The organism is Mucilaginibacter sp. GW821-FHT07H05, assembly GCF_059418485.1.
Genome location: NZ_JBWKPY010000007.1, coordinates 352,296 through 409,966, shown reverse-complemented (window position 1 = coordinate 409,966; position 57,671 = coordinate 352,296). Strand labels below are relative to the sequence as shown.

Annotated in this window: 47 protein-coding genes and 2 tRNA genes (1 of these 49 only partly in view); 12 read left to right on the top strand and 37 right to left on the bottom strand. The window is 43.3% G+C overall.

Going from position 1 to position 57,671, the window contains the following annotated elements; all coding sequences use genetic code 11:
• Entirely contained in the window at positions 1-2,463 is a 2,463-nt protein-coding gene (locus tag AC07M6_RS20035; RefSeq protein ID WP_494892522.1) for a bifunctional UDP-N-acetylmuramoyl-tripeptide:D-alanyl-D-alanine ligase/alanine racemase, read from the bottom strand.
• A 57-nt stretch (positions 2,464-2,520) separates the two neighbouring features.
• On the opposite strand from AC07M6_RS20035, the gene AC07M6_RS20030 reads away from it, so the two are divergent.
• The 3 genes from AC07M6_RS20030 (at position 2,521) to AC07M6_RS20020 (ending at position 3,361) form a co-directional block, all read left to right on the top strand.
• Positions 2,521-3,003, top strand: coding sequence for a regulatory protein RecX (locus AC07M6_RS20030; RefSeq protein ID WP_494892521.1), 483 nt, complete (start codon positions 2,521-2,523; stop codon positions 3,001-3,003).
• 116 nt (positions 3,004-3,119) lie between these two features.
• Positions 3,120-3,195: transfer RNA gene (locus AC07M6_RS20025), tRNA-Gly, on the top strand.
• An 81-nt stretch (positions 3,196-3,276) separates the two neighbouring features.
• Positions 3,277-3,361: transfer RNA gene (locus tag AC07M6_RS20020), tRNA-Leu, on the top strand.
• Between the two features lie 109 nt (positions 3,362-3,470).
• Here AC07M6_RS20020 and AC07M6_RS20015 read toward each other — a convergent pair.
• Positions 3,471-5,219, bottom strand: coding sequence for a PAS domain-containing protein (locus AC07M6_RS20015; protein WP_494892519.1), 1,749 nt, complete (start codon positions 5,217-5,219; stop codon positions 3,471-3,473).
• 462 nt (positions 5,220-5,681) lie between these two features.
• Between AC07M6_RS20015 and AC07M6_RS20010 the strand changes: the two genes are divergently transcribed.
• Positions 5,682-5,888 (top strand): GIY-YIG nuclease family protein, encoded by a 207-nt coding sequence (locus AC07M6_RS20010; RefSeq protein WP_494892592.1) that lies wholly within the window; start codon positions 5,682-5,684, stop codon positions 5,886-5,888.
• 133 nt (positions 5,889-6,021) lie between these two features.
• On the opposite strand, the gene AC07M6_RS20005 is transcribed toward AC07M6_RS20010, so the two are convergent.
• From AC07M6_RS20005 to serC, 4 genes are all read right to left on the bottom strand, one after another.
• Complete coding sequence (locus AC07M6_RS20005; protein ID WP_494892517.1) at positions 6,022-6,744, bottom strand: hypothetical protein; 723 nt, start codon at positions 6,742-6,744, stop codon at positions 6,022-6,024.
• A gap of 895 nt (positions 6,745-7,639) precedes the next feature.
• Positions 7,640-8,629 (bottom strand): NAD-dependent epimerase/dehydratase family protein, encoded by a 990-nt coding sequence (locus AC07M6_RS20000; protein WP_494892515.1) that lies wholly within the window; start codon positions 8,627-8,629, stop codon positions 7,640-7,642.
• 2 nt (positions 8,630-8,631) lie between these two features.
• Complete coding sequence (locus tag AC07M6_RS19995; protein ID WP_494892513.1) at positions 8,632-9,858, bottom strand: DUF1015 family protein; 1,227 nt, start codon at positions 9,856-9,858, stop codon at positions 8,632-8,634.
• Positions 9,859-9,860: 2 nt separating this feature from the next.
• Positions 9,861-10,973, bottom strand: coding sequence for a 3-phosphoserine/phosphohydroxythreonine transaminase (gene serC, locus AC07M6_RS19990; RefSeq protein ID WP_494892511.1), 1,113 nt, complete (start codon positions 10,971-10,973; stop codon positions 9,861-9,863).
• Positions 10,974-11,334: 361 nt separating this feature from the next.
• Between serC and AC07M6_RS19985 the strand changes: the two genes are divergently transcribed.
• Together AC07M6_RS19985 and AC07M6_RS19980 are read left to right on the top strand one after the other, a co-directional pair.
• A complete protein-coding gene (locus tag AC07M6_RS19985) occupies positions 11,335-11,814 on the top strand; it encodes an Lrp/AsnC family transcriptional regulator (RefSeq protein WP_494892509.1) in 480 nt (159 codons plus the stop codon).
• Between the two features lie 285 nt (positions 11,815-12,099).
• Positions 12,100-14,091, top strand: coding sequence for an HRDC domain-containing protein (locus AC07M6_RS19980; protein WP_494892507.1), 1,992 nt, complete (start codon positions 12,100-12,102; stop codon positions 14,089-14,091).
• On the opposite strand, the gene AC07M6_RS19975 is transcribed toward AC07M6_RS19980, so the two are convergent.
• Both AC07M6_RS19975 and AC07M6_RS19970 read right to left on the bottom strand, forming a co-directional pair.
• Positions 14,053-14,292, bottom strand: coding sequence for a KTSC domain-containing protein (locus AC07M6_RS19975; RefSeq protein WP_494892505.1), 240 nt, complete (start codon positions 14,290-14,292; stop codon positions 14,053-14,055). The genes AC07M6_RS19980 and AC07M6_RS19975 overlap by 39 nt on opposite strands.
• A complete protein-coding gene (locus tag AC07M6_RS19970) occupies positions 14,292-14,474 on the bottom strand; it encodes a DUF2188 domain-containing protein (protein WP_494892503.1) in 183 nt (60 codons plus the stop codon). The genes AC07M6_RS19975 and AC07M6_RS19970 overlap by 1 nt, the downstream gene beginning before the upstream one ends.
• A 106-nt stretch (positions 14,475-14,580) precedes the next feature.
• Here AC07M6_RS19970 and AC07M6_RS19965 point away from each other — a divergent pair, with 106 nt between their 5' ends.
• Genes AC07M6_RS19965 through AC07M6_RS19950 form a run of 4 tightly spaced genes read left to right on the top strand, consistent with a single transcriptional unit; the run spans position 14,581 to position 19,081 of the window.
• The gene (locus tag AC07M6_RS19965) at positions 14,581-15,174 is read left to right on the top strand and encodes an RNA polymerase sigma-70 factor (RefSeq protein ID WP_494892501.1); all 594 of its coding nucleotides are present in this window, start codon (positions 14,581-14,583) and stop codon (positions 15,172-15,174) included.
• A gap of 14 nt (positions 15,175-15,188) precedes the next feature.
• A complete protein-coding gene (locus tag AC07M6_RS19960) occupies positions 15,189-16,145 on the top strand; it encodes a FecR family protein (RefSeq protein ID WP_494892500.1) in 957 nt (318 codons plus the stop codon).
• A 10-nt stretch (positions 16,146-16,155) separates the two neighbouring features.
• Positions 16,156-18,780, top strand: a complete 2,625-nt coding sequence (locus AC07M6_RS19955) for a TonB-dependent receptor domain-containing protein (protein WP_494892499.1) — start codon at positions 16,156-16,158, stop codon at positions 18,778-18,780.
• 1 nt (position 18,781) lies between these two features.
• Complete coding sequence (locus AC07M6_RS19950) at positions 18,782-19,081, top strand: DeoR family transcriptional regulator (RefSeq protein WP_494892497.1); 300 nt, start codon at positions 18,782-18,784, stop codon at positions 19,079-19,081.
• A 145-nt stretch (positions 19,082-19,226) separates the two neighbouring features.
• Here the strand turns inward: AC07M6_RS19950 and AC07M6_RS19945 are convergent, their stop codons facing one another.
• The 23 genes from AC07M6_RS19945 to AC07M6_RS19835 form a co-directional block, all read right to left on the bottom strand.
• Positions 19,227-24,782, bottom strand: coding sequence for an eCIS core domain-containing protein (locus AC07M6_RS19945; protein WP_494892495.1), 5,556 nt, complete (start codon positions 24,780-24,782; stop codon positions 19,227-19,229).
• A gap of 168 nt (positions 24,783-24,950) precedes the next feature.
• Positions 24,951-26,042 carry an eCIS core domain-containing protein gene (locus AC07M6_RS19940; protein WP_494892493.1) on the bottom strand — a complete coding sequence of 364 codons (1,092 nt, stop codon included), beginning with the start codon at positions 26,040-26,042 and terminating at the stop codon, positions 24,951-24,953.
• Between the two features lie 5 nt (positions 26,043-26,047).
• The gene (locus AC07M6_RS19935) at positions 26,048-26,644 is read right to left on the bottom strand and encodes a hypothetical protein (protein WP_494892491.1); all 597 of its coding nucleotides are present in this window, start codon (positions 26,642-26,644) and stop codon (positions 26,048-26,050) included.
• Positions 26,645-26,650: 6 nt separating this feature from the next.
• Entirely contained in the window at positions 26,651-28,006 is a 1,356-nt protein-coding gene (locus AC07M6_RS19930) for an ATP-binding protein (RefSeq protein WP_494892489.1), read from the bottom strand.
• Entirely contained in the window at positions 27,996-28,916 is a 921-nt protein-coding gene (locus tag AC07M6_RS19925; protein ID WP_494892487.1) for a hypothetical protein, read from the bottom strand. The genes AC07M6_RS19930 and AC07M6_RS19925 overlap by 11 nt, the downstream gene beginning before the upstream one ends.
• 69 nt (positions 28,917-28,985) lie before the next feature.
• The gene (locus tag AC07M6_RS19920; RefSeq protein WP_494892485.1) at positions 28,986-29,867 is read right to left on the bottom strand and encodes a hypothetical protein; all 882 of its coding nucleotides are present in this window, start codon (positions 29,865-29,867) and stop codon (positions 28,986-28,988) included.
• 4 nt (positions 29,868-29,871) lie between these two features.
• Positions 29,872-32,091, bottom strand: a complete 2,220-nt coding sequence (locus AC07M6_RS19915) for a hypothetical protein (RefSeq protein WP_494892483.1) — start codon at positions 32,089-32,091, stop codon at positions 29,872-29,874.
• Positions 32,092-32,202: 111 nt separating this feature from the next.
• The gene (locus AC07M6_RS19910) at positions 32,203-36,840 is read right to left on the bottom strand and encodes a contractile injection system tape measure protein (RefSeq protein ID WP_494892481.1); all 4,638 of its coding nucleotides are present in this window, start codon (positions 36,838-36,840) and stop codon (positions 32,203-32,205) included.
• On the bottom strand, positions 36,837-39,455 hold the full coding sequence (locus AC07M6_RS19905) for a baseplate wedge protein (RefSeq protein WP_494892479.1): 2,619 nt from the start codon (positions 39,453-39,455) through the stop codon (positions 36,837-36,839). Before AC07M6_RS19905 ends, AC07M6_RS19910 begins: the two co-directional genes overlap by 4 nt.
• Positions 39,452-43,372 carry a baseplate J/gp47 family protein gene (locus AC07M6_RS19900; protein ID WP_494892478.1) on the bottom strand — a complete coding sequence of 1,307 codons (3,921 nt, stop codon included), beginning with the start codon at positions 43,370-43,372 and terminating at the stop codon, positions 39,452-39,454. Before AC07M6_RS19900 ends, AC07M6_RS19905 begins: the two co-directional genes overlap by 4 nt.
• Positions 43,373-43,374: 2 nt before the next feature.
• Positions 43,375-43,806: a GPW/gp25 family protein gene (locus tag AC07M6_RS19895; RefSeq protein WP_494892477.1), complete on the bottom strand. Its 432-nt coding sequence runs from the start codon at positions 43,804-43,806 to the stop codon at positions 43,375-43,377.
• Positions 43,799-44,098, bottom strand: a complete 300-nt coding sequence (locus AC07M6_RS19890) for a PAAR domain-containing protein (protein WP_494892476.1) — start codon at positions 44,096-44,098, stop codon at positions 43,799-43,801. Before AC07M6_RS19890 ends, AC07M6_RS19895 begins: the two co-directional genes overlap by 8 nt.
• Positions 44,099-44,103: 5 nt before the next feature.
• Positions 44,104-45,903: a type VI secretion system tip protein VgrG gene (gene vgrG / locus AC07M6_RS19885; RefSeq protein ID WP_494892474.1), complete on the bottom strand. Its 1,800-nt coding sequence runs from the start codon at positions 45,901-45,903 to the stop codon at positions 44,104-44,106.
• Entirely contained in the window at positions 45,903-46,583 is a 681-nt protein-coding gene (locus tag AC07M6_RS19880) for a CIS tube protein (protein ID WP_494892472.1), read from the bottom strand. Before AC07M6_RS19880 ends, vgrG begins: the two co-directional genes overlap by 1 nt.
• Before the next feature lie 11 nt (positions 46,584-46,594).
• The gene (locus AC07M6_RS19875) at positions 46,595-46,765 is read right to left on the bottom strand and encodes a DUF5908 family protein (RefSeq protein WP_494892470.1); all 171 of its coding nucleotides are present in this window, start codon (positions 46,763-46,765) and stop codon (positions 46,595-46,597) included.
• Positions 46,766-46,770: 5 nt separating this feature from the next.
• Positions 46,771-47,259, bottom strand: a complete 489-nt coding sequence (locus AC07M6_RS19870) for a phage tail protein (RefSeq protein ID WP_494892468.1) — start codon at positions 47,257-47,259, stop codon at positions 46,771-46,773.
• Positions 47,243-47,719, bottom strand: a complete 477-nt coding sequence (locus AC07M6_RS19865) for a phage tail protein (protein WP_494892466.1) — start codon at positions 47,717-47,719, stop codon at positions 47,243-47,245. The genes AC07M6_RS19870 and AC07M6_RS19865 overlap by 17 nt, the downstream gene beginning before the upstream one ends.
• A 41-nt stretch (positions 47,720-47,760) precedes the next feature.
• Complete coding sequence (locus tag AC07M6_RS19860) at positions 47,761-49,341, bottom strand: phage tail sheath family protein (RefSeq protein WP_494892464.1); 1,581 nt, start codon at positions 49,339-49,341, stop codon at positions 47,761-47,763.
• 24 nt (positions 49,342-49,365) lie between these two features.
• On the bottom strand, positions 49,366-50,199 hold the full coding sequence (locus AC07M6_RS19855) for a hypothetical protein (protein ID WP_494892462.1): 834 nt from the start codon (positions 50,197-50,199) through the stop codon (positions 49,366-49,368).
• Positions 50,196-50,765: a Pvc16 family protein gene (locus AC07M6_RS19850; protein ID WP_494892460.1), complete on the bottom strand. Its 570-nt coding sequence runs from the start codon at positions 50,763-50,765 to the stop codon at positions 50,196-50,198. Before AC07M6_RS19850 ends, AC07M6_RS19855 begins: the two co-directional genes overlap by 4 nt.
• Before the next feature lie 268 nt (positions 50,766-51,033).
• Positions 51,034-51,786: a helix-turn-helix transcriptional regulator gene (locus AC07M6_RS19845; RefSeq protein ID WP_494892458.1), complete on the bottom strand. Its 753-nt coding sequence runs from the start codon at positions 51,784-51,786 to the stop codon at positions 51,034-51,036.
• Positions 51,787-52,391: 605 nt separating this feature from the next.
• A complete protein-coding gene (locus tag AC07M6_RS19840; RefSeq protein WP_494892456.1) occupies positions 52,392-53,162 on the bottom strand; it encodes a formylglycine-generating enzyme family protein in 771 nt (256 codons plus the stop codon).
• Positions 53,163-53,167: 5 nt separating this feature from the next.
• Positions 53,168-53,539, bottom strand: coding sequence for a VOC family protein (locus AC07M6_RS19835; RefSeq protein WP_494892454.1), 372 nt, complete (start codon positions 53,537-53,539; stop codon positions 53,168-53,170).
• 52 nt (positions 53,540-53,591) lie between these two features.
• Between AC07M6_RS19835 and AC07M6_RS19830 the strand changes: the two genes are divergently transcribed.
• Positions 53,592-54,092 (top strand): VOC family protein, encoded by a 501-nt coding sequence (locus AC07M6_RS19830; RefSeq protein ID WP_494892452.1) that lies wholly within the window; start codon positions 53,592-53,594, stop codon positions 54,090-54,092.
• A 49-nt stretch (positions 54,093-54,141) separates the two neighbouring features.
• On the opposite strand, the gene AC07M6_RS19825 is transcribed toward AC07M6_RS19830, so the two are convergent.
• Genes AC07M6_RS19825 through AC07M6_RS19805 form a run of 5 tightly spaced genes read right to left on the bottom strand, consistent with a single transcriptional unit; the run spans position 54,142 to position 56,516 of the window.
• Complete coding sequence (locus tag AC07M6_RS19825; RefSeq protein ID WP_494892451.1) at positions 54,142-54,708, bottom strand: DUF4256 domain-containing protein; 567 nt, start codon at positions 54,706-54,708, stop codon at positions 54,142-54,144.
• Positions 54,709-54,741: 33 nt separating this feature from the next.
• Entirely contained in the window at positions 54,742-55,323 is a 582-nt protein-coding gene (locus AC07M6_RS19820; RefSeq protein WP_494892449.1) for a YdeI/OmpD-associated family protein, read from the bottom strand.
• 8 nt (positions 55,324-55,331) lie between these two features.
• Positions 55,332-55,715 (bottom strand): DoxX family protein, encoded by a 384-nt coding sequence (locus AC07M6_RS19815; protein WP_494892448.1) that lies wholly within the window; start codon positions 55,713-55,715, stop codon positions 55,332-55,334.
• A gap of 6 nt (positions 55,716-55,721) precedes the next feature.
• Complete coding sequence (locus AC07M6_RS19810; protein ID WP_494892447.1) at positions 55,722-56,186, bottom strand: SRPBCC family protein; 465 nt, start codon at positions 56,184-56,186, stop codon at positions 55,722-55,724.
• Positions 56,187-56,192: 6 nt separating this feature from the next.
• The gene (locus tag AC07M6_RS19805) at positions 56,193-56,516 is read right to left on the bottom strand and encodes an ArsR/SmtB family transcription factor (RefSeq protein ID WP_494892445.1); all 324 of its coding nucleotides are present in this window, start codon (positions 56,514-56,516) and stop codon (positions 56,193-56,195) included.
• Between the two features lie 169 nt (positions 56,517-56,685).
• On the opposite strand from AC07M6_RS19805, the gene AC07M6_RS19800 reads away from it, so the two are divergent.
• Entirely contained in the window at positions 56,686-57,222 is a 537-nt protein-coding gene (locus AC07M6_RS19800; protein ID WP_494892444.1) for a hypothetical protein, read from the top strand.
• 59 nt (positions 57,223-57,281) lie between these two features.
• Here the strand turns inward: AC07M6_RS19800 and AC07M6_RS19795 are convergent, their stop codons facing one another.
• A protein-coding gene (locus tag AC07M6_RS19795) for a response regulator (protein WP_494892443.1) crosses the window boundary here: on the bottom strand, positions 57,282-57,671 show its 3' portion. 12 nt of this gene lie beyond the right edge of the window; 390 of the gene's 402 nt are visible here — the last part of the coding sequence; its start codon lies beyond the right edge, outside the window; the stop codon is at positions 57,282-57,284.

The window sequence follows — 57,671 nt, the reverse complement described above, 5'->3', positions numbered from 1 at the left end:
TTATTCGTAAAAGTACACCCTTTTTACCCTTTGCGAAATATTAGTTAAAATTTCGTACGGGATGGTGCCTATCTGTTTGGCCAGTTCTTCAATACGCTGCTCTTCGTTAAAAACAATCACTTCATCACCTTCTTTTACCTCTACCCCGCTCACATCAATCATACACATATCCATGGCTATATTGCCTACGGTGGGCACCAGCATGCCTTTTACCAGCATTTTACCTACACCATTACCAAAGGCCCGCAGGTAGCCGTCGGCGTAACCTATACGTACGGTGGCAATACGGCCGTCCTTTTTCAGGCTTCCGTTCCGGTTGTATCCAACCGTTTCCCCGGCTTTTATTTTTTTCACCTGCGATATACTGGTCTTCAGCGTGGCAATGGGCTGCAGGGCGTTTAAATCGGTTACAGCGCTATCAATTCCATACAGGCCAATACCCAGGCGCACCATATCAAACTGCGCTACCTTCCAGCGGGTAATAGCCGATGAATTGCTAATGTGCTTAATTACCTGGTAACCCAGCGCCTGTTCTATCTGCTTAAAAGCTTTCTCAAACCGGCGGATCTGTTTCAGGGTAAAAGCATCGTGCTGTTCGGCATCGCTGGCTACCAGGTGCGAAAAAACCGAGTTTACACGGATATAAGGGTTCTCTTCCAGCAGGTCGCACAGCGATTCTATCTCAAAGCCTTCAAAACCCAGCCGGTGCATCCCCGTATCAATTTTTAGGTGGACAGGATAATTCAATATATCGTTTGCCTGCAGGTAGTTCATTAACTCATCCAGTAAACCAAAGCTGTAAACTTCGGGCTGCAGCTTGTATTGGATCAGTTTATCAAAAGCCGTGATCTCGGGATTAAGCACCATTACCGGCAGATTGATCCCCGCCTGGCGCAGGGCCACGCCTTCGTCAATATAAGCCACGGCCAAATAATCAACCTTATGGTATTGCAGCAGGTTAGCTATCTCGAAAGTACCGCTCCCGTACGAGAAAGCCTTTACCATAGCCATAATTTTTACACCGGGATTTAGCTGCGATTTATAGTAGTTCAGGTTATTCAGTAAGGCGTTCAGGTTAATCTCCATCACCGTTTCGTGCGCCTTTTGCACCAACGCGCGACTGATGCGCTCAAACTCAAAATTGCGCGAGCCTTTCAGCAGGATGGTTTCATCCGTAAAGTTTAACCGGGGCAAATCAACCAGCAAATCAAAAGTATCTTTATAAAAATGTTTTTCGGTGATATTAAAATAATGCTGGTGCTGCTGTAAGGCCTGCCCTACCCCTATAAACCGGTCTATTTTATTTTGACCGAGCATCTCAGCCACCTGCCGGTACAAAGTATCCTGGCTTAAGCCCGATTGAAAAATATCCGACAGGATCAATGTTTTTTTAGGGTGCTGGTTCTGCTGATCCAAAAAGTTAAGCGCTATCTCCAGCGATTGGATATCTGAGTTGTAGGAATCATCTATTACCGAGCAATCGTTAATCCCATTTTTTAGTTCAAGCCGCATGCTCACGGGCGCAAGGCGTTCCATACGCTCGTCTATTATGGCAGGGTCATAGCCCAACGCCAGCATGGCAGCCCAGCAGGTGATAGCATTCTCTACCGATGCCTGGTCTAAAAACGGGATCAGGCACTCTATCTCCTTTTTATTGAAGATAGCCCGCATATAATAGTTTTTGGATATGGTAGTTTCGCTAAACACATACAAATCGGCCTGGTTAAACTGGCGGCTCCAGGTAAATTGCCCGATATCTTTAGAAACATCCTTTTTATAATCCAGCAGCAGATCGTAATTACCGATCAGCATTTTACTGTCCTTAAACAGCTTCAATTTTTCCAGCACCTTGGCCCGGCGGCTGCCAAAGCCTTCATCATGCGCCGAACCAATATGTGTGAGTATGCCTGCCGTTGGCTTAATAATGGCCTCCAGCTTGTTCATCTCGTTAACGGTAGAGATCCCGGCTTCAAATATGCCCAGGTCGTTATCAGGCGTAATATTCCATACCGAAAGCGGCACGCCAATTTGCGAGTTATAGCTTTTAGGCGACCGGACAATGGTATGCTCGGGCAGCATTAACTGGTACAGCCACTCCTTTACAATGGTTTTGCCGTTACTGCCGGTAATACCAATCACCTGCAAATTGTATTGCACACGGTGATGCGCGGCCAAGGCCTGCAAGGCGGCTAATACGTCGGGGACCATTAAATAGTTGGCGTTCAGTAAAGGCTCGACCGGCCGGGTGTTAACCACAAAGTTGCGGACGCCGGCCTCATAGGCTTCGGCAATAAACTCGTGCCCATCCCTGCGGTTGCTGAGCGCGAAAAACAGGGCTTCGGGCGCATTGGCTATGCGGCGGCTATCGGTCAGCAGTGTGCTAATGGGGGTATTGTTAACGATAATTACGCTGGCATTTAGTATTTGCCCGATAGTACTTGTAGTATAAACACTGTTAGCCATGTGCGAATTTGCTGATAATTTAACGCTAATAGAATAAATTTTAACAATTTTGGTTTGATGGAACCCATAAAAGCGCGCAAAATTACCGACGAGACCGTGGCACTTGCCAAAGCCGAACATTTTTGCGCCTACCAGGAACGCTCGCAACAGGAAGTGCGCGACAAATTATACGAATGGGGCTTGTGGACCGACGCGGTAGAAAACACCATTACCAAATTGATTGCTGCCAATTTTTTAAACGAAGAACGCTTTGCTTACGCCTACACCCGTGGCAAGTTTACCCAAAAAGGCTGGGGCAAAAACAAGATAAAACAGGGCTTGAAATTTAAAAAAGTATCGGATGTACTGATAAAAAAGGCGCTGAAACAGATAGACGGCGACGATTACCTGGCCATGCTGGAAACCATATTGCAGAAAAAAGCCGCCCTGCTGCACGAGAAGGACGAATACAAACGCCATTACAAGTTAAAACAGTACGCCCTGAGCCGCGGATATGAAAATGATCTGATCCCGGACGTTTTGAAAAACAGCGGGTTATAAAAAACTTTAAAATATTTGCAGAAATTACTTGCAGAGTATCCATTTCTGCCTATATTTGCACTCCACAAACGCAAGGGTAATCAGCGAATGAGAAACCAGCGTTTGAAACACAAAATGCGAAAGTAGCTCAGTTGGTAGAGCACGACCTTGCCAAGGTCGGGGTCGCGAGTTCGAATCTCGTCTTTCGCTCCAATCCCTTCCGTCAAAAAGAAGGGATTTATTTTTGAAAAGGTTATTATCTTCACAGATAACAGGCCCTGATCAAAATGCCATGCTCAGATGGTGGAACTGGTAGACACGCAGGACTTAAAATCCTGTTCCCGTTAAAGGAGTGCGGGTTCGATTCCCGCTCTGAGTACAAAGCCCGATACCGACGTATCGGGCTTTGTTGTTTTTGTATATTTAGCTATGTTCTATACCTACATTTTACAATCCACAAAAAGCGGCAGATATTATATCGGCCATTCCTATTCTCCCGGCCTAAATAAGGAATTGCGTTTATCAACCAGCGAAGAAAAATCAATATTTAGCGAATTAATTTGCCGTTTCTGTTCATAAACCTGGTTTAATTCGATCATAAACTTATCCATTTCCTTAGCGACCGGGTACAATTGTTGAACAAAGTGCATCAATTCTTCCTGATTAAGTTCGCCTTCGTTAATGACGGTGGTTATGCCCAACAAGGAAGAAACAGGCCTTCGCATAACGTGCGAAATATCGAACAATATCTGCTCCGCTGAAGCGATATAATCCACCAGGGCCGTAATGTCGCGGGTCGCTCCATACCAAATCACCTTACCCTGCTTGTTTTTTTCAGGAACAGCCTGCAACCAGCGCCACCGGATCATATCTTTGACCACGATACGGTATTGAAAGCTTATTGCCGCTTCTGACTGGTAGGCCTCCTTCAGCTTTTCATGGAAAAGGACCCGGTCGCTTTCATACCAAACTTCCAGTACTTTGTTCCCATCCCGAGAAATCTCCTCCAGATCAGTAGTATAATTGAAATCCTCCGTGCCGCGGTTAACAAAAAGAATGTTCGGCTTGCCGCTTTCTTCTATTTCAAACATATAGGTGTTACCAGGCACCTGGCTGGTGATCTTTTTGATCAATTGTTCGCTTTCTTTTATCTTCTCCTCGGCTTTAACTCGTTCCGAAATATCAGTGTGAGTACCCAAGCTGATATTGGTGATATTGCCATCCTTATCATGCAGTCTTCTGGCGCGTGACCAGATCCAAACCCAATCTCCGTTTTTATGCTGCATTCTAAAAAAACTTTCATATAACTCCGTTGTACCCTCTAATAAAAACTTATCAAAAATTTTTACTGCACGTTCGCGGTCGTCAGGGTGAAGGCGATCAACCCATGACATACCCTCTGTGTCCTCCCAAACACCGTCGGGTTTGTCAATACCAAGCATAGCGAAATACTGTGCGCTGTACCATACCTGGTGTGTATCAACATTATATTCCCACGCACCGGTATTTGAAACGGCAATGATAGACTTATAGCGTTCCTCGCTGGCCCGGAGTTGCTCCAGGGCTTCCTTCTTTCGTGTAATGTCACGATTTATGGACATATACTGATAGACCTTTCCTTCCTCATTCAAAAACGGAACAATGTTAGTATCCACCCAATAAAAGGAGCCATCTTTGGCCTTATTGCAAAATTCCCCTCTATAAAACTTTCCTTCCTGCATGGCTGTTACCAAGCCTGTGAAATACTCTGGCGGATGTTCACCCGACCACAGGATGCTATGTGGCTGGCCCAATAGTTCCTCAACGCTGAATTTACTGATCGTACAGAAATTCTCGTTCACGAAAGTAAAAAGGCCGTCTACATCAGCAATACTTACAATTGAAGAAATATCTAACGCATATTTATAATCTTTAAGCTCCTTTTCCCGCTCGCTAAGATTATAAACTGTCTTGTCTTTTATAATTTCAGCTTCCTTCCGTTTTATAATTTCTCTTTGTAAGGTTATTAAGCTGGTGCGCAGGTGATTGATTGCGTAATATTGCAATACCAGGATGGTACCAAAAGGGATAATAGCGCTAAACCAGCGACTGATAGGATCATGTATAACTGCAGGATGAGGCAAATGACCGTTTACTTCCAGGTAAGCCAGTCCGAAGTCTGCAGCGATGGTTAATAAGCCAATGGCAAGTCCGCCTCTCCGGCCCAGTAAAAATCCAGCGGTGAGTATAACACTCATTTGAGATAGAATGCCAGGCGCAAATATGCCCCCTGCGGAATAACAGGGAATGGTAATGTACAACCAAAGCATTATGGTAAGTGACCAGCTTGCCGTGTGGGTGCGCCGGAAATGGTTCAAGCTAAGATTAAAAGCGGCGATAAAAAATATAATACCCAATAGCAGCAGCCACCGGTACCACAAGTGCGGAAAATAAAACAGCTCGATAAAAAGGACGGTTGCCGTTGTCAATGACCAAACGATGGTCAAAGCATAGACCATATAACTCTGATAGTCTACCTCTTTGTCTGGCGCACGAAAGATGTTGTTCATAAAAGAGGCTTAAGATGAATATAGGCATCCGGAGTAAGTGGATCTTATCTTGCTTTCCGCTAATCTTTATATAAATATATTATAAGTCTGTTAAATAATAAAATTATAATCTGCTCTTATTAACTGGCAATTAAATTATTCACTTGAACAATACTACATCTTCATACATCAAACATTGCCGAACGATTAGAAAGGCACAATTCAGGCATGGTTAAAGCAACAAAGAATAAAGGTCCGTGGATAGTTAAATACCACGAATGTTATGACACTAAAGCCGAAGCCAACTCACGGGAACTTTATATAAAGTCGATGAAAAGCCGTGTATTTATTGACAAACTCATCAACAGTGTTTTATAATACGTGATAGGCACGTCCCGATTTAAATCGGGATTCCCGTTAAAGGAGTGCTCAAACAACACGATTGGGTAAAATTTCTAAGATTGCAAAGAGGTTGTATGAGAATGTTTTTTGATTTAATTGAAATATTGAGCTATATCAAATCCCAATTGTCACTTATTTCTATGGTTGATTTATCTATAGTATTTTCTATCTCTTTATTCTCCGAAGCCACATAAATTCTCCACGCAAATACATCAACTAAAAAGCAACTCTTCAAATCCAATTTAATACCCTTTTTTTCGAAAAATGTTCTTAATACAAAAAGTGCAGCCTTAGCTTCATTTTCTTTGAGTTTTTTCGTGGTAAAATTAAATTTCAAGAACCCAACTTGAGTGGCTCCCGCATCCTTAGATAACAACATGTCGGCCATTGCACCAATCCTTACCCCATTTTTTGTTATCGAATCTTTTCTGTGTGTCAAATTGCTATTTAATACGTATCTACTTAGTATTGGAGTCAAGAGTATTGACATTGCAACAATTGCATCCAATCCATTAGCAGAACGTACTCTGTTTTTATAAGGGTCTTTGTCAGTTGGAAAAGCCTTAGCCTCACTTCGGTAGATTATCGCCTGCTTTTTAAATTCCTCAAAATAAAATTCGTGCTCTTCAATATTTGCTGAGAAAATATCGCAAACAAGTTTTCTGGCCATCTCATAGAATCTTGGGACATAATCTCCTGGGTATTTACATCCTTTTAATATACTGGTTTTGCCATTTTCCGTAGCGACAGTATATTGTGAAAATCGTTTAAGAGAAAGCCTTGGATCTTTTACAACTTTCTTAATCTTTACTTCAACCTCGTCTTCTAACATAATATCTTTCTCTTTTATTCTAAGTTATCTATTTATCACCGTTTTACATTATTTAAAAATACTAAAAAAACTGGCATTGTTTATCAAAAAGTTTTGCACAATATGGTTAATTACTAACAATTTTGGCTCGATTCAAAAAGATGTAGTTAATTTTAGGGTGTTGAATCAATCAACTATTTCGCCTTTTGTCTCGTGTTGAAAAGGCAATAGCATAGCGGCGGAAGCCGAAACAAAATTAACACGTAAAAAGTCTATATAACCGCCAAAACAGTGTGAGCACTGATCCACCCATTATCAACTCACGACAAATGCAAGCGTAAACGATTATAACCGCGGGCCGGGGCAAAACGGGGATTGGCTACTGTCAACCGTCTTGGGAAAGTCCAAGTTCAGGGGTCCTGGTATATAGGCTAAACAGAAAAGTGCAGCTCCAATTTTCGCTAAATTTATTGGGGCAAAATTTTTGCCGTTTTTTGATTTTTGAACAAAATTCACACATTTTTTGCTTTTGCTACACTTTCGCTGTTGGAATCTCTGCGAATCAGCCTGCTTACCCTCTTGCGCTTACTATTAAGTAAAAGAGACAAAAGCTACTTGCAGGGATAAAGGCGGGGTATGTTCTGTCCATCTTACTTTAAGTGTTTAAGAAATCCCCATGTCAATTTCTTTGAACGCTTTCTAAAAACTAAAGAAAAAATCACAGCATTATTCACTTTGATTGCCCGAATTTTTCTCACCATATTTCGCTAAGATCCGCTCTACAATCGTCAGGAAACCATAAATATGTCCAATTAGGTTCCCGCTCTGAGTACTTAAACAGAATGTAAGCCTGTAATAGATTTATCAACCCATTCGGTTTCGCGTTCTGTAATAGACTCTGATATCTGCAAATCGCTCATTGATACTCATAGTTGGTGAATACATAATTATCTTCCGGAATATCCCGGTTGGCTATTTGCAGTTCATACGCCTGCTGTAACCGTTGCTGTTGAAAAATATCGTCCACCATCATCAAAAGGTTATATTGCGGCTCCCAGCCCCAATCCCTGTTTGCGGTAGTATCGTTAATACTCGCGGGTTGCTGGCTGGCCATTGTCTGTCTAAAATCCGGCTCGTAAGAAACACTGAAATTATTTTTTACTTTTCTGATGGCTGCGGCAAGGTCACAGGGCGAAAAATTGGTACCCGAGATATTATAGGCTGTGCGTATTTTTAAGTTTTTGCCGGGAGCGGCCATGAGCTCCAGTATAGCCCTAACCGCATCGTTTTTATAGATCATCGGCAAGCAGGTGTCTTCACGCAGATAACAGGTATAGCGATCACCCGTAAGCGCATGGGCAACCATTTCAATCACATAAGCACAGGCCCGGTTTTCTGGCCGCAGCTCCCAGCCAATCATTCCCGGAAAGCGAATGCTGCGTACGTCAACACCATGCTGCTCATAATAATACTGGCACCAATACTCCCCAATGGTTTTATAAATTCCCAAGGGCGAGACTGGCTCATGGAAATGGTTTTGTGGTACCTGATGCTTTGGCGAGCCGGGGCCAAACACCGCCATACTACTTGGCCAAAATATTTTGATCCCGGGAAATGAAATAGCCACCTTTAATACATTCAGCAAGGCTTCAATATTGGCACAGAAATTATTTTCTCCCCTGTGGGCAGACAATAGGTAAACCTGGGTAAACTTTCCATTTTTAACAACCTTATAAAGCTGTTTGTATTTCAGCACGTCGAGATGGATGAGATTTGGGTGGGTATCCAAAAAAGCGGAATCAGCTCCAACTACACTCGATTGATTGTCTTTTTTCGCTAAGGTGTCCATCAGGTGCGCGCCCATTTGACCACAGGCCCCTATAACCAGAATTTTTTCAGTTTCCATCGTCAGCTAAGATTATGTTGATATAAAATTAATCCGTATGGGATTTTCGGGTTGATCCAGGTGGATTTAGGTGGAAGAACTTCACCGGCGTCAGCCACTTTTACCAGGTCATCTGTTGTCAGCGGGCAGAGCGTGAATACCGTTGCTTCCGGAAAAGCCCGACAGAGTTCGTCTATTTCCAAATGTGCTTTTTCGCCGCCAACACATTTCAGTTTCGGATCGTTTTTGGGATCGTCGATATTGAAAATAGGTTTTAATATCAATTCCTGAAGCATAGCAGCATCCAGCCGGGCTGATACACCGCCTATTGAATAGCCCTTTTCCCGTGCTTTCAGCTGATACCATTCGCCATGCACGCACATCCCCAACTGCCCGGGCTGAGCGGGTAGAATATATTGATTTTGCGGACATTTTTTCCACTCGTAAAACTCATTGATCCGGGATAACAATTCCAGTTTATTAACCGGCTTTTCGGGCAGTACTACCCGGTGATACTCCTTAATTTGTACCTGGTCCAGGGCCATGTATAATGTCGAGATCGTATTTAATCGTGCCCCGCCCTTTGACCGAAGTTCCAGGGCCAAAGAAGATGCCGAACCTAAACGGTGGTGCCCATCGGCGAGGTATACACGACTGATCTTTTTAAAAGCTTCGGTCAAACTAATGATCAGCCTGGTTTCATTGATCTGCCAGAGGCTGTGGGATCCCTCCTCATTGCCAATTTGCATTTCCTGATAGTCTTTTTTCACCTCATCTATAAGCCTGTTGATCGTTTTATCCGGTGGATACATCAACAATACCGGGCTGCCTTCCAAACCAGTGAACCGCCGATAGTTCTTTAACCTTCGCATACTATCGGCTAAGGTTAGTTCATGTATTTTGATTTTTCCGACATCGGTAATATCCGTTAATGCCCAAATCCCGGTTTGACGAATACCATGGTGCCTCACTTCGTAAACAAACAGCGAAGGCTTATCATCTTTAATGAGTTTACCCGTCCTGATGAATGTCACAAAGGCCTGAAGGATATCCTGATAAGCCTTTTGCTGATTTTCAGACGTTTCTGGCTTTTGCCGGGCTACCGTTTCCAATATCGTTTTCAAGGGCAGATGATATTGACTGTGACGATCATGCAGCGCAATGGATTCTGTGGAAGGGTTGGTAAAGATCAACTGATCCGCATACGCAGGATTAGGTCGGATGGCCAGAAATGGGGTGATATTTGCCATATCTATGCTATTGTTGCTTTAAAGGAGTGACCATGATACATTGAAACTTCATATTCCTGCATACAATGCACCAAAGCGCTGACACTGCTATAGGGCAAGGCGTTATACAAAGAGGCCCTGAAGCCCCCCACTGTGCGGTAACCGTTAATGCCGATCATCCCACGGCTTTTGGCAAACTTTGAAAAGCCGTCTTCCTGCTCCCTGATATGCATCCGGAAAGTCACGTTCATGAGCGAGCGGTCAGCAACATTGGCCAGGCCATAAAACAAAGGGTTACGGTCTATCTCATCGTACAATAGCTGAGCCTTAGCCAAATTTTCGCCCTGGATGAACTTCACTCCGCCTTTCTTTTTCAACCATAGCAGGTTAAGCATGGCTGTATAGATCGAAAAAACCGGGGGCGTGTTATACATGGATTGATGATCCCGGTAAGTCCGGTAATCCAATATCGCCGGCACAGCCTTAAAGGCCTTATTGATAAAGCTGTTCTTAGCGATAACCAGTGTCATGCCAGCCGGGCCCATATTTTTTTGCGCACCAGCATAAATAAGGGCAAACCGGCTGACATCGATCTTTCTCGAAAAAATATCGGACGACATATCGCAGATCATCGGCACTGATGTATCCGGAAACGAAAACATCCCGGTTCCTTCTATCGTATTATTACTTGTACAATGGAAATAGGCTGCGCCCTCCGGAATTTGATAATTCTTTGGCATATAGGTATAGCCTTTATCGCCGGCCGAAGCAACGATGTGCACCTTGCCAAACAACTGTGCCTCTTTGATGGCCTTTTGCCCGAAAACACCACCATCCAGGTACGCGGCGCCATATTTATGCCCCTGAAGAAAGTTCATCGCGATCATACAGAATTGCATGCTTGCCCCACCCTGAAAAAACATGATGCTGTAATCTTCCGGCACTTCAAGTAATTCACGGACAAGATCCTGGGTTTCTTTCACCACCATCTCAAACTCCGGCGACCGGTGCGAAACCTCGAGAATGGAAAGACCAGCTTTATCCCAGCATTTAACCGACTGGCCGGCTTGTTCTAATACAGATCCAGGCAGGATGCAGGGGCCTGCACCAAAATTATGCTTTTGTACGATGGTCATTTTAGGCTTATTTTATAATACTGTAAAGTTTTAAAGTATTAGCGTAAAATGCTATATAAGCCATTGTTTTTAGAAAAAGTAATTATTTTATCATATAAGAATAGCGTATCGAGCTAAAACAGTTCTTTTTTTAACGTGTTTTTGAAATTAAAAGCTTTTTTGAGGTTTTAAAACGCATCAAAAATTTAGCTTTATTTTAAAAAAATACACTTAGACTATACAGGGCTCTGCTCAAATCTTTATTCCTAAAAGGATCATTATCTGTAAAATAATGATCAAATTATAGAGATTATCTTTAAATTAGAGGCATTAAAATGCGCATGATATAAATTAAATTATACACTAAGGTCATATATTTACAATGGAATTAGATGATACAAACCTTAAGATTATTAACCTGCTCCAAAATGACGCACGCATGTCGCACAAACAGATGGCTGCGGTACTGAATAAAAGCCAAACGGCCATCCACGTCAGGATTAAGAATTTGGAAAAAGAAGGTTTTATTAAACGTTATGCAACCATTATCGATCACAAAAAGATCGATAAAAACCTAATAGGATATACGCAGGTACATCTTCAAAACCATACACGAGAAAATTTAAAGGCATTTAAAGAAGAGGTGATCAAGCTGAGTGAAGTTATGGAATGTTATCATATGACCGGTGCGTTCGATTTCCTTTTAAGAATCGCGATCAAAGACATGGATGAATATAACGAACTATTGATCAATAAGCTCTCCCTCTTACCCAGCGTGGCCAATATGCAAAGCTTCTTTGTAATGTCCGAAACAAAGAACGAAACTGCTTATATCATCAAACCGCATATATCCGGTGAGTAACCGGCGGGGTATCGTGGTGGCGAAACCAACGGCTGTTCTGTTTCCGGATCGAGCAACACATAAAATGGCTGCGAATTGGCTACAAATTTTGATGTTTGCAAATAGCTCCATTTATTACCAATGGTTTTAATAGCCCGTCCTTCTGGCATGGTGGTTTGCTCGGTAACCTCAGCAGTTTCAGAAAATTCTTTTTAGTCGCAATTGGTCCTTTTACTGAAAAGTAAAAAGAAAGCCGGACGTCTCAAGGGGAGGAATTTCCATTGAACCTGTTAACTTTGCCAATGAATGAGTGAACTGAATCCCGCGATGCAGCTGGCCGGCGATTACCTGGAATCCACCAATACCCTGGTGTTTCTGACGGGTAAAGCGGGTACCGGCAAAACGACTTTCCTGCAAAACCTGAAGCAGTCTTCTAAAAAGAAGTTGGCCGTAGCTGCGCCTACAGGCGTAGCGGCCATCAATGCCGGCGGGATGACCATCCACTCTTTATTTCAGCTACCCTTTGGTCCGCTTTTACCGGGCGGGGACGCGCGGCCGGAAATGCATTACAACCCCGAAAAGAAGGATTTGCTCGGCAGCCTGGAACTATTGATCATTGATGAGATCAGTATGGTACGGCCCGATGTGCTGGACCAGATAGACCTTATCCTGCGTAATATCAAAGAGTCCAGCCATCCTTTTGGTGGTGTACAATTGTTACTGATCGGCGACCTTTCGCAATTAAGCCCAATCATCCGGGATGATGAATGGGCGATGCTCAGTCGTTATTACCAAACGCCTTATTTCTTCAGCGCTTTGGTGATGCAAAAAGCGCCTTACGTCCGCATCGAACTGGATCATGTCTACCGGCAAAAGGAACAGGCTTTTGTTGATATCCTGAACGAAGTACGCAACCAAAACATGAGCGCGGAAAGTTTAGCTTTACTCAATGCCCGCTACGTACCGGATTTCCGGCCGGATACGGAAGATCCTTATATCACGCTGACCACCCATAATAGCATCGCCCAACAGGTCAATACGGAATTTCTGAGCGCTTTAAAGGGAAAGGAATTTGAATTTAGCGCCACCATCCGCGGCGACTTCCCGAAAGACGCCTACCCCACCGAAACCAATTTAAAACTGAAGATCGGCGCGCAGGTCATGTTCGTAAAGAATGACAGCTCGGCAGAAAAGCTATATTATAACGGCAAGATCGGTACGGTCAGCCGTATCGAGGGCAACACCGCTTTTGTGCAATGCGGCAAATCGGATAAAGAGATCGTGGTGGAAGCCGTAGAATGGACCAATGTTAAATACCAGTTGGACGGTGAGGCCATTAACGAAAGCAATGCAGGCACTTTCGCGCAACTCCCCCTGAAGCTGGCCTGGGCCATCACCATCCACAAAAGCCAGGGCCTGACCTTTGACAAGGCCATTATTGATGTGAGCGAAGCGTTTGCTTCCGGCCAGGCTTATGTGGCGCTGAGCCGCTGCCGTACCTTGTCGGGTATGGTACTGCGCAACCCGGTGAGCGCGCACAATATCATTGGGGATCCGGCCATTATCCGGTTTAATCAACAGGCCCAGGCGGTTCAACCTGACCGGGCTACGCTTGAACGCGACCGCCTCTTATACGAGCGGTATTTGCTTGGCGAACTATTTAATTTCAGACCGCTGCAAAGCAAAATCAAGGGTTTTGGTATGCTGCTGCCCAATCTGGAAAAAGATATCCTGAATGTGGCTGAAAAGTTCAACCGGCAACTCAAGCCGGAACGCAGCGGGCAGGCCGCGGCATATTTCCTGGACAAACTCCAGGCATCGGTGGAAAACCTGCACCTGCAATTACCCAGCCTGATCGGGACTTCCAAAGAACAGGCTAAAAAAGCGGACCAGTTGATCATCTGGCTCATGGACCGCATCAGGCTGATGAAACATTTTGTAGCGGAACCTTTTACCACAGCGGCTTATTTGGCGCTGACGAAGGACAAGATCAAAACCTATGATGGCTCTTATCTTAAAGCTTTGAATGCCCTCCCCAACGAAAAGCTGTACGAACAACTACTGGACTGGCGGGAAAAGACTGCAGCAAAAGAAAACGTGATGCCGAATATGGTCCTCTCCGAAAAAACCGCGGCCGCAATTGCCGAAAAGCTACCGCCGACACTTAAAGCGTTAGGCGCTATTAAAGGGGTAGGCGCACATAAAGCTGCGCAATACGGACCGGAGCTGATCGGCCTGATCCGTGTTTACCAGCAAGGCTTACTGGGTTCCGGGACCGAACAGGTGAGTTTGTTTTAAACCGGGTGTAACTTCCACGAAAGGGTATTTGCCCTTGATATGCCGGTTGAACCAGATCCCTTTGACCATGGTAGCACGCATTTCCCTGAATACTTTTTCGGGCACTTGTAAATAATTATACACTTTGCCCGAATGGTAGCGGATGGTCAGCGTTTGCGACGGGGCATCATATTCATAAGCGGCGATAACTGCGGAAGGCATTAGTTTTGGTTTTTCTTCTCTTTAGCAAAATGCAGCTGTGCCTGCTTGAGGCCGGTAGCAATCGCCTCCCCTTCGTTGCCGGTGGTCTTTAATACTTCGTTAGCGATCTCGGTCGCTTTGTCCCGGATCTTTTTGGGCTGGTTTTTATAAGATGGCGGGTAATCTCCATTGTGCCAGGGCATAATTCCTCCTTTTTAAAATTTAACAATCTTTGCATGTAGTGGTTTTATTTTTAATAAATCGCCCACAACAGTAAGTAAATTCCATTTCTTTGGTGTCTTATAGCAAATGGCGCTGCATAAAAAGTCTATTTCTGAGTTATTCCCCCTGATCCAGGCTGGCGATGCGCGGGCCTTTGACGAATTATTTTTAGGCTATTTTAACCGCGTAACCGCTTTTGCCGGGCAATACATCAGCGAGCGGAAAGCAGCGGAAGAGGTGGCCTCGGATGTGTTCGTAAAGCTTTGGCTAAGGCGAGATCTGCTGAACAAGGTAGACAAGCCGGAGGTTTATTTGTATGTGGCCGTTAAGAATGGCGCTCTGAACCACCTCCGTTCGGCCAAAGCAAAGCTTTTACCTGTGCAAGACCCCCTGACCCAGCCTGAGGGTGAGCAAAAAGAGTTACAGACAATCATCCGGCAGGCTATCGCGGCTTTGCCCGAACAGCGACGGCTAATCTTCACCATGATTAAAGAGGATGGGCTTAAGAGTAAAGAGGTAGCAGCCATTCTGGATATTTCGGTAAGAACGGTAGAAAGTCAATTATACAAAGCGGTCAAGTTTTTGGCCGACAGGCTCAGCAGCTACCTGGGCTACCATCCGCAACGACAGCGCAAACGCCCGCTTCTACTTTTAAATTTATTACTGGTAAGTATTTTTTAAATCAACGGTGTCCTATGGTTATGAACAGGGAGAAATTTTTGGAATTACTAAGCCGGCACCTATCGGGCGGGCTTTCGGTTGAAGAACAAAAGTTGTTTGACGGGGCTTGTATCGCCTCGCCCGAATATCAGCAACTCGCGGCAGAAATATTAAAGCCTTCAGCTCCGGACCAGGTAAGGCCCGAAAGCCAGCTAAAGGCAGTTTGGCAAAGAATAAACGAAAGCGATGTGGAATTACCTGTTCGCAGGCTAAAGGCCCGTTGGTGGCAATTGGCGGCGGCGGTATTCCTTATCGTCAGCGCCGGGCTGTTCATTTACCGGCAACAGCAATCAGTTCCTGCTATCACGTTAAATACACTGGCGGCAGCCGATCAAAAGATCTATAAGACCTTGGATGACGGCACAACCGTTTGCCTTAACCGCTATTCTACGCTACGTTATAATGCGGCATTTGGCCGTTCCAAAAGGATGATCGAATTGCAGGGCGAAGCATTTTTTGATGTAGCCCATAACGCGGCTGTACCGCTATTTGTACACGTTGGCGAAGTGACCATCGAGGTTAAGGGAACAGCTTTTAATGTGCGCCAGCAAAAAGAACAGATCGCCATCGCCCTCCTCCGCGGTCACATTGTAGTTAGCAGGGCCGGGCAGCAAGTTGCTTTGCAGCCAAATGAACGATTAATTGCAAAGGGTACTGAATTTAAGGTTACTGCACTGGATACAACTATAAAAACGGCGGCAACAAAGTGGACAAAGGATTCGCTGGTTTTTAAGAAGGAAAAGCTGGTTAACCTGGTGGTTTTACTGGAGAAAAAATACCAGGTAAAGATCGAGATCAAAAACGAAAAGCTGAAAAACAAGCTATTCAGCGGCGTGATTAAGCAGGAGCAGTTAAAAGAGGCGCTGGAAGCGCTTAAACTCTCTTATCCTTTTTTTTACGGGGTAAACAACAAAGTGGTAACGATCAAATAAGGGCCGGCTAATGAAACTCCAACTATCCGCATTGCTGCTGCTGATGTCACTGGCATGCGCGGCACAAAAAATATCTATTTCCGTTACCAATCAACCTATCAAAACAGTTTTTGATCTGATACAAAGCAAAAGCAATTATTATATCCTTTACAGCGATGAGGTAGTGCCCGATTCTATGCAGGTCTCTGTGCAGGCCAACCAACAGCCTATTGAAGTTATTATGGACCAGTTGTTAAAAAGCAAAAGCTTAAGCTATCACCTTACGGACAAAGGAATGGTGATCATTAGTCCAAAATTGAGTAAAAACACACCTGCTATACCCGATATAGCCACATCGTTCAGCGGCAATATATACAGCGCTAACCAGCCGGTGCCTTTTGTATCAGTCACCCTGATGAAAAATAACAGCGTACTGACCGGCTGTATTGCAGACGAAAACGGTTTTTTCCGCCTGGCCTATCCATTTAAAGAGAAAGAGGCCTACCTGTTGAAATTCAGCGCGGTTGGATACCAGGCTTTGCTTAAAGAAATGGCTTACCCCGATACCGCTTTTGCCAAACACATTAATTTAACGGCAGAAAGCCGGACATTAAATACGGTGAGTGTAACGGCCCAACGCCCCCTGGTATCCCGCAAAGCTGACCGCTATATTATCAATGTGGAAGGGAGTTTTTTAGAGAATGGATTTTCGGGACTGGAAGTTTTACAAAGATCACCGGGCATTTGGGTCAATAACGATGGCAGTATCCGGATTAAAGGCAACCAATCGGTTATGGTGATGATCAATGATGTGGTGCAACGCATGTCGGGCGAAGACCTGGCCGAATACCTGCGCGCTTTAAAGTCAGAATCTATCAGTAAAATAGAAGTGATCTCCAATCCACCGTCAGAATTTGAAGCTTCGGGTACAGGCGGCATCGTACACATCCAGCTAAAAAAATCACGGTCGGATGGGATGGTAACCAACCTTTATACGCAATACCGCCAACAGCAAAAACGGCCCTTTTTCTCTACAGGTGGCCTGGTAGATTATAAAGCGGGAAACTTTTACCTGTTTGGCAATGCCTTTGCAACCAGCGACGAAAGCGCCTATATTGCCACCTACCATATCATCTATCCTGATAACAGCCTTTACGATAGTTTCACCAACCGCTATAACCATAACCAGCGGATACAATACCGGCTGGGCATGGCTTATGACCTGGGTAAAAACCAATCTGTTAGCGTGCAAACTATTGGGACCACTTCCAAACTGGAGCAATCTTTTTTAACAGATATCTTGTTTAATAGTACTACCGGTTTCACCAATTCGCGCTGGCTGCGACGGCCCGATCAAAGCAGCAGCACGTTTAACTATATTTGGAAGATAGATAGCCTGGGCACTATGCTGAAAGTGATTGGCGATTATGCTTACAGCCACAAAACCGAATTGAACCAGTTTAACGGAGATTATTCGGACGTTTCGCGCAATTCCGTTTTTCGTGTAAACACGCCAAATACTACGCGCATCTATAGTTTTCAAACAGATTACACTCAGGCATTGGCTAAAAAAACCGAATTTAAAACCGGTGTTAAATTTGCCTCTACCGACCGTGATAATGAGCTGATTAATGAAGATTACATTAACAATAACTGGGTGTTAGACCAGCTGGCCAGCAACCATTTCCTTTATAACGAAAAGTTGTATATGGCCTATACTTCGTTAGAAAGAAGCTGGAAAACCACCAGCCTGAAAATTGGCTTGCGCGGTGAAGAAACGCAGGTTAACGGTAACTCGGTGACCTCTAACCAGCAATTCAGTAAAAACTACTTCGGGCTTTTTCCTTCTTTTTTCATCAACCATAGTTTCGATCCAAAACAAAACCAGGCGATACACTTTAGTTATTCCAGGCGCTTGCAGCGGCCCGCTTATAAAGAGCTTAACCCCTACCGCCTGCAAATTGATAACTTTTTGGTAACCGTGGGCAACCCCGACCTGCAACCTCAATATACCAATAATTTTGAATTGGGTCTCGATCTGAAACAAGGTTATTCGGTTAACGTCTATTTTGCACGCACCAATAACACTATTGCCCAATTTGCCCAGCCTATTCAAAACAATATCCTGGAGTATCAGTTTCGCAACTTTAGTAACAGTACCGAATACGGCACCAATATTAACTTACCCATTAAAATTACTTCATGGTGGAACATGAATAATAGCATGTCGCTTTTCCATTTATCATACCTGCTGCTTAATAACCAACGCAATACGCAAACATCTTTTGCGGCAAAAACAGCACAGTCGCTTATGTTCAAAAACCTGCTCGACATTAGTTTTTATTACGAATACCGCTCGCCTTATGTTAGCGGGAATACACGGTTTAGTTATGTACTTTTTAGCGAATTAGGTTTCTCACGCAAATTTTTAAAGGGTAATAAAGGGCGCGTACAGCTTTACTTCGATGATATTTTCAATACTTTCCGGGAACAGGAGACTACCCATTATAATAACACGCAAATCTATTTTTACCAGAAAAGGCCAACACAAACGGTCAGTATCCAGTTTAGTTACACCATTACTTCGGGTAAAAAGTTCACTAATAAAAAGGTAGATCAAAGTAATAACGAGGAGAAGAACAGGTTAGGAAATTGATATGCTAAAAAAAGAACGTCATCGCTTTATTTTAACCGAGCTCAGCCGCCAGGACAAGGTCATTTCGGCTGCACTCAGCGCGCAACTACAAACATCGGAAGATACGATCAGGCGCGACCTGCACGAACTGTCAGCCGCCGGCCTATTGGTCAAAGTACATGGTGGCGCGTTAAATTTACCACCACCACCTGCCCAGGGCGAGCAGCAGGCTTTAGCCCTAATGCGGGAAGGCCTGCAAATGCTGCTGGGTAGTTCCGGTGCGCAATCCGTACAAGTTATGGTGTTTAGTCTGACGGTTTAACGGGGTGAATTCCCTTCCAGATTGGCCTGCATTATTGCTCATGGAGACACGCTTACGCATTTTTAAATTGCCGCGTGGTCCTGCGGGTCAGCCTGCTTTTTTTCAGGGCAAAAAGCAATTTTTATCAAGTCGGGCTATACATTGTTTACGAAGCAACTACCGGTTGTGCCGCATCATAATGACCACCGCTATAAAATACAAACAGTGCGGCCCCTGTTGGGTCTCCCTGGGTTGAAACAATAGAGCCATCCCTGGATGACAGGATATAAATATTACGGTGAATGGCCATGCCTAAAAGATGTGGCGCCAAATCGCCGGCGTTGGTATTCCATACCCCGTTTTGGCTAAGTATTTGTGATGCAAGCTGTACCCTGCGTTGGGGCGTGTCGTCCCCGACGATGAATCCGGCGTACTGATCATGTTTCGTTCTTAGTTCGGTTACAGCGCTTGCGCGTAATGTAGCGGCACTTTGAGCCAGGTGACCGGCTGCTTTAGCTGCATGAAATAAACAATTGCCATCGCCCAGTACTTTTTCTTTTTTAAGCGGCCCAAATGCCGTTTTAAACGTTGTTTTTTCAGGGAGTTTGATCGCCTGTTTTTCTGTAGCAGCCTCCAGGTAATCTACAGCAATACGGATTGTGGCTGCGTGGCTTGTGCTGTAACTGGTTACCAGGTTTGCATTACCCTGCTTATCTACCCGTACAATAGCGGTGCATCCGTCGAAGTTAAATTCAAATTTATCGTTCCCAACATCATCGTGTGATTGCTTTACCATTTTGCCATTTTTTACTATATCCCTGGTTTTTGTGATATAGTCTTTGGTTAGCTTGTCCCTTCTTTCTTTATTGTTCAGGTCTTCGGCTTTTCCGTCAACCATATCCATGTGTTTCTGAAAGTGATAAACAGCCGTGGCTTCGCTTTCAAATTTCAGTTGATCGGCTTCTTTTTTGATATGATCAGCATTGATCAGATCTCCCATTTTTTCGGGCTTTATGATGTGGTCATCGCCAAAAGCGTTAAGGCCTTTTTGCCCTATGCTTGCACTTGTTTCCTTATACGAATCGTTTATTTTTGTTATGGAGACTTTGTTTTTTGTAGCTGCCAGATAGAATTCAAAAAGCTCAACAAACTGATGTGCATTAGATGCTTTTTTGACTGCATAGCTGGCGGCGGGAATACACTTTTCTTCGGGGATATTGGCATTTATCAAATCGAAAACACGGACTCTTTTAGAATGGGTCAGTTTTTTACCCGAAAGATAAGCGGGCACTTTTCCCATTTTACAATGGTTTGTTAAAAAGCCTTCTACCTGGTTTAATTGCTTATTAAAGCGTAATCTTTCCTGGCTGGTTTTTGAGCCGGTGAACGTGCGTATGGCGTTATCTTCGGGATCCCACTCCATACCGTTTTTCGAAAGGTTTTGAACAAGCATCAGCAAATCGTTCATTTTGCCAGAACGGGCAATATCGCGCAGCCTTGAAATATGGATCCTTAGTTCACCACCTAAAACAAAAGTCTTCTGCGAGTTATCGTACACAAACGTAATATCGGGGGACTGGACTGTTTTTCTAATTTCTTCTGCAAACTTAGCATCCGGGAGTTCCTGCTTACTTTTATCGGCATCATTCCACCAGCGCCATGGCATTGGCCCTTTATAAAAATACAGGCCTTCAATAATGCTCATATTGGGTTTACCCGGCTGCCCCGTGCGCGAAAAGCCCTGCCCGGTTTTTGACCATTTCCCGCTTTTGTCCTCCTTGTAAACATGGTAGTGCGGTGATGGGTGCCCTTTAACGCCATGCTCTGTCATGTCTACATCAACCAGCAGTTTTTCACAGTCTTTATATCGCTCATTAATGCCGATGCTATTGTCTATCTTACCGTGGTGCCCGATGGCATAAAAACGATATTGATAAATCATGCCGCTAACTGTATCAACTTTTAACTGCGGGGCTTTTTGAGGATCCCACTCTTTTGGCGAGCCAACAGGCCTTAAGCGTGGCGAAATATTTCTTGAATAAGCATTAACCAGTTGTTTCAGCTTAAACCGGCCCGCCAATGAATCGGGGATTACCATGCGGATGGCTTCAATAGGAAAATTCAACCGGCTCATCACCTTTACAAGTTCCATTGGCGATTTGAACCCGCTTTGATGTATAAAAAGTGATTTCTTTCCGGCAGCGTCATCACCTACATTTATAGCTGATAAGATATCTGCAGCATTAGCGCGGATAGCATCCAGTATTTCAGCATCAAGATGATAGCCCGTATCTGCTTTAACTTTCCCCTCGTTTTTAGCTGGCACTTTTTCGGCTGACACCCGCGCATCTTCAAAGGCCTGGTAGCTGCGCTGTATAAATTTCAAAGCCCGCGCAAAATTTTCCGGCTTCTTTTTCAAATGAGCTATTACCGCCTTTTCGCGGGTGGCTAAATCTTTTGTCGGGCCCGGGTCGGCAGTAAAGCGTAACTTGCCCTCGCGCGCCGCGTCGGCCCCGGCAAGTGGGTCGGTAAGCCGGTTATCATGACTCAAAAACAGCGCGTTTAATGTAAAATCGCGCTCCCTGGCATCGGTAGCAGGGACCACGCTTGATTTAAAAAACCGGTGTGGTTTAGCACAGGTAATATCAACCGAATCAGTTTCGTGCCCTACTTTTACCAGGTTTATTTCAGGGGTAATAGTGTAGCTTAATCCCTTTTCGTCTAAAAGCCTAACCACGCTATCAAGCGCCATGTTGGTTTTCATATCAACATCTTTAATTTTTTCGCCGCGTATGGCATCGCGTACGGCCCCGCCTACAATATATACATAGCTTCCTTCGGCAGTGATCCAGGCTACTATTTCCTTAACCGTATGTTCAATTATCTTGTTCTCTTCTGCCTTAGGCGCATCAACGTCCGGGGCATCAGCTTTTGCCGGCTCAACGGATGGTACCCCGGTTTTAGGGTCTTTCTTTTTGGGGCTTTTAACTCTATAATCCCAAATGTGGGTAAACCGGGCATCGTCATGCCAGGCTGCAGACGCATCTTTGTTTACAGCCGGTTTTGCAGATGCAGTTATTGGTGTTTCCGATTTATCAAACTGCAATTCGTGTACAATAGTTTCATAAGCGCCTTTTACATCTCCCGGATAAAATTTCTTATTGGGATCTTCTTTTTTCCCTGGGGCCAAGCCAGTTCCATCGCCCTCTTTTTTAGCCGGATTGTGCATGCCCTTACCCAGTTTTTTGGTGATGCCTTCATCGGCTGATGCAAAATGCGGAACAGCGAGTTTACCATTTTTCTCAGTAGCCCTGTCGGCTGTGTAGATATCGGCCAGCATGCTCCTGTCGGCGCTCCCTTTTCGCTCGCCGGCGCCTACCGATTCAAGTTCTTCAAAAACCTTATCGTAGGTTGCCGACCCGCGCGATGAATTATAAGGCAGGCCGTAAACCGGCAATGTTTTTTGCCCGTAGGTCGATCCGAAATATCCGGCCTGAATAACTAAATGCTTCCCGATAAGCCCTGCCATGTTGTGCATTTCGGTAACATTAATATTGGCAATCCTTATATCTTTTATGCTGTGCTTATTAATATAGGCCACCAAATTTGCCCGTAATTTTTGTTGCTGTACCGAAAGTTCGGAAACGCTTCCCTTAAGTACGTCTATTACATTGGTATCCAGTATTAATGATTGGGAAGTAAGCTGCGGCTGCTCTGCCAAAATAGGGCCCGAATTGCGCGCCAGGTGTTCAACCATAGCCCTTAATTTTGCAGGCTTTTTCTTTTTCATTTCCTGCCTTACAATATCGGCAAATGCACGCGGGCCTAATAATTTGCTTGCAATATCAGCCTCTTCTTTGGTAAGCCAGCCATTTGCCATAGCCTCAGATAATATTTTTTTTGCGCTTTTTTTACCCAGGTCTAATTCTTCCGCATCAATATCACCTAACAAATCAGCCTCTTTCAACTTTTCAACGTAGGCTTTCCGGTTAACATTTCCGGGTGGCCATTTCCTGGCAGCAAACAGTTCATCATACCGGTCCATCAGTTTCATCCCGGCTAAATGCTTATCGTTAACGGCTTCAATAGTCTCAATAAACGTAAAGCTCCAATCATTATCTCCCAGAAACGGGTCGTTTACAAGGCCTTTAAAAATTGCCGCATATTTGGCGGGCAATTTTCCTTTTTTCACATCCGATAGTTTCCGTGCCTCCTCATACTTTACCCGGTATTTTTCTTTGTCTATTTCTTTTTCTTTCTTTTCCTCGATTTCAAGGGCACCTATTTGTTCCATTTTAAGCCTAAGCCTGTCATCGTGTTCGCCTTTCCTTACGCCTATCGCAGCAGCAAGGCCAAGGCCGGCATAACCGGCGTTACGGTCAATATCCGGTAGCTTTGCCAATCCTTTACCCACTCCATCTGTTAACCTTTTCTCTACAGCTTCATCAATGACTTCGATCTGTAACAAGTCTTTGATCAATTTTCTCTGCACCGCTGATTCGGCCTTCAGTTCCTGAAAAACGTCTCTTACTGCCTGAACTTTAGCATCCTCATCTAATCCTTTTTTTTCCACCAATACCAAAACAAGTTCCAAAATTATCGCCCCGGTTTTATCTCCTTTTTTTAGTTGGGCTTCTAAATCCGGCGATAAGGCTATTTTTTTCTGTACCTCCTTGCTTTGTTTTTCAACCAGGTCTTCGGGCGCCGCATTTTTAATTGCAGCTATCTTTTTTTGGGTTTCTGTTTGAATTTGGGCAGGTTTCTTCTTGCCTAAACTTACCAGGGCCCGTATATAACGCGGGTCTTTTTCACCTTCAATTTTATGTTCTGTGGCTCCCTCTTCATCATCTTCATCCTCCTCGTCGTCCTCCCCATTTTCCTGTTTGTCTTTTGCTTTTACAGGCAGGTTTTTCAGCACCTCGTTCAGGTGATTTTGCATTACTGCTTTAGGCTCAGCTTCATCAAACAGACCGGGATTAAATTCCAGAAATTTTTCAATTATATCTTCGCCGAAACGGATGGCAGCAGCTGCATTCTCAAAGGGCAGCGCATTTAATATAGCAGGTAAACTCCTGTCAATTACCTCTTTAGCTTTTTTTGCTATTTTTGCTTCTTTACCCTTGGGCACTATCTCAGCTATGCGTTCATTAAATGTCTTTAGCTGAATTACCGGTTTACCCGATGCTGGTTTACCCTGCACCACATTTGCATCAGCGGGTGCAAAAAGCTGAACAGCCTGTTGCCCCATCACATCGGCTTCGTTTTCCAGACCGGTATCATCATTTATACTCGCCTCGCCCTTTAGCTGTACTGTAGGCTTTACCCTCCCCTGTTTTTGCTGTACTACATGCCAGGCCTCGTGAGGCAGGTGCTTTTCCTGGCCGGGGGCCAGATGAATAGTTGAGCCTTGCGCATAGGCATGCGCATTAAGCTGTGCAGGCTGATCGGAATTATAATGCACTTGTACATCATCCAGCGAAAGCCCCGAAAGGTTTTCGGCTCCGGCTTTTAGTTGATCGGGCAGGCCTGTATGGTTAGCTTTTTTTTGAAGGGTAGTGCCCTGCGCCTGCTTACTGGCTAAACCTTCGGCCTGCTTTTTTTGAATGATTGATTGCGGCCGGTTATCAACCAGTTGTGAGACTGGGTTGCTTACGAGGTTTGTTGGTACCACGCCGGCTGAAACAGCCTGTTTTTTATTTGCCTGCGTTTGTTCCTGGTACATCGTTTTTAAATACGCTTTTAATATGTTGTCAATAAATCAAAAGTCAAATCCTTAATTATTTATTCGGGTAACTTACAAAAAGCCGGGCTGCAGCTTTTGCAATTGCCCTGCTGGTCTGCAATGTATTGAAGTGCGTATGCTTTGCACCTGGTCTTTGAAGCCGAAATTTTATTGGTATGAATATTTTGAATTTTCTTGCCCTTTTTTGTCGTGGAATCCTGAGCCATAACTCAATGCCGCCCTTGGCGAAACAAAGGAAAGCAGATACGACGACCAATTGAATGCAAAACCTGCTGCTTTTAAAATGTTATAAACCTTTGAAAAACAATTGTTACCTAATCCAAAATTGGAGAGGATAAGCGAAAAAACCCCGCTGCCTACCGCTCCCTGACAAAGCGCTTTTACCTGTTCAACCTTGGTGTATTTAACCTTTAACTCATGAAAGTTCATACCCCGTCCCTGTACAAATTGTTGAGGCGTTTTACCCCTTGCAGTAACGGGGTTTCGTTTAATTTCTTCAAAGGAGCCATACCAGGTTATTAATTTCACCATCGATGTAAATTTATTTTTTGCATCTGCCCTAAAATGATACATCCATGCACCGTCTTTAGTTTCTAAAATAAGGTAGGTATGCCCCATGTTTTTCCTGTCAACCGCAAGTGTAATGTAGCCGCTGCTGCCTCTTATATCCCTAAAATTGCCATTATGTACCATCTGTGCAATTTCATCAGACGGATAATTTCCATTAGCATTTTTTGCAGCAGGCAATGCTGCTTGTTTGTTTTGCATAACCCTATTACCCATTACATCAGCCTCGTGTTCCAACCCCTTATCATCATTAACAGCCACTTTTCCCTTCATCTGCATAGTTGGCTTTACCCTTCCCTGCTTTTGCTGTACCACATGCCAAGCTTCATGGGCTAAGTGTTTTTCCTGACCGGGGGCTACATGGATATTGGTACCTTGCGCATAGGCGTGCGCATTAAGTTGGGCTGGCTGGGCCGAGTTGTAATGCACCTTAACATCGTCCATACTATAGCCCGAGAGGTTTTCAACGCCGGCTTTTAACTGATCGGGCAAACCCGTTTTATTGTCCTTTTTTTGAATAGTTTGCTTGTTTGATAAACTTTCGGCCTGTTTTTTTTGCACTATCGATTGCGGCCGGTTATCTTTCAACTGTAAGGCCGAGCCGGCTGCGGCTTTGCTGTTTGCAGCGGGCTGCATATCGCTTCCTGTTTTTTTATCCGCGTAAGTTTTCATATTATTTAAATGTTAATCGTGGTGGGTTTCCTTAAATTCCGGGTCACTTCAATCCGTTTTATCTTTACCGGGCCAATAGCGCCTGCATAATCAATAGCCGAACAATAATTATAGTTGCGTATCAAATCTTTTAACCGTACCAGGCGGGGGTTGTAAAAGGGCAGGTTAACCGTGCGACCGGTTATTAATTCGGGCAGATATTCGTTAATGGGGTAATAGCGGGTAAACATATTTGCCAACAGTCCCTTTACATCCACCGGCTCCCTGCTGCCTGCCCCGGCTTCCTTTGGGCTTTTTAGCCATTCGTCATATTGCTTAACCTCTTTTCGTACAACATCATAAAACATATACAATGCCGCCTCGATATCCTCCCCGTCGATATCAAGCACCAGGCATATCAACCGTTGGGTTACGAGGTAGCCACCAATATTCATTCTTCCGTAATTAGTACAAGCGTTTAAGGCTTTTGCTATCAGTATTTTGTTTTGCTCATCCGGAAATAAGTTTTTCCAGGGCCCTATAATCAAATAAACAATAGCTATGCCCGGTTCATTGCGCGCAATAACGTCATCCTTTTTTTTGATAATCGGTTTATTAGCCATTTTTAGTTAACCCGCTATAGTTAGCGTTTTGTTTTCTTTCTTAAACTCTCTTCTTAAACCAGTCATTAATTCATGCCGGGTAACAACGGTATCATTACGGCGAATGGCCGCTAAAGCGCAGTAGCGCAGCACATTGATAATGGAACCGCCAGCCAGTTGATACTCTTCGGCTATTTTATACAGATCAATATCCGGGTGCAGCCTGCATTTGCCAGAGAAGGCACTGGCCCAAAGCCGGTATCTTTCGTCAGGCGATGGCATGTTGAAATGAACGATGGATTGAAACCGCCGGGTAAACGCCTCGTCCATATTGCCCCTGAGATTTGTAGCCAGGATTACGATACCCGGAAAGTCTTCGATCCGTTGCAGCAGGTAGGCTGTTTGCTGGTTAGCGTGCCTGTCGTTTGATGAATTTGTAGCAGTACGGTTGCCAAATAGGGCATCGGCCTCGTCAAAAAACAAGATCCAGTTTTTATACTGGGCCACATCAAATATCTTTGATAAATTCTTTTCCGTTTCGCCGATATATTTAGATACGATCATGGAAAGGTCAACCTTATAAACATCGCGGCCTGATGTTTTGCCGATAAGCGTTGCGGTTAAAGTTTTGCCTGTACCGGGCGGCCCATAAAACAATGCCCGGTAACCTGGTTTGATTTTTTTTAACAGGCCCCATTCATCCATTAGCGTTGCGCCATGTTGCAGCCAGGTGTTTATTTCGGTCACCTGTTCCATCACCAAATCGTCCAGTACGATATCGTCCCAATCCATATTGGTTGTGATTTTTTGAGCCGGGAACGATGCGCTATGCTCTTCCTGTGCCTGCTCGCCGGTAATAAAGTAATTAAGCCATCGCTCGTTCATGCTCAAAACACCGTTTAACCTGGGCAGGTAATCTTCTGTTTCGGCCAAAATAATCACTTGTTCTTTTATCAAAACACTGTTTTTGCCCAATAAATCTATTACCTGCAGCCTTAATGCAGGGTTTGACGAACTGATAAGAAAACATAACGTTTGCCCTGTTGGTAAAAAACCGCTGTGGTTTTTGCCGGTTATACCGCCAAACTCGGTAAAACCCCTATCATAGATCTGATTTTTCCCCATAAAAATATCCAGTACTTCGGGCTGCATATGCGGCGTAAGGGAAAGCACTAATGCCAGCCGGGCGTAAACATTAAGCTCCCATTTTTGTACCATTTGGGCATAAGGGCAATCCGATGCCGATAAATCGGGCATTTCAATATCAAGCCAGCTGTTTTCATGGCCTTCCTGTAGCAGGTAGGTACAAATAACCTGATTAATTACGCTTTGCAGCCAATCAATTTCCTGGTACAGCACCGATATGGACGGGTTAGTTTCCATAATTTGTAAATAACTTTTCGATATCATCAAGGTTGGCGTCAGCCCATTTGAAATAGAGCAATGCGGTATTGGGGTTCAGTTCGTTTGCCTGTAGCATATCCAGCACACTGGTTTGCATATTGCCGGGGATTTGCGGGGAGTAAGGTGTATCATACTGAAAATCGTAATTGTAAAAACTACGTGCCCATTCGTTTTGATCAAGCCTTTCATTAATCAGGTCACTGATAAATATTTCCAGCCTTTCGTCCTGCACAACCAGTTTTTTGGCTTTAAAAAAAGCGGGCTTACGTTCGGGTTCACGGTAATAAAACTCAATATCTTTTGACTGTATGGTTTTGGCAGAATGGTGGCCAAAAATATCCGTCAGCCCGAAGTTTTCCGCATCGGTAGCTATTTCCAGTTCGCCGTTATCCGAACTGGAAATAGCAAGTGTCCAATCTGCGGTTGTTACGCATTCGGTTGCCACATAAATTTCCCTGAACGAATAATAAGTTTGGGTTAGCTTGATAATCAGTTGTTGCTGAAGATCGTTCCAGTTTAAAATTTTAGCTGATTCGGGCAGGTTCCCTTTAAAAAAAAAGCTCCCGGGACTTGAAAAAGCTAATATCTGTTTACTAAATTCAAATTCGCCAATTATAGGGCCATGGCCGCTTCCACGGCCCGAATAGGGTTTGGTTACCCCGTCGCTGAAGGTCCAGCCCAATGGATTTAGTTTAATACCATACCCAAACCTGCAATCCCCGGGATCTACAATATTATTCCTGAAAATATTACCCAGTATAATTATTTCGCCATTTTTGATTTGGAAAAAGTCGCCGGGATAAATGTTTTGGTTTAATGGCCTCACGGGTATAAAACCATTGGTTTTCAAATAAAAATTACGGTAAAAATTCCTATATACAGCTTCCATAAAATATTATTTAGCAAATGGGAAATACCGTTGCAGCAAAGCCGCAACGGTAAAATATTTTAATTATAATTATGAAGCCATTGCCGCAGCATTGGCTGCTGCTAACCCGGCCTGAAGTGATTTTAGCTTCACCTGGGCGGTGTTTAAAGCCGTCACTGCTTCATTTAACTGTTTAGTTATTATGATGCAAGCCTTATCGGTTCGTTTATAATAACTCTTAGCATCGTGATAGGCCTTATATAAGAGCCCTTTTAATGAAGCCGCCGCTATTTGTTTGTTTTCGGTTTTCTGTTCGGTATTAGCTTGCGCATTGCTGCTAAGCGTTACAGCACCGGTTAACGTTTGATAAAAGGCAATAGCCTGCGAATACTCCAGTGCAAGCGCCGATTCGGCCTCCATATTTGAAGCTTCGGCTGCAAAGGTTGACTGTAGCGCAACCAATGTTAATGCCACGGCATTGTTTGCATCTTTCCCGGCTGTATTTACCATACTTACCAGTTCGTCAGAGATAAGCGGGTTCATCGCTTTTTGCCTGATGATAATATTTGAAAGCCTGTTAAGCACTCCGGCCGAATAGATCAGTTTATCCATTACTGTTTTGATCTTTGATGCCAACTCTTTAGTTTTTGCATCGGCCAATACCATTTCATCAAATGCGACATCCGAATTATTTTTTAGATCGAGCGCGTTTTGCACCAGATTATCTATCAAAGTTTTGTTGTTGCCGGCCTGTGTCCGGTTACTGTCGGCTACAGCCAGGAACCCCTGGAAATTGGCTGATTTTTGAGTAAGCGAAGTAACTATTGCCTGATATTGTTCAACTTCGTGCTGGGCGTCAATTACCTGGATAAGTAAATTGTCAAGCTCCGCTTTTTTCTTTTCAGTAATACCATACCATTTTGGTGCAGGGATTGAGTATGCAGGAGGGCGTGTCATTGTTGAAGTTTTCATATGATTATTTTTTAGGTGTAATTATTGGTTTTGGTTCTGTATAAGAAAATGCGACATCGGGGTCAATTGCAGACAAGGCATTGGTATAGTTATCCGGATCATCAATTTCGGTTAACGAAACAGTTAGTATTACCGGTATATATTTCTTTTTAGCAATTAACGGATTCCCGAACGCATCAGTAGTTTCGGGCCCGATATACACAAAATAACGGTGCGGCATTACGATAGCCGGCGTTTCGGTCTTTTTAGCATTACTTTTAACCTCGGCATCATCCGCAATAAGTTTAGGCCAAACTGCTATAGCATAATTACCTGCCGAAACCTTTTCGGCCAGTATTAAATTAAAAAATATGCCAGGGGTGCCTTTATCTTGTGTGTTTAGTTTGTCCAGCATGGCTTGTTTTGCGGCAAGCGCATCCGTCAAAAGCTGCTGGATAGTCCTTGCATTTAATTCAAGCTCCGAAACTTTTGAAGCAAAGAAACTTTGCTGGCTTAACAGCTCTGTTGGTTCAACCCTTTCTATATCAGAATCTTTTGGATGCTCTTTATCATATTTATTCAGGTTTTCGGTTATCGTTTTAAGTGTGGTACCGGCCAGTTCATGTTGCGTATTAATTTCCATCAGCTCTGATTCATATAGAGCGATCTCAGGATCAAATGTGTCTGATATGGCTTCCAAATCGGTAACCTCTGTTTCAAGCAATGCTTCAAGTGATGATTTACTCAGCAAGCCACCGGTAAGATCGGCGCTGGCCGGCAACAAAATACACCTGTATTGCGGCTTGTTGGCAAAATCAGCATCAGCGTTAAATTCCAGCTTATGAATATAATCCAGTGTTTGGAGATCGGCCTGCCCCAAATCTTCAATATAACCTATCTCGCCGGGTGTTACAAGTACCTGTGCATTTTGAAATAGCTCTTCTCTCTGTATTTCCGCGGCGTCTTTATCTGGTGTTACCAAATTAACTTCAATTGTTTTACTGTTGATGGCACTCAGATTAATGGTAAGTTTAAAATTTTTGGAAGGGGCTGATAAAAAGTCATCGAAATCGTTGATCTCCCTTTTGTATTCATCCATATAAACAGCCATTATAAATACAACATAATTTTGGCCATATTGAACATCTTGTCCGTCCGAATCTTGTAAAACATAAGTTGTTTTATCGGGTAAGGGCATATTTAAAAAGTGAAACTCCTTGCTTATCCAGTTTTTAACCATGGTAGAAGCAATGAATGGGGAAGCGATATGTGTAATACTTTTGGTTTTGCCCTGTTGTAGTAAGCTTTCGGCATTTGATAAAGAAAAAGTTGATTTTTTGTTATCCTTTACCAAAATGGCATAATAATCTTTAATCGGGTAAGCGTGTTTGCTTTTATCCCTGTTTACATCATTCAGGCTCCTGTCATTAGGGAATGCGCTTTTTAGCAGGTTAAACCGTACCAGGAAACTGGTGTCGGTCCTGTTCTTTTTAGGTACCACCAGGTTAAGGTTCAGCTCTCTGTTAATGGAATTATACGCCGCTTTTGCCGCTTTATAATCCACACTAATATCCTCAAGGGCACCTTCGGCCAGTTTCTCGGCAGCGCTTGCCGTTGCCAGGGTTGCATTATCGGCTGCAACAATTTGCGATGCTGTAGTAAATTCAGACGATGCGACACCCAATAGATTGTTCATTAATGCTGTTGTGCTTTTTGCTTTATCAAGCACAGTAGGTACCGAAACTTCAGACGCCAGCATGGTTGCCTCCATGGCAAATTGCGAAGCCATTTCTGCCGCATAGGCCGTTTGGTTCATCAAATCGCGAACGTTTTCGGTCTGCTTGTAGGTGTCTGTTAAAAAATCGGCCGCGTGCACTATACTGAACATGCTGCCAATATCGCTCGCCAGCCGAACAATTGATGTGGCCGCAATTTGCACGTTTGAAGCGCAAACCGCTGTGTTGGTGATAGACTGTTTAAGGTACTGATTGGTTTGTGTTGCCGAGGCCAGCAGGTTGTTTGAAATATTGTTATTTATAACCGCCTGTTTTTTCACCAATTCCTTAAAGCTTGTGTCGGCCTTTGCAGTTTCCAGCTTTTCGTTTGCTGTAATTGTTGCCCCTTCGGCATGGTAAAGGGTAAACATGGAAGCGTTCACTTGCGATTGCAGGTTTTTTTGATCAAGGTACTGGCTCTGTAATGATGCTACGACGGTAGCATGCAGGTTTTCGTTGTATGTATTCATGATAATAATTTAGTTTATTGTTAATTTGTTAATAATTTAAGGCGCCTGATTTTTTTCAATCAGCTGCTGTCTACCTTTTTGTCTGCTATATTTAATTTCATAAGGTTAGCTTTAATATGGCCAGGTAACGTAAAGTGGTTTATTCATCCATGGATATTTAATAACCGAAAAAGAAAACGGCGATTTATTGATCAGTATATCATAGGCCCGTTTTTCAACTGTTAAATTCCACCTGTCGTCTTGCTCGGTCAGCAATCCATCCCGCACCAACCAGTTGCCCCTGAAACCATTTATTGAACAGGCGCCTATTGCAGGCCAGTAACTTATTACAGCTTTTATCAGGCCGTCAATTAATTTCACCTGCCCATCCGAAACTTCAACCCCGTCTTTAACCGGGTATGATAGTGGCAAGCCGCACAGTATTTTATTAAGGGGCAAAAATGCTTCTTCTGTATTTGCAATACCTGTTGTGGCATATTGCAGGTAGTGTACGGCATCGGCCTGGGCTGTTGAGTTTAAAAACTCCTTACCGGCCAATATCCCCAGCCGGTCAAACAATATTTGTACGTAGCTGCTAATCATTACTATACCTGCATTACGTACCGGTACACCGGTTTTGATAACCGATGGCAAGGGCTTTTGAAGCAATAACGGCGGTATCTGTTTGGCAATAACCGGTTTATTGATAACCGGATTAGCGGGCGCATTCAAATGCCCGAGCGAAATTTGAAGTGACGGCGGAAGGCACCCCATTCCTTTTTCTAATTGTTGCATAAAACTCTTTTTCGAAACACCTCTTTTTACGCATACGTCCCATATCAATTCATTCCAGATATTTTCGGTCGATATGGCCCTCCAATTGTCCGTTGTCCACGATTTTATTACTTTATTAAACAGTATTTCCTGTATATCGCTTGCCGAAATGCCGCTAAACGCCATTTTTCCCAGCGATACATAAAGCTGACTTACGATAGTTAAAAGCGTTTTTTGAGGTTGATTTAAGTTACCTATAGCTGTAGTTAATTGATTAAAATGGATTGATTGGTTTAGCCAGCGCATTTGCTGCGCTGGTATAACCTGGTGCTTTAACAAGTGAAGTAATTGTACCGGATAATAAACAACAAGTTGGTTTAATACATTTTCAATCTCCGGGTTGCCGGTGTTACTATACCAGGCAGGCAGCTGCTTGTCTACAACAATATGGTAAACTAAGGTATTTAACAGCCCATCCCGATCTGCTTTTAACAACCTGCCCGACTGCACTATAGCTACTTCGTTTAACTTAACTGCTGAAAAAGAAGGAATGCACACCGTCAACGCGGCTGTTAAAGCCGGGGTAAACCCGTAGCTGTTTTTCTGCATTGCTGCTAAAATCATTTTCAAATCTAAGCCCGGCTCTTTGGCTAACAAGCTAAGGGTGTGCTGTAAAAAGCCGTTTACACCCCCCGCCGGCAACGTATTGGTTTTAAGGATTTCCCAGGCGATTGCCCAATAATAGTTAAGTATAGCGGCGGCAGTACTGTCGGAAGCTATTTGGCCGGCAGTAACGTATAGCAACCTCATTATTTCCATACATTCATGCATCATACCGCCAGTATCATGGGCAATCCACAAACTAAAATCATGAAAAGGTATCGCTGCTTTTAGCAATTTTATCCGCTTTGGCGTAACAGCGGTTTTTGCCAATGCCAACCTGGTTTCTGCCGGCATTAACTCAACACCAACGATCAGGAGTTCATTTAGATAAATTTTTGCCCCGTTTTTTTCAATAACCGCGGTGCCCTGGGCAAGGCATTGTTTAATCAATAAAATAAATTGGCTTGCGGTTAGTACATGACCATTTTTTAACCTGAAGGTTTTTTTCCGGACATGCGGCAATTCATCCCGGAAAAGATGGCCGGATATTGGAAAATGAGCAGACAGGGCGGCCCTGAATAGTTTTTCGATTGATCGCGCCTTCCCGCCATGGCTTTTATAATTCAATATACATTGCCAGTAAAGTTCAGTTAACCGGGCTGCTATTTCATGCTTCGAAGCGTTTTCAATCCCGGCAGATATTGTAGCTGCGCTTTTTTCGATCATCGCGCCCATTAACTTTTCGCCGCCCGGTGAAAGATAGCTGATTATTAACATCCCTCTTTTGTTACCGGCTTTTCGCAGTTCCGTAAATTCTTTATCGTGAAAGTTGGCGTTTAGCAATCGCCCTAATTCGGCCTGCCTGTTTACCGATGTACGAATAAGGTTAAATGCCCGTACGGTTACAGGATCGGTTTGAAAACCAGGGAACTCCTTATTGATGATGTTTTTTACAGATGCAGAGAATAAAGAAGGCGAAAATCCGTTCACTGCATCACCGGCAGTGGTTTGATGATCTGCTGATATCGTTGCTGACAGGGAACGCCCATCCCTTACGGCTTCATTTCGATTAATGGTATATTCATCATTAATAACATTCCTGATAGCCGCCGCAATGCCCGACGATGTGTATAGTAAATCACCCCGATTGGAGCTTTTACTTAAATTTTGCTGTCCATGTAATAATTCATCTGCCTTTAGTTTCGTTGGTTCATTTCTAACGGTTTGATTTTCTTTAATTGTTATTGCCTCCGCGTGTGCAACAGAGTTTGATACCGTATGCGATGAATGATGATTGGTAGATATTTGGAGGGTTACCGGTCCCTGTGATGATTGATGTAAAGAGTAGGGCTTATCTCCGGCTTTCACAAAACCGGTATATTCATTAGTGATGATGTTTTTTACGACGTTTAACAGCCACGATGGGTGCAAAGCATTGGCATCAGCCAACTGATTTGCAAATACTACCAATTGCCCGGCTTGTCCGGGAGGAGTTAGTTTGCAAAGTTGCTGTAACAGGTATGCCGAAAAACTTGCAGGGCTAAGTTTGGGGTAGAAAATAAAAGCGTGTATGCTAATGCCCAGCAGGTTTTCTTCTATCAATGTGCTTAGTTCAGTATTATTTTTATCTTTTTTAAAGGCGGTTAGCACATTTTTTATAGTCTGGAGAACTTCATACTTATTTAGCGGGGCGTGCTTTAACAGTAAGCGGGTAATGGCATCATCCAAAAAACAAGGCATCAATTTGCGCAATTGCTGTTTGTTGGTATAGTTTGTAAAGGCCTTAAATGCTGTTTGCGGGCTTAAACGAATAGCTTTTACCAGCGAGTTTTGCAAAAACAGCAACAAATCTTTATCGTTTGCAGCGCCGGTAGCCTGCCTGGCCATCAGATCTAATAATTCGCTAATACGGCCGGTAAGAAAAGCAGGCCCGGTTTCACTCAATCCGGAAATAAAGGAAGCAGTAAGCCTGTCATATATTTCTAAATTGGAAATGGTTTTGTCCGGAAAAGGGATCTTTGAATTAATCAACCGGTAAAGCACCTCTATTTTAGGCACCTTTTTACTATTACCGAGTTGCAAAACGCAATAATCAAGAAACACGGCGCGACTAAACGAAACGTTTTGATTTTTTTGTAAAAACTTAATTCCGGCCCGCCAAAAAATTTTTTGCCCGGTAATCAGGTTAGCTTCACGGCTAAGGCGGTGCATAAAATAAATGCCCTCAATAATTACAGCCGCCCCTGTGTGGTTTAAAGCACTGGCCACCACTTCAAGCGCGGGTGCATTTAAATCGTTGGTAATAGCTACCCAAAGTTTTTCGTTTTGACCAAGCGATAAAACAAGTTGGCGAAATTTAGATTTGTCGAGTTTTGAAAGACTCATGACAAGCTCATTAAACTCCGCTTTTTTTGCTTTTGTTTTTTGCAGCGATTGGCTTTTGAAATAGTCTTTTAACGTCAGCCAAAAATCAACATGGCTTTCGCTTGCCGTGCCGTTTTTATTTTTCGGCGATTTATTTTCTTTAGAAAGTGCTTGTAATGTCGAAATAAAATCGGCCTTAATGCTGGTAATTTTAGTTACTTCCTCAACCGCACGCTCAATTAATTCAAAAAGCTCGTCGTAGCTGATATTGTAGTGAGCGGCCATCTGCCCGATGGCGCTTTTCATAAAGGCAACTTTATTAAAAACTGTACCACGCTCGTTAAACAAATAATTAAGCATCCAAAACCACAGATTCTTTTTAAAATCGGTATTACTGGTTTGTATAATAGTTGCTTTTACCTGGACCTTTGTCAATTCATTGGAAAAGTCAATAATCTGAGAGCTGTTATTGGTTTCAAGGCCTTCTATAATTGCTATAATATTAGGCTCGTTAATTTGCCACGCTATCCTTTTAATAACATTTGCATGGGTAGCCACCGCTTCGCGTAACATGGCAATCACTTTTTTAGGATGAGTTTGCAGTTGGTTTGCCAACATTTGGTTGACCGGAACATCATTTGATTTATAACTCCATGGCAAAATCCCATTGATTAAAAAACTGCTTATTAAATAAATCTGCGAGGTATTTTCGTTGAGTATTTCAATGTTCTTGTCGCCTTTATTGGCATAAATAATATAATCAGTTAATTTTTCGTTAAGCAGCGCCCTTAATTTCTGTGTAAGTTCAAATTCAAAGTTAGTATACGCTACCACTCCCAGATCTATCTCCAGCGACTGTATTTTCCATGTTTGCTCGGGCGGGCATACCTTATCAAAAATGCCGGATAACTCGTTCGGCATACTAATATTGCTCCACCGGCTCAAGCGCTCCTGTAATTCAAATGCTCCTTCTTTCTTATCGAAAGTAGTGTCCCACCGAAACGTTGATATGATATGACCGCTGTTCATTTTCCAGACGGATTAATTTCGGCTAATAAATCGGCCAGTTGTTCAGCCTCAGCTGTTTGCGTATCATAACACAAATGCGCAACATCAACAAATACAAGGGAGTTATGCCAGTTGATAAACTTGCTGATCAGTTTTTCGAGGACAGGTACGCCAACAAAATGGTATTTGCCGGAGATGTGCACCGGAAGCTCGTTTTGCAAAAACAGATCGAGCCTGTTTTTAAATGCGTCGTTATTTAACGCCGGGATAAAGTTGGGAAATATCAAATCTACCCGGTTATCAAAAACTTGCCTAAACCCGAAAAAAAGATCCGTATCCAGGATACGTTTAAACACGATATCATCAAAGCAGTCGTCTACCGCTTGTTTAAGCTGATAACAAACATCATTAATGATGATATGCCCACTGTTAAAACTGTCTGAAAAAACTTCATTGTCGGCCAGGCTCAAAAACTGTTCTATAGCTTGCTTTTGATCATGGTTCAGCATTTCTTTTAGCTCCCAGTACTGGGGGGCCTGGTCTAACGTTGTGTACTTAAATATCAGCTCAAATTCGGCTTGCTGGGCGAATAACAGGCCGGTTTCAATAAACAATAACCCGCGGCGTTGCTGTATCAGCCATAGCGCCAGGCGTAAATGATCATTATCAGTAGCTTGTACGCTGTAATCGCGGTAAATAACTTTCAGTCCAAAAAGCAGGTTTAGCTTTAACTCAATTGCCGAATAATTTAAAAAATCGTTTTCGGTCAGGTGCTCTACCCGGTCAATTTTTTCCGAATCAAAAATAAAATCGGTTGAATTGCTACAAAAGTTTTTTTGTTTATCGTTAATGGAAAGATGACTGGGCGGCGGAGTAAGTATATCTGCAGAAAGATAATTATAACCTTTAAACCTGAAATAAGAAAGCAACCCTAAGTTTTGCAGGTAAAGCGCTTTGAAAACAACCTGATCTTTCAAACTATCTGCCGTGTATGACGATCCGTCGATAATTGAATTGATTACGGACGGCGCTTCGCCATGCCGCGCAAGCAGATGCTCTAAAATATTATTTCTTCGTAGCAAACTGGTGTTATCTTCTTCCATAAACTCCATCAGGCCCCTGATATAGGCATTGTATGGATCCTGTTGGTATGCTATCCAGCTATTGTTTTCCAGCTCTTTATCCGATTCAATTGTTGTGCTGAACTTGAATGCATCATTATCCTTTAACAAAGGCCTGATATGGGGCACATCATATAACGACTGGTAAAAATAGGTTGGTGAAAACGCCAGATAGGGCACCGGATATTCCAGGTGCTTTCTTTCGTATTCGTCCTTTTTGGCAAAAAACTCATGCCTGCCTGCCGGGTTGCCGCTAATTGTATTTTTAAAGGAAAAAAGCGTCCCGGTATTTGCCAGTTGAGAAAATTGATTAGCCAGTACCTGATCAAACAAGGTTAAATACCCTTTTAACTGCCTGGATTGAGCGATTTGAAAATCGGAAGCGTTTGAATCTATAGCATACGCGCCTACCGAGAAAATTTCGGGAAAGGTATTTTGGATGGAATAGTAACTGTTTATATCGCGGTAATTACCCGCCGGCAAATTTGGATGAATATTTGCAGATGAGCCATAAACTATATTAACATCTAAATCCGGCGATTTACCCGGGTCGGATTTTAACGCCTGGCTGTTAGCCGTGGTTAATATTTTACCATTGCAAATTATCACCAAACTATTGTCAAACGTTACCGAAATTACCTGATCCGGACTGCAACTCACCCCGGGGCTGTGCAACTGATTGAAACTTAAACCCGAAACAGATTTAACCCCTGCTACCGAGCCAATTAATTGATTTAGCTCAACAGCAGTTAGCTTATCCTTTTTTTCGCCTAAGGCGCCGGTAGGTATAAACCCATTGTGCAGCAGTGGCCCGTTAAATATTTCATTAGTCCCAACACCGGTTTTATGCAACTGGTAATAGCCGGTCTGTGAAATCACTGGAAAAATATAGTTCCTGATGGCTTCTTCGGCTTGCTCCAGTATGCTGTCTTTATCGGCTGCATTTTCAATAGTTATAGTGCCGTTTACAGATACAGGCACAAATTGCAGCGGTTTTGGCTTAAAAAAGGTTTCGCCAATGTTCCTGCTTTTATTCAGATGAAAGAAAGCTGCCAGGCAAATTTTTTCGGCACCGGCTGCATTAACCGATTGATCTGTTAATAAATAAACCTCATAGGGTGCATAGCGCCTCAATTTTGATGTATGGCCGGTGTGCACCTGGATAAGCACATTTTTTACCCCCTCAACACCATCAATAATATATTTACGATAATCATTAATGGTTACGGGCGCTGTTGTAAGTATATCTTCGGGAAGATAAAATTGATTATCAATTTGCAGCTTCCCATTTGTGCCGGTTAAAATATCGCTGATCGGGAAATCGTTACAATAACCAAGTTCGGTAAGTGCAAAGCACAATTGGTCTAATATGGTAACTCCCGGATCGCTGGCGTTCAAATTTGTCCATTCAAATCCGCTATATGCCTGTATATAAGCAAGGCCCCGCTCCTTTAGCGATTTAAAATCCTGGTTTAGCGGAAGTGGTACATCCAATATGTAATCGCGCGTACTCATTTCGTTTCCCTGGGGATAAGGTTATGCGCCATAGCCGATACTAAAATACTACTGCCCGGCTGTATTAACCCTGGCCGGGCATTGGTACTGGTTATACTGCAATTGTTTTTTATTAGTAAGGGCTGCACTACCACACCGGTTACCGCTGCAACTCCGTTAATGCTTTTTATCAGATTTATTACCTGTCCAACTTCGGTATCGGTAATCTGGGTTATCCCTATCGCAATTTGCGGCCCGACACTGCTAATCCATGGCGATAAATAAATATTAATGGCATCGCTAACATTTTTAAGTACGCCGTAGCTTTCAAATCCCGCCACAAACCCGATTTCAGCTGTTACTTCTATCTTTATTAAGTTGAAATTAGACACCCTTATATTTGAAAGGCCTGGCATCCTGTTGCTCAAAAATGTCTGTATTTTATCCTCGGTACATCGGCTTACCAGAGGCGAAAAAGCGCCAGCGATGGCAGGGCTATCATAAGTTTTTAAAACATACACATGGGTTATGTTGGTATACTTGTCAAAAGCCACTTTAGTATAAAATATATCGTTAAAATGCTGTTTGATCAGCCGGAAATAATCGGAAGAGGTAACAGCCCTATCCTTATTTTTAATCCGGTTACTTACACGCCGGTACATCATACCCTCCGACTCGGCCGGTGCCCCCCCAAATGATGGGAATGGCTGTACAATGGTTGAAATTTGAGCAATGGCAGCCTGGGGTTTGGTAATTGTATTTGCGGCCAGCAATGGGGTAGCACCACTTAATAAAGAGGAGCTTACCACCCGCTGTGCTTTAATTCCGTTCAGCTTTAAAAACACAATTTGCGATGATGATAGCTGGTTGTTATTTACAGACAGGCAAAACCAAAACTTACCGGCCGGTTTAAGGGTATTTTTATTGTCGATGTCTTCCGGAACATTTAATTTAATAATACCCGTACAGCTTAAATTGTTAGTCCCATCAGCTACAACCGGCAGCGGTTTCCACCCGCCTGTGCTTAAATACAAATAGCTAAGCTTTATATCCTGACTGGCATTCAGGGTGTTGGTACGACTTACTTCAACATACATGCTTACTGAACTTGCCGGGACCAGGTTATCCATTTGCAGCATTAAAAAGCCTGCGTTAGCAATTTCAGGCATTAGTTTAAAACCCGGCCTGGCTTTAGTTTGGCTTATAGAGGCAAGAGGGGCTACACTGGCAATTACCGATGAATAATCTATAGTTGCCGAGGCGTTGCTATCATAAATTACCGCGTTTTTTAATGAAGTGCATAAAAAGCACTGGATAGGATATTCACCTGGTTTATGATCAAGCGTATAACACTGCGAAGCCTTGTAATTGATAGAAATATCTTCCACTTTAGGCGCAAAAGGTAAGTTAGGCTGCGGTTGTATTATTCCGTCCCCTCCCTTGTATATGGCTTTTGCGTTTTCAAAAGCTGTATTAGCCACAATTTTAGGATATACCTGCGAACCAAATCCGTAGGTAAGTGGCGCCGTTAACCGCATTTGAATATATGCTGATGCGGCTGCGGTAATATCTACAATGGCTGCCGCATCATTTGCAGCTATATTATTATCTGTTATGGTATGATAAGAAAAATAGCTGGCCGGCACCAACTCAAAGGAATTATTAGTAGCGAAAAGGTTGCAGGCACCACATATAACCTGCTTAGTTACGGTGTCGCTTGTTGTAAGTGTTGTTGGGTTTACCGGCGGCACGTTGCATGCAACCTCAATACTGTTTAGCACCTGATTACGAAAAATAGAAAACCTAACTTTAAAAGCCCAATTGTTAAATGGATACCACCCTAATAACGGAAAAACAGCAGGACAGCAGCTGGTTTTAGCATTACTTTGCGCTTGAGCCGAGATTGGCCCCGTTGACGAAGTATAAGCAGACGAAGTGGAATTTAAAGTATTATCGCCAACAGGCACATTTGTACCGGGATCTGTCGCCTTGTTCTTTTTTCCCCATAACGGCCATCTTAATCCTAAAAACGAACGCCGCTTACCGCTGCCCTCCGTTTGTGGCGTTGCTTGTTCTGATTGACCAGGTTCTGTTGAATCGGGTGGGAGTTGGATACCAGGCATTTGCGCAAACCAGGGGTATAAATATATATTGTATTGCGCATAATAAAGTCCAAAGTTATTAGGAAGCGTATCCCATAATAAGGTAAGATCAAACGAAGTAAAGGGTTTGCTAAAAATTTCGGTGCTACCTATGGTGAAGGTACTGTTTACCAGGGGCATGGGCCCAAATAACTGGAATGGTATTTTTGAGCTTAATCCCCCATAGTCATTATTCAGGCTGAAAGTTTTCAGGCCGGTAACGTCGGTATCAATTTTAATCGCGGTTAATGTTGGTAATGCATCTAACCCTGCCAGCGATTTAAACTCAATTTTAAACATAGGCCAGGTGGTGTTTAAGCCTTCAGGCGGGGTAGTAAATGCTGCTATTGCAGGCGCTGTTGCTTCCAGGATGATAGTAATGGTTACTGTTTTATGTAAAAATCCCGGTGGCTGCGAGCTAACTTTAAACCAATCTTTAGCGGTGCTTAAGTAATAGGTGGCGCCGTTTAAAAAACTGGCATCCGCAATTATATCCTCAAATGTAAGGGTGATCGTAATTGTTCTTTTACCTTCTTTTAACAGCAGCATTGGTGATGCTATGGCTGTGCCGACGGTAACCGGGATAGTGGGTACTATTGACAATGCCGACGGGCCAAATGCATTCCATCCTTTGGTTTTGCCATCTTCATCTTTTTGAATTACGCCTGGGTTGGGTATAGCCTGGTAATAGAGCATGGGTAAATTGTCATTACCGTTTACTACCGATAGCGTAGCGGCGCCGGTTATTACTGCCGGGTTAAGGGTTACCTCTTCGGTTGTGGCAAAAAGTATTGGCGTTTTATTGGCCGTAAGCCCGGCGTTTAGTAAAGTACCGGCCGGTAAATTATAGGTGGCATCAGTTTTTGCAAGCTCGGCACATACAAACACACTATCAGCACTTAGCGATAAGGGCGTTTGTTTTAAAATATCTTTGTAGTAAAATTGCAGGTGCCTTTGCGAAACCTCATTCAACTGGTCCTGCTGTACTTTTAGCAGGTTTACAAACGTCCTTAACAAAGTAGTATCAGGATACCTGCTTTTTTGGGCTTTTACCTTTTCAAAATCCGCATTTGCGTGATTAATAACCGCGTGAAAAAAGTTAAACAGGTTGTCGCCGGCTTTTGTAAGCGCCCTGAAAAAATCGATGTTCAAATTGGCAGTTAACGGGTGCTTTAACCCCAAGATAGTCCAATACGGTGTTTTATCTTTATCTTGTTTCCATATTAACTCTTCGTACGGTCCAAAAAAACAAAACCTATCGTATTGAACAGACCTAACGCCCGGTATTTTTTTTGAAAGGAACAGGTTTTGCCTGAACGAAATGAGTGCCCAAAAATATTTACTGAAATTGTTTTTTGTTTGATAAATAACAAATGTTTTAAGATCGTACTCCTCGTCTGATCTTTGCATATAATATACCCAGCGCTTTATCAGCATACAAATATGTGTAAGCTGGTCAAATAAATGATTAAAGCACATCCCCACCTCGTTTAGGATCATTTCAGTGGGCTGTTCCAGTTTTGTTTTAAGATTACTACAGGTGCTTAAATAGAGGGTGTAAAGTTGCGAAAACCTGGTTTTTGATATATGTGCAAGTAAAAAAACCGGATCCTTAAGTAAAAAGGGCGTCCAGTCGCCGTTGATATGGTTATCGTTATCGTAGAAATTGATGAGGGATGCAAAATCAGTTAAAAAGCACAGCCAATCCTGCTCGGTTCTTCCATCTAATAATGCAGCCCCGGGGATAAGGGCTTCATCCAATGAAATTAACGCGCTATTTTGATCAACTGTATTCATTTTTATTTCTTAAGGTTAGTACCTTCTTTTAAATGAAAAGGGAAAACATAGTTATGCCGTGTGTTGGTTTGGTTATAAACATAGCCTACTTTTATTTCAACTAAGCCGGTTTGCATATTGGTAAAAACTACCTCAACACTTTTAAGCGTTATCCGCGGCTCGTTATGCAGGATAGAGAATTTAACCGCTTCGCTAATTTCACCTTTTAAGGTTTCGTCCATTTTTCTAAAAAAAAACTGCTGCAGCCCCGATCCGAACAGCGGTTCGAGGTTCCGTTCGCCCATTTTAGTTTGCAAAATAATATCGATAGACTCCTTGATATTACTTTCATACGAAGTGAGGTTCAACTGGTAATTACCTGCTGAAAAAGTAACCGGGAATGACCATCCCGATCCTAAAAAATGATTTTCGTTTTTACTTATTTGATTATCCACCTATTTCTACATTAAAAGCTCCAGTTAATATTGAACCACCATGCGACGTTGAATCGCCCATGCGCGCCGCGGGCACTCCGCTAATCATTACCGTTGCCGAACCTTTGACAATGGAATCGGGCGGGCCAACGCAAATCAGCATATCGCCAACTTTGGCGGCTGGTAATCCTCCAATTAAAACCGTAGGTGCGCAGGCGCCTATAATTGGCCCGCCAACATGCGGAATAGGCGGCACTGTTGGATCCTGCATCGGGCATTCATGAAAATCTGTTAATCGTGCTGCTGGTGGCATATTTTTTAGTTTATCATTATCATTGCGCTTTTCAGCGTTAATTCGGCACCGCTGTTTATCTGGGCGGTTTCGCTTCCCTGGGCCGAGTATTGCACATCGGCCGTTTCTTTTATGTTTATTCCGCTTAACTGGATATCCCCGCCAGATGCCGCACCTGTAATGCCCTGTGTACCGGTAATGTTAACATTCTGGTCGGCAGTTATCGTAATGTTCTTCGGACTTTTGATGGTAATCCCATCGCTTGACATGGTGATGCTATTCTGATTCTGATCCTGCAATAAAATCTGTTTATCCTTATCGCTTAGTACAAACTTGTTTTTGTTGGGTGTTTCAATGGTCAGCACAATATTTTCATCATCAAATTCAATAAACAACCCCGATTTGGATACGATGCCCTTTAGCGAGTTTTTTTGGTTAGGAACCATATCGGCGTAGGGCTTTATTTTATTGCCGCTGTACATGCTTCCCAGGATGATAGGATAGCGTGGGTCTTCATTCAAGAATCCCAAGATAACTTCGTCTCCAACCTCGGGTAAAAAAAACGCCCCTGCACCGCTGGTCGAATAAAAATTGGAAAGCCTTGCCCATATACCCGCGCCATTGGGATCAAACAAGGGAATATTTACCAGTATCCTGAACTGCGCGTCGGGATCATCATATATTTTTAATACCGTGGCGTTATACAGTCCGCGTACGCCAGGCAACAGGCCGGCGGCCGGCGGCGACATCACATCCGGGTCGTCAATAAACCAAACTGGTGACAGCCCTACCGATACTTCGGTTAACCAGTTCCCGTCAGAGAGGTTATGTACAACCGCAGAAATAAGATGATCGCCATTGAAACGATCGCCCAGGCCCTGCAGCGTAATGTACTTGCCAGGGTCAACCAGGCTGGTGCCCTGAAATTTTGCTTCGCCCTGTATTTTTGAATATCCGCTTTTAATTAGCTGTGCCTCCGACCAATTGCTTAAATCGGCATTTTCCAGCGGGGCTGTGGTTTGCAACTGGTAATCGGCAAGGTTAATTACTTCTGATAACATTTTTGACGAAAGATTACCGGGGCCTGCATAGCTGCTTGCCGCCTCGCCGGTAGCCACAACCTGGTTTTTATAGTCCCAAGTGCTGGCTTTAACATTACCCAGTTGATTAACCGAATCCAGATCGGCGTTAAACTCCATAAGGCCGTCGCCATATTTTACCGTAAGTACGGGAGTGGTGTTGGCATCAGGTTTTATGACTGAAACCGTCCCGTTTAACGTGGTAACCATCATTCCGTTAACTTCGGCGCGCGCTAATATAAAGTCCCAATCGGTTACGTAATACTGCACCTGTTCGGGCCAAACGGTTGTTGTTGCGGTAATGTTTGCCGATAAACCCGGGTAGGTATTAATGATAGACGAGATGATATCGCTATCTTTTTGTTTTGAAAAGGTAAGGCTCTTTCTGCCTACTACCATCCTGACGGCCGCATCGCGGCACTCCACCTCAAGTGTTGAGCCAACCATATCGTCGATGCGGATTGACTGGCGGGTTATGATCCCTTTAAAAATCAGGGTGTTTTGCGAGTCATAGCCCGCTTCAACAGTTAAGTCGGCACCGGGTAAAAATGTAGCTGACGAGCTGGCGTCAAACTTCCCGGTATCGGCCTGCCCGTCAAGGATAATAATCCGGGCTAAAGCAATGCGGTTTATTTTTTTTTCAACCAATACAGAAAGTACCAGCAACTCGTCCGGGATTGGGTTGCCCCCTACCTTAACTACAAAAGTTGCTACCCCGCCAGCCGATATGTTTGTTGAAGCCGCCATTATGCCGGTTGAATGATAGGTGGAAAAATAAGTTGCAGGCCGCCCTTAAGGTTTCTGAACTTGTTAAGCTTATTATATTTTGCAACCTGTATGTAATAGGCGTCATCATTCCAAACCTCCTGGCACAGCTGCGGCAACATCATACCTTCAACAACTGTTACTAAATGGCTTACATCTGGCGATTCCTGGTTATCCAGTTTTTTAACGGTTGTTGGTGCAATGTACATGCTAAAGCCAAGCGATATTTTTGCCCGTAGCGGACTTCCATCCGGCCTAAAAAGCGTATATGATACATCAAATGAGGTTAATACCCCGTTAAATATCATCCGCTCGCCCCATTGTACAGTTACATAATTGGGCCGGTGTATCTTTCCGTTATAGTCAAAAACAAGCTTTTCCAATGCGCCAATTTCATTCACCATATCCGTCCGGTCGGGGTCAACAATTCCTGTACCATCAATAACAATATCAAAACTTAACTTATCGCTTGGTGTGCTTTTATATTTTTGCGAGGCGGTGCTGGTATCTGGCGCCTGCGTATCATTATATTCGATATATCGCTGCCATTTAATGGTATCGGGGTTTATCATAACCAAATATGGGTTAGTCATACCGGGGTCTACTTTAACCAGCGTTTTAAAATTAACATCAGTATACCCGGTAATTTGCATCTTCTCCATACGCTCCTCCTTTATCTTTTATTGATATTCCTTTTTGCATTATCTAAAATAACCCGCTTGCACTCTTTAAGCAGTTGCCGTTTAAACGAATTCAAGTCTTTCTCTTTTATTCCACCCGTATAATGGCCATCATTGGTTGATATTTCGGTTTTTATAATGAGTTCTCTTATTTCAATTGGCATAACTATTAATCAAATAAATTACCAAATAAGGTATCGGGCGAAACATCAAAATAGGTGTAAGCCAGTTCAATTGTTTCTATTACTACCCCGTTTTCCTGCGATTTAAGATCAGATACGGCGTATTTAACCGGATAAGCATCGTGAAACGTCCACATGATGCACAGCGATCCGTTGGTATTAAGCAAGCTTAGCGAAACATCATTTGGCTTAATTACCTTAGCCAGGCCCTGGTCAATGGAGCTTGCGCACCAGTCTACCAGTTTTGATCCTTCGGGAACAAGGGCCCTTTTCAGAACCAGGTTTTGACTTGTTGATCCGGTGGGGAGGCGATATTTAAACCTGTTCTCCCCACCGCAAACAATTTCCTCAACATGCAGCTCTTTCGAGATGCCCGAAACCTCCATAAATGCGGCATCCTCGCCCTTAAATGATAGCTCGAAATAAAAGCTTAACGGAAACTTATCCGGATCCGGCTGATCATGAGGTTTTGCCATTAGTTACAATGAGTTGCTCATGAGCAATTTCAATTGTATCCACGGCAACTTCATTACCATCTGATTTAAGGTCTGTACTGGTAATTTTTGTTGGCCATGCATTGTTTAGCTGCCAGAGCATGGTTACCGATCCGTTTTCGTCAAGAAGCCTTATCAGCACGGTTCTTCTTTTAATCACATTCATGGTAATTTCGTTATGCCAATTCCAAAAAGTGTTATCGTTTACAAAAACCCCTCTTTTCATGGTTACGTTACCATATTTCGCTATGCCCGGCATTTTTTCGGTAGAGAAAAGCGGACTGTTACTTTTTCGGTATTCAATCACCTGGTTCTCTACATCCATACCCGAAACTTCCTGAAAAGCTACCGATGTTAATTCGGTGCCAAGATCTACTTCAAAGCGGAATTTCGGCATGGGCCAGGTTGCGCCTTCTGCGCTACCGTCGTCTGTTGTTGCCATAATATTATTTTTAGTATTAATTTAATTTGTTTTATATGCTATTAACTTGAAGCAGCCTGTTGCTGCTGGAACGTAATTACAATGAATTCGGCAGGGTGTACAATGGCTACCTTTACCATCACATTCATAAAGCCGTTCAGCAGGTCGTCCGATGTCATCGTAGTGCCTAATCCGCACTCAACCGAAAATGCATCTGAAGCCGAGGCGCCCTGTAAGCCCCCCTCTTTCCACACCTGGGTTAAAAAACTTCCAATCATTGCTTTTACAGCCTCCCAGGTATTTTTAACGTTCGGCTGAAAAACATAAGCATTGGCAGCAAGCTTGCACGATTGTTCGATCATGATCATAGTACGCCTAACCGGAAGGTAGCGCCAATCCTGGCTGTTGCCCTCAAGCGTGCGGGCGCCCCAAATCAAAATACCTATGCCATTAAAAAACCGGATAGCATTGATGGATTTGCCTGAAACCGCGTCGACATTCAAATTAGCCTGCTGTGTTGCAGATAAGCGGATAGGTAGCGATACCGCACCGGTAATGCTGGTATTAGCAGGTGCCTCCCAAACACCGTCGTTATTATCGGTAACTGTAATTACACCTGCCATACCGCCGCTTGGGGGCAATATGTTTGCATCAGCTAAAATATGCTTCAAAATATTTTTGTACACAGGGCTGGCATTTGTTAACGAGCTGTTATACTGCGATACAGTTAGCGGTGTGCCCGATGGGTTTTGAATGTTGCCCAAAATTGTGGTAACGCTTTGATTAGGACTGCTTGCCGGGTTTATTAGCGGCATAAGCTGCTTTGTATCGCCACCAAACAGATTTGAATAATCAATTTCGGCGGTTTGCATAATGGTTGTGCCTATAAAGGGATAATATGCAGTACCGTAGTTTAAGCCTAACGCGCCTGTGTTTTCCCTGAAAGTAACAATATCATTGGTGTACATAATAGGGTCGGGGTTCCTGCCACCAATGATGTCGAAAATAGCAACGGCCGTTTGCATGCTTACACACTGCCCAAGCATGCTTTGCATTAGGGTAGCATTATCGCTAACCGATAGCAAGGTTGCCTCGGGGCATATGTACATGGTAGGCTCCTGCTCATTCAGCAGCAGGTTAAGCCCAGCCTGCAAATCGCTTAGCAGCACGTTAGCGTTTACTATTTGTGCCCCGGGGCTAATCGGGTTCATTGACGGCGGGCCATAAGGGCCAACAGAAACAATGTAAGCATCGCCGCCGCCGTTTTGGTAAAACAACCTGATGCTGTTGTACAGGTAATAAATGGTGTTAGGATCGGGCACAATGGAATAATATGAATTATTAATAATCATATAATCCTTGTCGTTAGGCTTGGTTTTTTGCTGCACCAAATAATACTGCGGGCTGTATTGCTTTGCAGGGTCGGCAGGCAATGGCGGATCGGGCAAACAATAAATTGCCTGAAACTCAGCAAACGACGTAATTTTTTGGGCTACGTTGGTATATGATTTTCCCTCATACGTGGCTTGGGGTGTATAACCGATAAATGCCGGTACGGCGGTGGCTACCGCCACTGCCGAATTTGGAAAAGCATTTAGCTCGTTTATGTAAACACCTGGGGTGAAGATACTTGATACATTCATAAACTTAGTTTTTATTGTTGCGATTTATACATATATATACATTGGTGATGAAACCTGAATTTCGGTGTTGATGTTAACCATTCCAATCCATCCCGGGTCGGGGTTGGGCAGTCCTTTAAAAATCGTTTTAGCAGCCGACGTTTTTTTAGAAAGCTCATTGCTGTTTGATAATTGGTTATTTACCAGATCAAACCGATAGGCCGGGATTTGGCTTAACGGAAGCAGATTACTCCCTGACGAAAATAGAATAGCCTGATCGCCGCTTTCAATGGTTACGTTTTGAGGGCCATCAAATTTAATATCCGTTTTCCCGCTAATGGCCGGGTTTTCCAGTGCAAGCGCACTTTTGTTAATAATATAATACTGCCATTGCGTAGCCCTGGCCTGGTAATTAATTGTAAACAGGGCAGGGACGTTATTAATGATATCATCAAAACGCACCGTTAGGCTGCCAATGCTGGTATTGCTTGTATTTGCCGATAAAGTTTCGGCCAGTTGAACCGATCCATCAGCACAAGTGCTTAATTTAGCCTGGCTATCATAAATCAATTGCCCCAGCCAGCTAACCGGGAGGTTGGTAAAGTGATAAAAATTTGCATTATTGGTTGTGATATCAAAATCAAAAAAGGATTGCTGCGTAGCACTGCTAATATATTGTAAAAATGCCGGGATGGCAGAATTACAACTGGTATAAAAATCAAAGCCGTTTATCTTACTCTTTAGTTTAAAATTAAAGCGTTTTATTAATTGCCGGGTAACTGCCCCCGGATTAAATTGAAGGCAGGAGCAAATATCCTGATCAAAATAAGAATGGAACACCTGCACCGAAAACGCTATTTTAAAACTATTCTGTATCATGCCGTTGCAAGGTTTGAAGTTTTAGATACTGCGGGTACAAAACCTTGTACTTCATTTGCCTGCAGGGTTATCAGCCGCAGCTTATAAATAACAGATGGTTGATATTTAGCCCCCATGGCGGTCCACAGGTTTTGCATTTGATGATAAGCTATCTTTTCAATATCAAATTCAAGCTTAGTTAATCCTACCGGGAAATTTGACGAGGAACTGGCATCCAGGCAATTGTTTACCTGGAAAAACAAAATAACCGCGTTCAAAAATTTTAAGGTTTCGCCATAATCATCGAAATTTGAGCTAAGCAGCAGGTCAAGGTTGTACCTTTCAAATAAGTTTACGTCCGAGTAATTACCATTATTCATCCGTTGGTTGCGTACAACAAACGGTTTAGCTGTTTCGCGCTCGATATTAATTAATGATATCACTACCTTATTTTGATTGATCTTTGGTAGCGAACCATCGCTTTCAATTAAATTATTAAGCACCACTTTACTTTCATCAAGGCCAAAGCGGTTACGTAAAAATTGGTCAAGAAAGTAATTAGTAAATTGCAGCGCCTGGGTTATCATATAAGGTCGGGGTTAAAACACGCCAGTCTGTTTACTATAATACAGGTGCCGGAATGCGTTGTGTAAAACTATGCGTGTATACCGGCAGATTATAAATTACGCCATATACGTTTCATATACAATGCCGAATGGCCTTGAGAAAAACGTAGACAAATCGTATGCAGTGGTTTTGTTCCATTGTTAAACAACCAAAAAAATGGCAAAAGAGGCCCCGCCTGTTACTAACTGGTGAAGTAAAAGGAGATATGTTAACCTTAAAGTATAAGTTTTAACAGGCTGAGATATTTTTTTGACCTACCGATCTTAAATAATTACGAAGGTCCTGATCGCGGGGAAGCGACATTTTTTGCTTTAAGCGATATTTGTGTGTGCGAACGCTCTCCTGATTGATACCTAACAGATTCCTGATATCGTTATTAGTCATATTCATTTTCAGGTAACAGCAGTATTTTAAATCTATTGGTGTTAACGATGGATATTTTTGTGCAAGTAGCTGTAAAAACCGCGGGTTGTCCTGTTCAAAGTATAACTTAAAATCGTCCCAAAGTTTAGTGTCGTTTGCCGAAATTTTGATGAAGTTTACAATAGAAGTTAGCTCAGCCCGTATCTCGTCGTTTACACCGGTATATAATTGTGTTATGCGCTCTTTTACTTTCATCAAAAGCTCGGCTTTTTGATCCAGTTCCATAACGTAGCGGCTTAAATCTTTATTATCGCCTGATGCGGCAGATTGAATGGCCGCGCCGGCCAGCGTGGTTGTGCTGCTTTTTTTTAAGGTGTTATCCCTAAGCAAAAAAATGGAGTTAATCCTCGAATTTAAGTAATCGTCGTTATTAATATATTCAAGCGGGCAGGTAAACACTATACTGTTTTTATGCCAATGGAGTATTTCGGTATCGTACTTTTTGATAAGAAAAAGCACGGGGATATCTGGCTTATTTACAAATGTGTTGAGATCATTTAATGTGGACTGGTTATTACGGAAACACAAAATAACGAGGTCGGGATTTAAGGACTTCACAATCCCTATTAAATCCGAAACCCGAGTAGTTGAAATAATACTATGAAGGAAAAAGGTTTTCCTTTTCATACTATTCAATACGATAGATAAGTTCACAGAGTCGTCGCATCCAATAACAATTGACTTTTCTATGTCCATATAAAAAATATTTTATATAAAATTCTTCTTACGGTTCTATCATAACGTACCGGTGCGGGTATCTGATCGTAATCAAAAAGCGCTGGGCACTGCTGGTATGGTCACATTTGTAAGCCTTACAATCGTTCGCTATTTCATAATTTAATTGGATGAAAAGTCAGCCCGGTTCTTGGGATTGCTAACATAGGGAATAAGATTTAGGCCAATTATTATAACTATTTTCAGGTTAACTTATAAATGGCACCAATGAATTAGGCTCATTAATACCAAAACAGGTTTGCCAGTAATACTTGTTAACAAGATGTTGAAGTTGCCGCAATTAGCCCCAAAGGTTAAAGATCAATTGCATTTAAAATCAAGATATGGTTTACAATAAGTTAAAGTAAAGCAATCCATTTATAAATAACAAGTGATTTTATATTTAAAACTTTCCATCACACTGGCCTAAGCGTCCATCGGGGCATCATTCATACCGCTAAAGCCAAACGAAAACCGATACAGCCGTCAAAAAACTCCGGGCCAATTGCATAGCGCTTGGTATTGGTGCAATGAACCGCGCCGTTATGATGGCACCCGCCACGGAGCACTTTATCGTTGGTTGGGGCATTATAAGCGCTGCCGCTTTTCGGGATCAGGCCGGTATCCCGGATAAACCAGTCCTGGCACCATTCCCAAAGGTTGCCGTTCATATCATAAAGACCGAGTTGATTCGGCTTCTTTTGTGCGACCGGATGCGGCCGGGTGTTTTTATCCCCGTTCTTCAGCTGGCCGATCATGGCCAGATCACGGTAAGGGCCGCTGTTACCTTCGTACCAGCCTGCTTCGTCCATATCGTTCGTCGCGGCAAAATGGAAGCCATCGCGCCAGTGCGGGCCACCGCGGGCGGCATATTCCCACTCGGTTTCGGTGGGCAGGCGGAAAGCGCCTTTGGCCCCAAACCGCTGGTTGAGTTTGGCTAAGAAACCATTTTCTCCGTTAATTTCATTCCAGGATACATGTTCAGCAGGCTGTTGATCTCCCTGATATTGAAAGCGCTCCCGTTCATCACCCATGATATACTTCCAAAGCGCTTGCGTGGTTTGGCATTGGGCGATATAAAAATTGGGGACACTGATCGCCTGCGCCTCGCCCTGTGTTCCGAAAAGAAAAGGTGCGCCGTCAGGTGTTCCCGGTACAAAAACCATTTCCAGTTGATGTGCTGTTCCGTTATAGGTGAAGGGGAAAGTAAGGGTATCCATCGCTTTTAATTGATCGGTTGGCAATAGCGTAGCGTGTTTCCGTCCGCATCGGTTACATAGAACTCCCGTCGGCCCCAGGTCTGATCGGTCGGCCCCTGGTGTACCGGGGAATTGAGTTTAGCGGAAGTGTCCAAACCCCGGCTGAGAAACTTAGCGAATAAAGCATCCACATCGGGCACATAAACATAAACTATTGAGCCGAATAACCGCTCGCTTTCGTGAGTGGTGATCTGCAGTTCCATGTGTTCATGACCGAGATCGACAACCGGCGAATCGGGGGTATCTTCGGGCCAGGTCATCACAAAATCCAGTACTTCGGTATAGTGCCGGATAGCAGCCCGCATATCCCGCACTTTGAATAAGGGAATGAATTGCATAATCTAATTTAGAAAAATGATTGATTATATTTAAACCTTAAACCATGATGTTATGAAAAGATTTGCGCTTGCTTTATTGCTGCTGGTTACATTCCTGCTGGGCTACGGGTTTTGCCGTTTAACAAATCCCGCTAATACGGGCCCGCGGGTAACAGGTATCGGAGGCATTTTCTTTAAGGCGAAAGACCCTGCGGCGCTAAAAGCCTGGTACAGTAAAAACCTGGGGATGCGCATGGGCCAAAGCGGCTCTAATTTTGAATGGCACCAGGGCGCGGACAGTACCCAAAAAGGCTTTACGCTTTGGGCGCCTTTCAGGGAAACAACGAAATACTTCCTCCCCTCCGAAAAGCAATTTATGATCAATTACCGGGTCGAACACCTGGATCAGCTATTAGCTAATTTGAAACTGGCAGGTATCCTGCCCACAGATACCGTTGAAAAAGCCAGTTATGGCAGCTTTATCCACCTGATGGACCCCGAAGGGAATAAGATTGAATTATGGGAGCCCAACGATGTGGAATATGCTAAATTAGGGACGGTGACGACCAAGTGAGGCGGGGTAATCACGAGAAGATGCGCTGTATTTGCCACCTGCGCAAAAATCAGACCCTCAACAAGCCCCGGAATCCCCTGGCGGCATAGTACGATTCTGCCCCGTTGTGGTACATGAAGACATGGTTATACCGGCGATCGCAAAAGATAGCCCCACCATGCTTTCTGATATCAGCAGGTGTTTTTACCCAGCTTGATGTTTTCGTATCGAAATTTCCAAGCTGCTGCAACTCCCGGTATTGTTCTTCCGTTAAAAGCTCAATGCCCATGGCGGCTGCCATATCCATCGCGTTATTCTCCGGTTTATGCTCTTTTCTTGATTCCAAAGCTTCACGGTCGTAACAAAGGCTTCTGCGTCCTTTGGGGCTTTCGGCCGAACAATCGTAAAAAATGTACTCGTCCGTCTTTTTATCATGGCCAACAACATCGGGTTCGCCGCCGGTTATTTCCATATCATCCAGCGACCATAGTTTTTCGGCATTAGCTTCCAGCCTGGCCTGTACTTTAGCCCATTCAAGCCCTTTATGGCGGTCTATATTTTTCTCAAAACGGGCTTTCAATATGCCGATCAGTTCTTTACGTTGCTCTGGTGATAACTCTTTTTTATTGCTTTTCATATGCTTTTACCTTATCGCTGTTTGAACTCAAATTTACTCATCATCTAATCCCTTCCCTTCCAGAATTTGCTGCATATATTTTTCAACTCTCGACTCCCGGGTTTTAGATTGCTTGGGGGCCGAAAAATAAAAAAGGTAGGCTCTCTGCCGTCCCGGTGTCAATGCGTTAAAGGCAGCTTTCAGGGCAGGCATCGCATCCAGTTTATTTTGAAACTCTTCAGGTATAGCAAACTCTGCAGTCTTTTTAAGCTCCACTTTTAAACCGGCTTTTTCCACTTCAATAGCTTCAAAAATATACGCTTTCAACACAGGTTCCATCTCAACTATTTCCGCAACATTAGTAAACCGGACCTGACGCGTCGCCTGCACATTTTCCGTTTGCCGGATCAGGATACCATTGCTATCGTTTAACAAGGCTCCCTTGAAAAATAAAAACGCGCAATATTCCTTAAACACATGTATTAATACAATATTGCTGTTGTTATACGTGTAACAAGGGCAACCCCATTTCAGTTCTTCCGTCAATCCGCAATCCAGAACAATCAATCTCAATTGTTCGATCTCTTCCTGCCACTTGTTGGCGTTATTAAAATAAAAATCAACCTTAGGGTTCATACAATTGATTATTGATTAACTGAAATAAGCTTTCTGTCGGCCGGCCTGAAATACCAGGATACCATAGTCAGTACCAGTAATAATGTTGGTCCAAAAAAATCTTTACCGCCATCTCCGCTGGCTATATGAGAAAAAACCGCACCCGACATGGCAAAAAAGAAGCCCGCATAAGCCCATTCTTTCAGTAAAGGCAATTTAGGCATAAGCACCGTTACAACGCCCAATAATTTCCAAATACCCAGTATAATTAAAATATAGGCAGGATAACCCAAATGTGTCATCATATCCTCCTCCTTTTTCACTTTCAATAATTGTACTATCCCGGTTGATGCCATTCCTAAGGCCAGCCAGATAGTAGCAATCCAATAGATGATTTTATTTCTCTTTGTCATGATGTGTTATTTTAATTTGCTTACAATGTCCTGTATCCTGTTATGCGCCATATTGATGCCCTGAGCAAAGGGCAAAGCCAGCATCTGGTCTCTCAGGGCTACCGATCTGTATATGACATGCATGGTCAGTTTGCTGGTGTCATTGGTTAGCTTTTCAAACTCCAAAAACTCCAGCTGAATGCCAAAAGGCGTATGCTCCATCTCAAATGTCCGCGTAATCTTCTGGTTCGGGATAAACTCATGGATCGCCCCATTAAATCCATGTTTGTTGCCTTTAGGGTCGGTTGTTTCAAATTGGTAACCGCCGTGCTTTTTATTCTCCAATTTCAACACTTTTGTTCCCATCCATTGCTCAACAATTTCAGCTTCGGCATAGGCTTTAAAAAGCAATTCCAACGGCAAATCAAATTCCCTTGTAATCGTTAATTCCTGCTTTCCGTCGGCGGCGCTAATTTTTGTTTTTAGTTCCATATTGTTCTATTCTTTAGGTTTGTAGTTTTTCATGATGGCTTCTAATTTATTAAACCTGTCATCCCACACCTTGCGGAATGGCTCAATAAAGTCGGCTACCTCTTTCATTTTTTTCGCATTGATATGGTAATAAATTTCCCTGCCGGTTTGCTCCTGCTTCAGCAATTCGCACTCGGTGAGTATTTGCAGGTGTTTTGAAACTGTGGGTCTTGCTGTGTCAAAATTTGATGCTATTGCACCTGCCGTTAACGCTTGCGAAGCAACCAGCAACAGTATGGCCCTTCTTGTCGGGTCGGCTATGGCCTGAAATACATCTCGTCTTAAATTCATTGCGTAGTTATTTGACTACAAATATATATGTAGTTATTTAACTACGCAAATTTTTGCACGATATTTTTTGGTGTCGATTAGTTGTAAGTCGATTTACTTAACAAAAAGATAACATTGCGATCTGTAGCACCCCCACTTCAACCTGCGTAATTGATTTAAATTACAAACTATGAAAAGGAAATCTTATCAGCTATTATTCGGCTTATTTACCGGCCTCGCGCTTTTTTTATCCTGCAGTAAAAAAGGTATTGTAAAAAACGAAGTAAAAATTGATGCTAAAAATTTAACCGGTTGCCGGTCTGGTGCCAGTTGCGAATACCTGTTTACAGAACAGGCGGACTTAAATACCAACAACAGTTTTATGACAGGCCCCTACCGTTTATTCTGGTTCAGAGAGCAATGGACCATTCTTACCACCACAATTTATATAAAGGCCCCTATGCAGGGAAACAGCTTTGAACTGGGAAAAGAAGACATACTTAGCGGCCGTGTGCTGTTTCAGCAATCATGCCCATCTTGTAACATGATACTTTTAAAACCGGTGGATGGTTATGTGAAAGGGATAAACACTACACCCGGAAATCGGGCTGACCAGGCACGATGGCTGCTGGAGGGTAAAGTGATATTGCAGGGACCCACTAACGCACCCGCCAAAGACACGGTTTTTATTAAGCAATACTTCAGCCCAAACTTTATATTTAATTAACCGGCCCTTTCAAGCCTGCAAGAAATGAGCTCCGCTTCGGTAAGCGGGGCCATTTTAAACTAATAAGCCAGGGGTTGATGATTAACCGTACGCACCACGGTATGAACCATGTCGTCTATATCAAAAGGTTTGCGGATATAATCATTAGCCTCGCACTCCGTGGCAATCAGTTCGATATCATTAGCTGTGGAAAGAATAATGACCGGGATATGCTTCAGCATGTCAATCTGTTTGATCTTACGGCACAGGCGATGCCCCGGACGGTTGTTGATAAACTCATCCAACAGCATAATATCGGGTTTAAAGGGAATGATCTCCGTTAAATCCTCAGGTTCCGGGATACTCAGGGTAATAAAACCCTGCTCCTCTAAAATCAATGCCACAATATGCCGTATATCCTGGTCATTTTCAATGATCAACACTTTCTTCGTCAAGCCCGTAGTTTTAAA

Coding starts and splice junctions, on each gene's coding strand:
- AC07M6_RS20035 (WP_494892522.1), bottom strand. CDS start 2,463: ATGGCTAACAGTGTTTATACTACAAGTACTATCGGGCAAATACTAAAT.
- AC07M6_RS20030 (WP_494892521.1), top strand. CDS start 2,521: ATGGAACCCATAAAAGCGCGCAAAATTACCGACGAGACCGTGGCACTT.
- AC07M6_RS20015 (WP_494892519.1), bottom strand. CDS start 5,219: ATGAGTGTTATACTCACCGCTGGATTTTTACTGGGCCGGAGAGGCGGA.
- AC07M6_RS20005 (WP_494892517.1), bottom strand. CDS start 6,744: ATGTTAGAAGACGAGGTTGAAGTAAAGATTAAGAAAGTTGTAAAAGAT.
- AC07M6_RS20000 (WP_494892515.1), bottom strand. CDS start 8,629: ATGGAAACTGAAAAAATTCTGGTTATAGGGGCCTGTGGTCAAATGGGC.
- AC07M6_RS19995 (WP_494892513.1), bottom strand. CDS start 9,858: ATGGCAAATATCACCCCATTTCTGGCCATCCGACCTAATCCTGCGTAT.
- serC (WP_494892511.1), bottom strand. CDS start 10,973: ATGACCATCGTACAAAAGCATAATTTTGGTGCAGGCCCCTGCATCCTG.
- AC07M6_RS19985 (WP_494892509.1), top strand. CDS start 11,335: ATGGAATTAGATGATACAAACCTTAAGATTATTAACCTGCTCCAAAAT.
- AC07M6_RS19980 (WP_494892507.1), top strand. CDS start 12,100: ATGAGTGAACTGAATCCCGCGATGCAGCTGGCCGGCGATTACCTGGAA.
- AC07M6_RS19975 (WP_494892505.1), bottom strand. CDS start 14,292: ATGCCTTCCGCAGTTATCGCCGCTTATGAATATGATGCCCCGTCGCAA.
- AC07M6_RS19970 (WP_494892503.1), bottom strand. CDS start 14,474: ATGCCCTGGCACAATGGAGATTACCCGCCATCTTATAAAAACCAGCCC.
- AC07M6_RS19965 (WP_494892501.1), top strand. CDS start 14,581: ATGGCGCTGCATAAAAAGTCTATTTCTGAGTTATTCCCCCTGATCCAG.
- AC07M6_RS19960 (WP_494892500.1), top strand. CDS start 15,189: ATGGTTATGAACAGGGAGAAATTTTTGGAATTACTAAGCCGGCACCTA.
- AC07M6_RS19955 (WP_494892499.1), top strand. CDS start 16,156: ATGAAACTCCAACTATCCGCATTGCTGCTGCTGATGTCACTGGCATGC.
- AC07M6_RS19950 (WP_494892497.1), top strand. CDS start 18,782: ATGCTAAAAAAAGAACGTCATCGCTTTATTTTAACCGAGCTCAGCCGC.
- AC07M6_RS19945 (WP_494892495.1), bottom strand. CDS start 24,782: ATGTACCAGGAACAAACGCAGGCAAATAAAAAACAGGCTGTTTCAGCC.
- AC07M6_RS19940 (WP_494892493.1), bottom strand. CDS start 26,042: ATGAAAACTTACGCGGATAAAAAAACAGGAAGCGATATGCAGCCCGCT.
- AC07M6_RS19935 (WP_494892491.1), bottom strand. CDS start 26,644: ATGGCTAATAAACCGATTATCAAAAAAAAGGATGACGTTATTGCGCGC.
- AC07M6_RS19930 (WP_494892489.1), bottom strand. CDS start 28,006: ATGGAAACTAACCCGTCCATATCGGTGCTGTACCAGGAAATTGATTGG.
- AC07M6_RS19925 (WP_494892487.1), bottom strand. CDS start 28,916: ATGGAAGCTGTATATAGGAATTTTTACCGTAATTTTTATTTGAAAACC.
- AC07M6_RS19920 (WP_494892485.1), bottom strand. CDS start 29,867: ATGAAAACTTCAACAATGACACGCCCTCCTGCATACTCAATCCCTGCA.
- AC07M6_RS19915 (WP_494892483.1), bottom strand. CDS start 32,091: ATGAATACATACAACGAAAACCTGCATGCTACCGTCGTAGCATCATTA.
- AC07M6_RS19910 (WP_494892481.1), bottom strand. CDS start 36,840: ATGAACAGCGGTCATATCATATCAACGTTTCGGTGGGACACTACTTTC.
- AC07M6_RS19905 (WP_494892479.1), bottom strand. CDS start 39,455: ATGAGTACGCGCGATTACATATTGGATGTACCACTTCCGCTAAACCAG.
- AC07M6_RS19900 (WP_494892478.1), bottom strand. CDS start 43,372: ATGAATACAGTTGATCAAAATAGCGCGTTAATTTCATTGGATGAAGCC.
- AC07M6_RS19890 (WP_494892476.1), bottom strand. CDS start 44,098: ATGCCACCAGCAGCACGATTAACAGATTTTCATGAATGCCCGATGCAG.
- vgrG (WP_494892474.1), bottom strand. CDS start 45,903: ATGGCGGCTTCAACAAACATATCGGCTGGCGGGGTAGCAACTTTTGTA.
- AC07M6_RS19880 (WP_494892472.1), bottom strand. CDS start 46,583: ATGGAGAAGATGCAAATTACCGGGTATACTGATGTTAATTTTAAAACG.
- AC07M6_RS19875 (WP_494892470.1), bottom strand. CDS start 46,765: ATGCCAATTGAAATAAGAGAACTCATTATAAAAACCGAAATATCAACC.
- AC07M6_RS19870 (WP_494892468.1), bottom strand. CDS start 47,259: ATGGCAAAACCTCATGATCAGCCGGATCCGGATAAGTTTCCGTTAAGC.
- AC07M6_RS19865 (WP_494892466.1), bottom strand. CDS start 47,719: ATGGCAACAACAGACGACGGTAGCGCAGAAGGCGCAACCTGGCCCATG.
- AC07M6_RS19860 (WP_494892464.1), bottom strand. CDS start 49,341: ATGAATGTATCAAGTATCTTCACCCCAGGTGTTTACATAAACGAGCTA.
- AC07M6_RS19855 (WP_494892462.1), bottom strand. CDS start 50,199: ATGATACAGAATAGTTTTAAAATAGCGTTTTCGGTGCAGGTGTTCCAT.
- AC07M6_RS19850 (WP_494892460.1), bottom strand. CDS start 50,765: ATGATAACCCAGGCGCTGCAATTTACTAATTACTTTCTTGACCAATTT.
- AC07M6_RS19840 (WP_494892456.1), bottom strand. CDS start 53,162: ATGGATACCCTTACTTTCCCCTTCACCTATAACGGAACAGCACATCAA.
- AC07M6_RS19835 (WP_494892454.1), bottom strand. CDS start 53,539: ATGCAATTCATTCCCTTATTCAAAGTGCGGGATATGCGGGCTGCTATC.
- AC07M6_RS19830 (WP_494892452.1), top strand. CDS start 53,592: ATGAAAAGATTTGCGCTTGCTTTATTGCTGCTGGTTACATTCCTGCTG.
- AC07M6_RS19825 (WP_494892451.1), bottom strand. CDS start 54,708: ATGAAAAGCAATAAAAAAGAGTTATCACCAGAGCAACGTAAAGAACTG.
- AC07M6_RS19820 (WP_494892449.1), bottom strand. CDS start 55,323: ATGAACCCTAAGGTTGATTTTTATTTTAATAACGCCAACAAGTGGCAG.
- AC07M6_RS19815 (WP_494892448.1), bottom strand. CDS start 55,715: ATGACAAAGAGAAATAAAATCATCTATTGGATTGCTACTATCTGGCTG.
- AC07M6_RS19810 (WP_494892447.1), bottom strand. CDS start 56,186: ATGGAACTAAAAACAAAAATTAGCGCCGCCGACGGAAAGCAGGAATTA.
- AC07M6_RS19805 (WP_494892445.1), bottom strand. CDS start 56,516: ATGAATTTAAGACGAGATGTATTTCAGGCCATAGCCGACCCGACAAGA.
- AC07M6_RS19800 (WP_494892444.1), top strand. CDS start 56,686: ATGAAAAGGAAATCTTATCAGCTATTATTCGGCTTATTTACCGGCCTC.